This window comes from Moraxella sp. 179-F 1C4 NHS (assembly GCF_045370505.1).
Classification (GTDB): Bacteria; Pseudomonadota; Gammaproteobacteria; order Pseudomonadales; family Moraxellaceae; genus Faucicola; species Faucicola tetraodonis.
In genome coordinates this window covers 1-57,671 of sequence record NZ_JBIQEC010000011.1, presented here as the reverse complement: position 1 = coordinate 57,671, position 57,671 = coordinate 1, and the positions used below count along the sequence as shown (strand labels likewise).

Sequence of the window (57,671 nt, the reverse complement as noted above, 5' to 3'; positions counted from 1 at the left end):
CCCTGACAGTAGCACCTGCGCGAGCCAGCCACAAAGCATGATTGAAAGCAACCAAGTCACTTTTGTTGGCACCCCTAAGCAGTTAGCTCAGCAGCTAATCGCCTTGTGTGGCTAAATACCGCAGGCTAGCAGCGACCCCTAAATTTCTTATTAATCACTAAAATGAGCAAGCCATGGCAAACGATTTAAACCGTTATTTTAAGCAAGATGAGGATGTAGGCGTCCTAAGTATCACCACAGGTCAATTAACCATTGCTCGAATTCCTTCTAGCAGTTCGCCTGACTGGATTGTGCCGCAAGCTTTGATTTTGAGCATTGATAACTATGATGAGCGCATTTGGAATTATATTTGGCGCGGTCAAGAAGTGCCGGTGTATCACTTGTTGCCAAAAGATGATAAGCCCACCCACTTAGTGGTGTTAGAAAGCGTCACCGATATCCATCGGATTGCCTTGCAGATTCATGGCGAAGTGACTTTTCATTCTGTGCGTATTGCTGATCTCAAAGACGCTGATGACGCCACTTACCAAGCTGAATTAGCGACTCACTACCCTGACTTATTAGCCGCCTTAAACGCGCCAGATGATGAGGTCGTCGAGAGCTCGCGCGCACCGAATTTGGCAGACTACAGCTTACAGCAGGACTATATTTTTCAGCCAGTCATGTTGGCAGGTGAATTGTGTGTGGTGCCAGATTTGGACAAGCTCTCGCATTTCTTGGTGGATTTAGATAGTTAGACGCAGTCCGCCTTTGTGCTATTTTGCCAACAGTCTGTTACTTTTATTTTGCCCAAAGATTGCTAGAATAACCCAAAACAAATCATGATAAGGTAAAATCCATTATGGCATTATTTCCTGCAAATGAAGCGCCACAGCCGATTGCCCCACACGGTATCAACAAATGGTCGCTATCGTCACGTATTTTCCATTGGATTAGTGTGGTATTGTTGATTGCGACTTGGGCAATGATTGAGCTTAATGAAGATGCGACTGACTTTACCTATTTTGATTTGCATAAAGCGTTTGGACTCAGTGTGTTATTTTGGACAGTAGGTCGTATTATCAACCGTTTTGTCACCAAATCACCTGCCGATGTGCCGATGCCAAAATGGCAAAATAAACTATCGCATTTAACCCATTTGGCACTGTACTTGATTTTACTTGCCATGCCTTTGGCGGGTTGGTTTTCTGTTATGTTTGATGGGGAGGGGGTGAGTATGTTTGGGCTATTTGATATCCCAGCCTTTGTCAGTGAAAACAGTGATTTATCAGGCACGTTAGAAAAAATTCATAAAAATCTGTTGTGGACGTTGCTGCTGGTGTTCACGGCTTTACATATCATCGGCGGGCTGTATCACCAATTTATCCAAAAAGACCATTTGATTCGCCGTATGCGCTAAGTTAGCCCATAGTATAAAAAAGCCCATGTCATCATGAGCTTTTTAGTCAAAATTTTTTAAATGCAACCTAGATTACTTAAATTAAAAGTAATTTAAATTAAACGTAACCTAGATTAAGCGCAACATGAATTATTGGCGTGTACTATCAGGCAAGCTGATATTCATCTCCAGCACTTCCATGTTTGCTTCATTGTGATGCTGAATATTGACGTCATCAATGTTGACACCTGATACGTAGGTATTGACCACTGCCAAAATCTCACGTTTCATTTTTTCGATACGCTCTGGGGTTAACCGATTGTGCAAGCGGTTTTCGCTGGCAACGATGACCTTTAGGCGCTCTGCGGCAGTATTGGCACTGTTTGACTTTTGCTCACCGCCAAATAAATTACTCCAAAATCCCATAGCCTAACCTCCAAACCAGCGTTGTAGGAAGCTTTTCTTCTTCACCTCGATATGGCGATAGGGACGTTCTTCCCCTAAGAAACGAGCGACCATGTCATCATAAGTTTGACCGGCTTTTGAATTTTGATCTAGCACCACAGGCACACCTTGGTTTGATGCCTCAAGTACGCTATTGCTTTCAGGAATCACGCCAAGTAGTGGCACTTTTAGGATGTCATTAGAGATGCTGTTGATATCCATCATCTCGCCGCGCTCAGCACGCTCAGCGTTGTAGCGGTTGATGACCAAGTGCTCACGTACCACGCCTGTACCTTCTTCAACTTTTTTAGTACGGCTTTGCAAAATACCGATGATACGGTCTGAGTCACGCACCGACGAGATTTCTGGGTTGGTCACGATGATGGCTTCATCGGCATGGTACATAGCTAGCTGGGCACCGCGCTCGATACCAGCGGGCGAGTCACACACGATGTAGTCAAATTGCTTGGCTAACTCATTAATGACTTCGGCGACTCCTTCATCTGTCAAGGCGTCTTTGTCGCGGGTTTGGCTGGCAGGTAAGATAAACAAATTATTGAGTTGTTTATCTTTTACCAACGCTTGTGACAGGCGCGCGTTCCCTGAGATAACATCAACAAAGTCATACACGATGCGGTTTTCGCAGCCCATAATGAGGTCAAGATTTCTAAGACCCACGTCAAAGTCAATCACTACAGTTTTAAAGCCGCGAAGGGCTAGACCTGTAGCGAAAGAGGCGCTAGTGGTGGTTTTGCCTACCCCGCCTTTTCCTGAAGTTACAACAACGATTTTTGCCACTTTGGCATACTCCTATTCATAGCACGGTGTCAGTGAGGCTGTATTGGTTAATCATCAAGCCATACACACATTCACGCTAAACTGGTTTGAAAAATATGGATATAAATTAACGTAAATCGTTAAAAGTTAAGGCTTAAATTTTAGTTAGCCCAAATTTGGTTAATTGGACTAGTTTAGCATAAAAAACTTTTCGAAGTTAATCGAGAGATTGGCGATTTTTGCATAGATTATGGTATAGGGTTGTTTGGGTGATGATCATTCCATCAATTCAAAGACCAACCCTTGACCATCAAGGTAGCTGACTTGTACCGCTTTATCCAAATACTCAATGGGAATATTTTCTTTTAGGCAATAAGTGCCCGCAACTGACACCAGTGACGGGTTAAAACGTAAACAGAATATTTTAGCGTTGGTGTCGCCCGTCGCCCCTGCGACCAATCGCCCTTCGGCTTTTCCATACACGTGTAAGCTATAATCGGTAATCGCTTCCGCGCCGGCATTGATGCCTTTGGTCAAAATCACGTCACCGCCTACATGATTGATACTTTGACCGGAGCGCAGCATTTGAGTATGCACCAAATCGCCTTCAGGCTGCGATTGGTGATGCGGTGAGGCGACAAATTTTTCAGGTGCAGCTGCGGTCTCATTGATTGTGGTCTCATTGCTTGCGGTATTATTGGCTGCGATATCATTAGCGGTTTGATTTTGTCGTTTGGTCGCTTGACTGTCGGATGCGGATGATTGGGTAGGGGGCTGCGCCACGTGTTGAGACGATGGGGTAGTTGCTGTGCTATCTGGCTTGCGCTCACTGCCCGTCGCCATATTTTTTGGTGCTTTGCCGTCAATGCGCTGCCCATCCGCTGGAAAAATGGCGATGCGAAGCTCATTGGCTTGGGCGTCATTGGCGCCTGTGACCAACCCAATCGGCTGTAACCCTAGCGCCCATAAGCCGCCCCAAAGCTGGGCTAAATTTAATGGCTGTTGACAACTGACAATCACCGGTAAGTTGGACTGGCGTTGACGACCTAGCTTTTGTGCAATCTTTGTCAAAATTACTTTGATATCATTGCCTTCAATATTTAGACGGCTAAAGTTCAGTAGTCTGCCAGTGAGTTTCACGCTAGTGGCTACAGGGTCGGTGGGTAATGGGTTGGCTGGCTGCTGACTTTGCGGTGCATCCTGCTCGGATACGTTAAGGCTTTGTAAGTTTTGTGATGAACTATCTTGGGTCAAGTCAAGGGCAGCGGGCTGTGTCATGAAAAACCTTTTTATAATAACTTTTTATACATCAAAATCGATTCATACCGCATATTAGCAAGTATTATTTAAAACAACAACCATTCACCGCGCTATTTATTGTTTGGCAACCAAAGCTGTAGTAGGGCGATAAAAAAAGCGTTGCACAGCCGTTAGCTGCCAGCCAAATTGGTGGATTGAATCAGCGTATTTGGTGCTTCCATTGTTGAATGCGAACTTGGTTGGCAAGTGACGTCAAACTATCATCAATAATATCGCTAATTAATTTTTCTAGCGCAGGGCTAGTGACGTCAATTTGCACCAAGCTTTTGGCGATTTCTTCATACATCAGCGTGAGCGTTTGCGGCTTGGTAAGGTTGGTGGTCAAGCTTAATGTCAGATTTTCCCCAATGTGTTGCCCGATGCTGTGCATTTGGTTTTCTATCAGACTACCTGCAATCGGTATCAATCGTAATATGCGGTGCAGCTCGGGCGTATCGGTTAGCGCTTGCTGAATGGCGATGCCCACCTGTTCTGCCAATGGTTTGGCAAAGATGGCAGGGTGGGCAGGTGTGGATTGTAATAACGGTGTGGCTTCTTGCTGCAGCACTTCGACAATGACCTTTTGTATGTCATCCCGATGCTTGTCGATGATGTTTTTGACCAAATGCCCATCGGCGTTGCTTATTTCGGTGCGGATATTGTCAATCGCGGTTAAAATCACCCGATCAGAAATCTCTTCCATAATCATTTGGTAATAAAATTTGATCGTCGCAAGCCAACTGGCGGGCAAAACTTTGTAGCCCAGTTCATGCAGACGATAACCAATCACGCCAACGCGCAGCAGTCGTAATGCGCGCAGCTGCGGTGCACAGCCCAACACTTCATACCAATGCACGAATGGAAAGAAAAACCAGCGGTAATAGCGTTTTTGGGCGATGGCAATCAACCAGCGAACCGCAAGCTCTGCTACCAAGAAAATGGTAAACACTCCCCCTGCCACTTTGAGCGGCTCGTGCCATCCTTGCTGATAACTGACGATGCTGTCAAGAAACCCCAGCCAACTTGCTATTTTTGCCATAAAGCTACTTAGCATCAAAGCGTCAAACCCCATGAGCAGCAAGTCCAACACAATGGCAACCATCATGATGGTATCGTAGGCTAACTGCCAACGACTGGGTTTGGCAGGGTGAGCAGCGAGAGGTTGGCTAATATTCGAGCTTGGCGTTGGATTGGACTTTGGGTCTAAATTAGCAGTTGGCATAAAAAAGTGCTCAAAATGGGGTCAATACCGCAAAAAATGTGAATGAGGACAAGGCAGGTAAGTCATACCTTGCATGACTCACCTGAGATTTTAACTAGCAGTGTCACTAGTGATATGTCATTAGTCATGTGTCGCTAATAATGTGTTGCTAGGGATGACGGGTAAAATCATCGAGCATGGCTTGGATACGTTGATCTTTTTGCTGCCACACATCATCAAGCCAACGGTACATATCTATTTTGGTTTGTTCATCCTGTTGGTATTTTCCATCCATGAGCCGCTGTAGCAAATCATCTGGCAATGCAATTTTTTGAATATCCACCCCGATGCGTTTGATATTACCTTGCCACAAATCCTGATAGGTAGGAATACCGTCAGGATACACAATCGTCATGTCAAGCACCGCGTCTAAATCGTCACCTAACGCACCCAATGCAAGCGCAATGCCGCCCGCTTTGGGTTTTAGCAAATGTTGATACGGTGATTGTTGCAAGTCATGTTTTTTTTGGGTAAACCGCGTGCCTTCGATAAAGTTAAGTAAGGTAAAAGGCTTGTCGAGTAAGTTTTGACAAGCGCGTTTGGCTTCGATGATATCGCGGTCTTCTAGCGCTGGATTTTTAGCAATCGCTGCCTTCGAGTAGCGTTTCATCATCGGAAAGTCTAAAAAATAAAACGCTTGTCCCACAATTGGGATATACAGTAGCTCGTATTTGGCAAAAAATCGCGTTAATGGCAGTCGGTTTTCACTGATATATTGAATGACAGTGGTATCGACCCAAGATTGGTGATTACTCAGCAAAATATATTTGCCATCGACCGATAAGTCATCAGGCAGGTTGACGCGAAAATCAATATCGGGCAGGATGTTGTCAATCAAACGATTGTTGGTATTGATCCAGTGATTGGCTATTTTTAACACGGATTTATCTGCCAATGTATGACCCGTTAATGTTTTTACCGCGCCCATCGCCCAAAGCGGTAGACTAAACAGCACTGAATTGCCGGTAATGGTGCCTGCCGCCACCGCTAAGCTGGCGTTTTGCGCCAAAGGTAATGATGTTTTACGCAGTTTGTTGAACGTGTTTTTGAGCAATGATGGTTTATTGTTATTTGTCATATTTGGCTCCCACAAAGCTTATTCAAAAAAGCTTATTTGAATGAGACATAAGAAAAAATACTTGGCTTCATTAATTTGGCTTCGTTAATTGTAAAAATAAGTGTTAGTTTAGCAAACGTCAAAAATGTTCACTAATAAATTTTTATACACTGGCAAGCACAAATCTTTCGAGTTTAACGATGCTACGCTATAAATCCCAGTAAAGTTAATTGTCAAAAATTTTTATTAAAAATTAACAAGTTATTGAATAATCTGTAGATGATAGGTTGACTATGCAGCATAGTTTTCAACAAAATCACAAAGCATTTAATATATAAGAATAAATAATATAAATAATGAATACTTGAAAATATTTTGTAACAAATTATGCCATCCTACAACATCCTTAAGACAAATCATTACATATAAAGGAAAAGTTTATTGCATAATGAGCTCAATCACAAAGCAACTGAGTGTTGTCAGGTTTATCTGGCAAATGAGATAAAAACAACAAGTTGGTGCGTGGCAATTATAACTAAGCCATTATAACTAGAGGAATTCAAAGGAGATTACTCATGCGTACTAAATTATTAGCAGCTACTTTAGCATCAGGTGTTATCTTAACAGGTTGTGCAACAACGCCAACTGGTACGACAACAACAGGCATTACCGACAATAAAGCGCTTATTGGTGGTCTATTAGGGGCAGCCGCAGGTGCGGGTGTCTCAAAGGCAACGGGCGGTGAAAAAACCGGTCGTGATGCGGCAATCGGTGGTGTACTAGGTGCTGGTGTTGGTTACTACATGCAGCAACAAGAAGCTAAACTTCGTGCAGAAACCGCAGGTTCTGGCGTGACGGTAACACGTGACCCAGTGACTAATAACATTAACTTGTCTATCCCAGAAGCGATAACTTTCCGCGTTGGTGATTCTACTATTCTACCTAACTTCTATAATACGTTAGACAAAGTAGCTACCACACTACGTGACTATAACCAAACTAACATTCAAGTAAATGGTTACGCCTCAGTGGAAGGTGATGCAAATAGAAACCAAGCGTTATCACAACGCCGTGCATCAGCAGTCGCTAATTACTTAGTCAATCGTGGCATCTCTGGTAACCGTATCAGCGCTATTGGTCGCGGTGCGACAACACAATTTGGCTCAAGCTATGAACCAAACCGCCGTGTAGAGATGATTATCCTTGCACCACAATCGGTTAACTAATGAAGTTCAAGTCAAGCTAGATGATATTTTCATCAGCGAATTGATAAAAAAAGCACCTTTTATAAGGTGCTTTTTTGGTTCAAAAAATGAAAAAAGGACTATATCGGCGTTATAAAATACTCACCACAATATTATCGCCATTGTCTAAGGCGTCATTATAAAACGCCAATAACTCATTATATGAAGCCAGTAATTCTTTATCCAAGTTTTCCTTTTTGTCTTGCCAAATATTGGGTGGGAAAATAGCTTGCTCACGTAGTGACTTCATTGAGACTTTTTCTAAGCGTTTTTTAAAGTTAATTTGTTCTAGTACATCAACGATTTCGACAATATGTGCCCACGGGATAAAAGCAATGAAATCGGCATCTTCATTGTCGCTAAAGGTTTCTACACCCACCACAAACTCGCTGACAGGCTCATCGGGTACAGGCTCGGTGGCACTGTGTTTGGTTAACACAAAATGGATGATGTCCCACAGTTTGCCCAAATCTACCAATTGTGCTTGAGGCTGCTCACTCATACTTTCAAGTAACGCCGTTCGCGCTGTATCAGTGGCATTTTGCAGTTGCTCGAGCAGGGCGTTATCGACCATCAAATATTGTGCGATCATACAATTTCCTAGTTATAAAGTAGCGAGATATTAGCGTAGTGGGATATGACAGTCCTATCACTTTATGTTAAGACGAGGACCACAAGCGAGGATAGTATACCTCATACAGCAAGCGATTTTGACGATGTATTCACTTGAATTGACCGACTCATTTAGCTGTATTGGGCTGACTCATTTAGCTGACTTATTTAACTTTAACCGATTAGACCCGCTGACATATTGATTAATGAGGCTAAAATTGCGGTATTAAAGAAAAATGATAACACACAATGAATGGTACCGATGATTCGACTTTGCTGGGTGTTGAAGGCGACATCCGCTGTTTGACCAGATGTGCCAATGATGTAGGAAAAATATAAAAAATCCCAGTAGGCGGGGTCGTCATCGTTAGGAAAATCTAGCATTTCTGTGTTTTTTTCTTCTTTAAGCAAGAAATACTCGTGGGTGTAATGAATAGCAAACATGGTATGAATAAACAGCCAGGCCGTCAAAATCGTCATGGCGGTGAGCGCGATATGAAACAGCATCAAAGCGCCTTTGGCGTCCTTGCTCGCGCCCAACTCTACGACAATCGCTAGCATACTGACAATGGCTGTGACAAAAACCAAAATCAGCATTAACATCGTGCCTTCGTCTTCAGCATGGGCTTTATCCAAAATTGCATTTTGATCGGCTTTATACATCATCCGAAAAATAGCCAGTAAATAAACCCAAAGTCCGATATTCCAAGCCAGCAAAAATTGCGTCACAAACTTCAATTTATCATAGGCTACCGCCAACGTCCAATCTTTGGGCAATAGGCCAACCAGCGTCGATAACCCAAAATACACCACCACCATGGTGGCAAACCCTAACAGTAGACGAGGGCGGCTTTGAAAAAAACGATAGATGTAACCGATCATGGCTGTTTTCTCATAGCGGTTTCCTTACGGTTGTCTGCTCACGGCTGTTCACTCAGGGCTGTCTGTGTCGGCTTGTTGGGTGCTTTGATTGTGGCGATTTAGGCGTTAACAGGCGAGGTTTTTTGCGCGATTGTGGCTTTGTGGTTGCTGCGGATAAAGGTTGGACACCCAGTCGCTTTAAATCGGCAGGTGATAAATGTATTTGTGTGGATGCGCCAACCTCTAAATTTCCCAAACTAAAGCCACTTGATGCCATGCGAATCAGCCGAAGACAAGGCAGTCCCACATGGGCCGCCATGCGACGTACTTGACGATTTTTACCTTCAAAAATAGTAATGGCGAGCCACGTGGTGACTTTGCGTTTGGCAATCTTGTCCGGCGCTTGCCAAATATGCTCGGCAATTTGTGTTTCGCTTAGCCGTACAACTTCGGCAGGTAAGGTGATACCGTCTTTGAGTGGCACCCCTGTTTGTAGTTGTTGTAACTGGGCATCGCTTGCATCGCCTTCCACCTGTATCCAGTAGGTTTTGCCTTGTTGTTTGCCTGCATTGGCTTTGGGTGGATGGGTCAAGGCTTTATTGACTTGTCCATCAGCGGTTAGCAGTAGCAATCCTTCGGAAGTGGCATCTAATCGCCCCGCCACGCGTAGGCTTTTGTCGCTAAAATAATCGCTGAGCGTCGCAAAGTTGTTATTATCATCGCTGCGAAATTGGCTGAGTACGCCATAAGGTTTGTTAAATAAAATCAGTGTCGGCATGGTAGAGGGTGACAAGTGAGTGAAAAAAAGCTTAAACCGCATCAAGCAGTTGGCTGCTAAGTTGTTCAGTGTAAACGCTAATCTTGGCTATTGCAATTTGGTTATTGCAACAAAGTCACCGTTATAAACCACACCGCCCAACGCCATACATATTTTGCAAAATTGTGTCAAATTGTGCAAAAGGATAAGCCCGTATTTTTGGCTAAAAACAAGGTATAATAATCCGTTCATACAACTACAATAATACTAACATATGTCCTATCACTATCAATTTACCACTAAGTTTGACTGGCACTTACAGACACAGTGGCAGACGCCTGATACGCCCTTTATGCACTTTGATTTTTGGCAAGCGCTGATAGATGCAAAGCTGATTGGTGAGCGCAGCGATTGGTGGGTGCAGTATGTGCAGATTGTAGATGACAGTGCTCAACTGATTGCTGTGATGCCTGTGTTTATCAAAAAGCATCATCAAGGTGAATATGTGTTTGATTTTAGCTGGGCAGAAGCCTTTGAGCGCTATGGTAGAAATTATTATCCAAGATTGGTGACAAGCGTGCCCTTTACCCCCGTCACCGGCGAGCGAATTTGGGTGGCACAAGGTAAGTCATTAACCGCGCCACTGTATGAGACCTTACTACAAGCGATTGATGAGTTGGCAAGTCGCTATCAAGCATCCACTTGGCACGGGCTTTTTGTCTCCCCAAAAAATGTCCAAGCGTTGCACAATATGCCCAATCTTTGCGAGAGGCTAAGCTGTCAGTTTTTATGGCAAAATCGCAACCTACAGGATAAAAAATTCGCAAGTTTTGATGAGTTTTTGGCAACATTAACTGCCAAGAAACGCAAGTCAATTAAGGTGGAACGCCAAAAAGTACTCAAACAAAATTTAAGTTGTCAGGTTAAAATCGGTGACGATATCACCGAGGCGGATTGGGCAGTTTTTTACCAATGCTATGCCATGACCTATCTGGTGAGAGGACGGCAGCCGTATTTGAATTTAGCATTTTTTAAGCAGCTTGGGCAGACTATGGTAGACAAGCTGATGCTCGCTCAAGCGCATAACGCGCACGGTGATATCGTGGCTTGTAGTTTGTTTTTTTTCGATGGCGATGCCGCTATCAGCACGTTATATGGCCGCTATTGGGGCTGCCTAGAAGAATATGATTGTTTACACTTTGAGCTGTGTTATTACCAAGGCATTGAATTTGCTATCAAGCATGGCCTTCGCTACTTTGACCCTGGTACCCAAGGGGAGCACAAGTTGATTCGCGGCTTTTATCCAGTGTTGACCCATTCACTACACCGTGTCTACGACAAGGTGTTTGCCCCTGCCATTGCCCAGTTTTGCCAAGACGAACAGCACGCTATATTGGCGTACCAAGCCGATGCGATGACCGCGTTACCTTTTAATGACACCTATAAAAGCCAATTTTTTGGTGACGGTGCCGCGCAAGGCACAATAACCGATAATGAGTTTTTGAAAAAATAATGATAAATATTGGTCTAAACCTAAACCTGGCTGGCGCGCATTTGAGCGTGGCACACAAACAGCAGATACCGCCGAAACTTATCCCTTGGCTGACGTCAACAGGGTCGCTTACCGCCAAATTTGAAGCCTTATCTCAGCATAGACTCATCGTACAGCCGACGTTTGAAGGACGGCAAACCTTGTCCCTGAGCGAAAAGCGCCAATTGCAGTTACCGCTTGGTGTGAGCCAATCGGCATGGGTGCGCGAAGCCTTATTATTTGGCAAGCCTAATCAAGATGCGTGGGTGATGGCGCGGTCAGTATTTCCGTTTGCCAGTCTCATTGGTAATGCGCGAAAACTGGCGAATCTGGGCACAACACCGATTGGCTATATACTGTTTCGTCGGCATGGCGCCACGATGACCAACCGCTGGATTGATGTGACAGCGCAAGGCTGGCGACGCACCACCCTTTACCAATGGCAGGGCAGAAATTTTTTGATTAGTGAAACCTTTTTACCTGCGTTTGAAAATAGCCTTATGGGTGAAGAAGAAAACGGCATGATTCATGTCAGCACTGACAAACGAGAAGGATAAGTACAAAAACCACTGTGCCTTGCACTAATTTTACCCGGCCAAAAAACATAACCAAATAAACATCGCTAAAAAACATCGCTAAAAAATATAGCAAAATAAACACAGCCAACCAAAAATCGACAGTCGCAGCGGCTGTCTTTTTTACGGTGACTTTTTAATATCGTGTTAATCGCAGTATCGAGTGATTTTTTGAGCCGCTTTGGTTAGCCCAACGCTTGATAAATAACCTCAAAAATCGCAGGCGAATGATGAGACAAATTCAGCCAAACCTGTGGATTATGCTAACCCAAACAATCAAACCATGCTAAACTAAGCCATATTTTCGGTTTTATCCGCCCATTTTTTGACTCACTTAAAAGGAAATTGCCATGTTTAAAAATGTCACTATTCACCAGTTTGACGCTGAACTTGCCCAAGCGATGGACAATGAAGCCAAACGTCAAGAAGACCATATTGAACTGATTGCTTCAGAAAACTACTGTTCGCCAGCGGTGATGGAAGCGCAAGGTAGCCAATTGACCAATAAATACGCCGAAGGCTATCCAGGCAAACGTTATTACGGTGGCTGTGAATATGTTGACGTGGTTGAGCAATTGGCGATTGACCGTGCCAAAGAATTGTTTGGCGCAGACTATGCCAACGTGCAGCCACATGCCGGTAGCCAAGCCAACAGCGCGGTATTTTTAGCCTTATTAAAAGCAGGTGACACGGTACTTGGCATGAGCCTTGCTGATGGCGGTCACTTGACGCATGGTGCGCATGTGAACTTTTCTGGTATCAACTATAAAGCCGTACAATATGGCTTAAACAAAGAAACGGGCATCATCGACTATGATGAAGTCGAACGCCTAGCCAAAGAACACCAGCCCAAAATGATTATCGCGGGTTTTTCTGCTTATAGCCAAGTGGTTGATTGGCAAAAATTCCGCGACATCGCAGACAGCGTTGGCGCATACTTGATGGTCGATATGGCACACGTGGCAGGACTGGTTGCTGCAGGTGTTTATCCAAGCCCTGTGCAAATCGCTGACGTTACTACCACCACCACCCACAAAACCCTACGCGGTCCACGTTCAGGCTTAATCTTAGCAAAAGCCAACCCAGAGATTGAGAAAAAACTCAACTCTGCCGTGTTCCCTGGCAACCAAGGTGGTCCATTGATGCACGCGATTGCAGGTAAAGCGGTGTGTTTTAAAGAAGCGTTAGGCGAAGATTTCAAAGCCTACCAACAACAAGTGGTTAAAAACGCCAAAGCCATGGCAGACGTCATCATGTCACGTGGTTATGACATTGTCTCAGGCGGCACAGAAAACCACTTAATGCTGATTAGCTTAATCAAACAAGAAATCACCGGTAAAGAAGCGGATAAATGGTTGGGTGATGCTCACATCACCGTCAACAAAAACGCGGTACCAAATGACCCTAAATCACCGTTTGTGACTTCTGGGGTGCGTATTGGTACGCCCGCAGTCACTACCCGTGGGTTTGGTGAAGCGGAAGTAAAAGAATTGGCTGGCTGGATTTGTGATGTGCTCGATAGCCGCGGTGATGAAAAAGTTATCGGCGAAGTGCGTGAAAAAGTCCAAGCAATTTGTGCCAAACACCCAGTGTACGAGCAAACAGCTTAATCATTAGTTATTAAAAACCGCTCAAAAAACCGCCTAAGTCGTGACTCTGGGCGGTTTTTTTATGGCTAACATTTATTGATTCAGATGGCTCAAATGCGACGCTTTGAACTTGTTATCTTACGCACTAGATTTTAAGCTAGGCAAATCGCGGTTTACCAATACCAAATCGTGATAAGAATTTTTTGACTTTATTACCAAAACTACGCGTTTCAACTTCAGTGACGGCATCAACGACATGTCGCGCTTGTAATTTTGGTTGATTGACTAAGGTCTGGTGATAATCATAAGCGCGCTGAATACTAATTTCGAGTAACAACAAATTACTGGGACGCGGTAGGTAGCGATACACTTGCCCTTTATTGATCAAGTCGATTAAGGTGTGGCTATCGTTGAGTGAGGTGAGTACCAATACTGCTAAATCTGGAAAGCTTTGTTTTAATGCATAGATCACGGGTGAAATATTCTCGCCACCCAAGGACACATCGGTGATTGCCACGCCAAAACGGTCATTTTCAAGTAACTCAATCGCTTTTTCTAATGAATTTGCCCAGTGCGTTTCAAACTGGGTGAATTTTTGCTGCATCTGTAAATATACCATTTCACTGTCATCAATAACCAACACTTTGCGTTTGGCGATGGTTGGCTGAGCGACCTGCAGATTTTCTTTGAATACATCTTTGGTTTGCAGCGCGATTTGGGTGGCTTGATTAACGATACTTTTAAGCTCATCTGTCTGCCAAGGTTTGGTGATATAGCGAAAAATCTCCCCTTCGTTGATGGAATCAATTACCGCAGTTAAGTCTGCATAGCCGGTCAATAAGATGCGGATAGTATGGGGTGATACGTCTTTGACCTCTTTTAGTACTTCGACACCCAGTTTTTTTGGCATGCGTTGGTCGCTAATCACCACTTGGACCTCGTTATTTTGCACATAGCTTAGTAGCTCATCGGGCTCGGTGGTGGTAAACACATCATGGGTGGCGCGAAAATGCATTTTTAGGCTGCGTAGGATGCGGTCTTCATCATCGATAAAGGCGATTTTGGGTTTGGTAAAGGTCGTTATCATGGTCATGTCACTTAGGTATGTTGACTAAAATCAAGGTTGACTACAATTAAGATTGACCACAATCAAGTGTGGCTCGTGTATGGCTGAGGAGATTGCCTGTCAGCCATCGGTTATTGGTTATCTAACATTAGCATTAGCTTTCTTCTGCGATTAAAAGCTTGGGTGATTGCTGGTTGCTAATCGCTGTTTTAGGCAATCTGATGGTAAATGTCGTGCCTTCGCCAAGTTGTGATTGCACATGAATATCACCGTTATGCTGCTCGATGATTTGGGTCGAAATGGCAAGACCCAGTCCCGTACCTTCGCCTGCCGCTTTGGTGGTAAAGAATGGCTCAAAAATCTTGGCTTGGGTCTCAGCGCTCATCCCAATGCCGTTGTCCGCCACGCTGATATAGACATTGGTGGCATCTTCTGTGCTAGTAATGTGTAATGTAGGGTGCTGAGTTTGCCCCATCGCTTGTGCCGCGTTATTAAATAGGTTTAGCAGCACTTGGTTAATCTGGGATGGGTTACAACTAACCGGTTCGATAGCATTTAGCTCAGTTATCACCTCTAAATGCTTGATATTGTTACGGGCAATAACTAGGGAGTTTTTGATACAGTCGTTGATATCGACGGCTTTGATTTTTGCTTGGTCGATGCGAGAAAAATCACGTAAATTGACGACCAATTCTGAGATTTGGCTAACCCCAAACTTGGCATCATCCACCAATCCATGCAAATCATCACTCACCGCATCGGCGACCAATTCATCACTGCAAGCAATGGTTTGTTCAATCGTTTGATTGATGGTTGCTGTATCTGTCGGCGACGCTTGCATCAGCTGTTTGAGCTGCTGGGTATGGTCAATCAATTCGTCATAACGGACGATATTTTCATCAATTAACTCTAAGTTACTACCCACATAGCCCAATGGCGTGTTCACTTCATGGGCAACACCTGCCACCATTTGACCGATGGTTGCCATTTTCTCGGATTGTACCAACTGCACTTGAGAGGCTTTTAAATCTTTTAATGCTTGGTGTAAGTTTTCGGTACGCTCTGCCACTTGCTGCTCTAAGCGTTCATTGACTTTTGCTAATGCGCCTTCGTTCTCGACCACCCGATCAACCAGCTGGTTCATCGAGTCAGTAATCACGCCAATTTCTTGAATGTTTGCCGGTGGCAATTTGTGATCACTGAGTGACAGATATTTTTTTTGTGCAATCAACTGACCGATTTCACGGACGTTACGAGCGACTTGGTGCAGCGGTACCGCCAAAATACGGTGGAAAATATAACCACTTAATAGCAGTACCGGTAAGAAACCCAATAGCATATACCATTGCAGCTGTTTACCTAGCTGATTGGCAAATAACATCAGCTCTTGATTGGGTTTGACGATGACCATTTTCCAATTGGTCATCGGCATGGCAAAAATAAACGCGGTTGAAGGGGTTTTGAGCAATAAATCGTTGTCTAAGCTGACTTGTTCGACAAAATGGGTGGCGTTGAGATTTTCATTTTGCCCGCTTTGGGTCATTAGCATGGCTGAAATGATGCGTGCTTCTGAGGGAGAGATTTTTTGTAGGTTGGTACTACTTACTAGCGTATTGGCCGTAAAATCAAATTTACCACCGTCTATTTTTTGCGCTTGTTTGATGATGTTGTCATTGATGTTGTCTAAGCTTTTGGCAATGGGGGCAAAATCAGGGTTTTTCTTGGCAAAACTATTAACATCCATCATTTCGCCTTGCGGGTTAGTAGCAGTCACTTGTTTGACTTGGGCTTCATTGGGGAAGGTCAAAAAGTTGTTGTTCATATCGACCAAAAACACATAACCCCCTGTTTTGCGTTGCCATTCTTTGACCATCGACTGTATACGCCCGAGCAGCACATCAAAACTCACCACACCTTCAAAGCCATTGTTTTGCGCATTAAAAATCGCCTTGGCACAGGTCATGACGGGCTGTTTGGTGGTCGGGTGGATATAAGCACGGCTCCACACACAGTGGTCATGATTGGCATACACGGCGGGCACATACCACCAATCACGGTAATAGGGCATGGCAAGTTGCGGTTGGGTTTTTTGGTCGGCTACCCGATTTGCGGTAAGTTTGGCTGGTGCTTGATAGCCAGGATTGATGGTTTGATAGTGGCTCGCAGACTGCATGACACCTTGCATATCCCGTTGCCAAACAAACGCGGCTTCATCGACGTTAGGTTTGTACATCAAAGGGTCATACCATATACCGCCGCCGACAATGCCTTTATCCATATTTGCCATTAAATTGCCAACACTGGTGTTGATGATATCGGCATTTTTGGGCAAACTGCCAGTCATACGACTGGCTGTCACTGCCATGCCATCAATTTGACTCACACGCGACAAAATACCATTCACCGCCTCATTGCCAGTTTCAATGATAGTCTGAGAGGTCAGTTTGGCGACTTCAGGCTTGGCTTGCTGGTCAATGATCCAATACACCATCGCCAAAAACACCAAAAAAACCAGCAATAATACGCATAACAAGCGTGTGGTAAGGTTGGAAAAATTCATCATTGTCACTTATCTGTTGGCAAATTGATTGGCTAATTAAATGACCCGTTGCATCGCTTAGCCCAAGTAAAAAAGCTTACAAACTCTTAAAGCCGCCGTTAACGCAAAATAAAAACGATGGTTTATCTTAATTTCTCAAATTGCGTTATCCTGTTGAGAAAATCGATTGCACCATCGTCCGTCGGTGACGGTAGTGTAGTCAGGTTATATGACAAAATGATGAATTATACCGATGAAAGGTAATGGGGCAATCCATAGCAATTTTTAAATCACATTTTGCTAAATTATTAAACTTAAGTTGTATAAAAAGTCGGATGAAATGCAGAAAATGTTACGAATTCATTGTGTGATAGGATGGTGTGATAGGATGGTGTGATAGGATGGACATGAAAAAAGCCCTGAATGCTGTTGAGCGCTTTTCCATGGCTAATAGTTAATGGTGAATGGTTACCGTGTAAACTAACGCTACATTAATGAGATGCTTTATCGTGCTCTGTCAAACGATTAGCTGCTTTATTTATAGCCACTCGTGGTATGGATTAATTCGTGCAATTCTTCATTAGATAGCACAATAAATGGCTCACTGGGCTTAATACGGCTGTCCATTTGAAACAACTAATTATTCATATTTGTATCCAAATATTTACTAGCGTAACGGTTTTAAAAATGCCCATCGCTTTGCGATAACATCGGCCAAATAAAGCTAAAGCGTTCCTGCCCAGGTGTGCCATATAGCCAATATTAATGCCGCCCTCTAGCGCCAATTCACCGACTGACTAGATTTGGCAAGAGGGTTAGGGGCATTCGGGTATCACTGATGGTAACAGCTAAAAATTGCGTAGACTGGGCAACACCAGATAATGGATTGCCAACTCGAGCAGGCGCATTAAAGACTAAGCGCTAGTGTTAAGGTATTGTCTGTCGCTGATTGATAAGCGTCAACGGCATCAGCGGTGAGTTTAGCGGCAGCGGATGGCATATTGTCGACAGGCATACCAGACAAGAACGGCAATTGTGAAAACAACCACTCGCTCAATGGCGCTAAATCTTTGATGGGTAACACCAATAAATCTTGCGATAAATAGCCGTTTTCCGTCTCACTACGAGCGGTATAAATAGTGGCTGTATTGGGTTTGCTACTAATTAACTTTTGAACACTTTCAGCATGACGCAAATCATGATTGACCATGAATAAATCAATTTGCTGATTGTTCGCTGATACCCATTCAAGGTCTGCTTCGAGTCTAAGCAAGAGGCGTAGATAGCCTTTTAGCATCACTTGGTCGCCAGGCTTGATGCCAACCAAAGCAATCCGCATCACTTTTTTTAGACGATCTGAGGCAGATGTGACATTCATTGAGTAAACTCTCCAACAGCTAGCGAATTAATCTTTTACACGACTAAAACGCCATCAAGCATCCCTGCAATAAATTATCGTAACCCTGGGTTAGGGATACGTTAACTGGCTATGATGATTACAATTTTTGATGATGTAGCAAATACATGTCGTCTAAAACTAGCGGACTATCTAGCGGGCTATAAAGTTGAGATTTTAGCAACATTCCTTTGATTAAGGTAGGTTACATATCTATTATTTATGCCTTTCATACCAATTCTGACAGGATAAAAAAACAATACAAAACTCAAAATCGGTTTTATCCTTAGATTAATGTTATTTAGGCGCAAAAAATTGGTTTAACGGCAACTGTTAGTGGGCGCGGTGACTTTCACAGTGACTTGTACATTTGCCAGTGCAAATAGCGATTGCACTTGCTTTTGGGCATTATCGTTGGCAGTTTGTAGAATGCCAGAGCGGCAAGCGGAAGTCAGCACTTGGTCTTTGCCAGCCACTTGCGCTTGGTTAAATATTTGCGGGTCGGCTTGCACCATGCCAAATACCCCTGTTTGAATATCATACACTTCAATGTTATCTAAATAACTATCCAAAATCTGCGCAGCGGGCAAGGTGATACTGACATGGCTACCATCTGGGGTCACTTGTACCTCAGTGGGTTTTAATTGATTTAAGTCAATCCCCGCGGTCACCCGCCCATGAGCGACAAAAAGCCCCTTTTGCTCATCTTGCCACAGGGCGTACCAATTGCCTTGTTTTTGGCTGGTGATAACGGTATCGACATTATATGCCACGGTTTGTAGTCGATTGAGGCTTTGAATCTTAGTGACCACCCCTTCGCGGGTTAATACCTCAACTTTTTTAGGCACATTTGCTTGTTGCCACTGCAAAAATAACCAACCTGCCACCGCAATCACAGCCAGTAAAAATAAACTCACCCAAAAAGAAACCGGCTTTTTGTTGCCCGATGCGGGCGGTTCTGGCAAGTTCGTAGTCGGTTTTGCCTCAGGTGATGGCGTGGAAGACGAAGTGGGGAGTTGGGTCATGTATCCATTCCTAATCGTTTATTTAATAGTGGATGCTATTTTGTATGGTTATGACTCGCCATAATTTCAATGTAGCTAGTTTAAATAGCCAATGGGTATGACCAAATTGTCATAATTATTGTCCTAATTTATAAAAATGCTAAGACCAAAAATACTGCATCGATTTGGCAAAAATTAAAAAAACTATTGCACCACCCAGTGGCATAAAATAAGATAATCGGTTTACCAAATAGTCTATCCATTCTCGTTTTTCTTATTTCAAGCCGTACAAACAAGGTGTGCCATGCGAGCCAGTCAATTTACTTTTGCAACGTTAAAAGAAACCCCAAGTGATGCCGATATCATCTCCAGCCAATTAATGCTCCGTGCAGGGATGATTCGTAAATCTGCGTCGGGTCTCTACACGTGGCTACCGATGGGTCTAAAAACCTTACAAAAAGTTAAAAAAATCATCCGTGAAGAGATGGATGCCATCAACTGCCAAGAGCTGCTAATGCCTGTGGTGCAATCGGCCGAGCTTTGGCAAGAATCAGGTCGCTGGGAAGCCTATGGTCCTGAACTGCTGCGGTTTAAAGACCGTCACCAACGTGATTTTGTGTTAGGTCCAACGCATGAAGAAGTGATTACCGATATCGCGCGTAACTTGTTAAAAAGCTATAAACAGCTCCCTGTGAGCTACTACCAAGTACAAACCAAATTTCGTGATGAAATTCGCCCACGCTTTGGGGTGATGCGTTCACGTGAATTTATCATGAAAGATGCTTATTCGTTTCATATCGACCAACCGTCATTACAGCGCACCTATGATGATATGTACCGCGCTTATCATAATATCTTTACCCGTCTTGGGTTAGACTTTCGTGCGGTGCAAGCCGATACTGGCTCGATTGGTGGATTTGCGTCGCATGAGTTTCAAGTCCTAGCTGGCAGTGGTGAAGACGATATTGTATTTTCAGACAGCTCAGCTTATGCTGCCAATATTGAGCTGGCTGAAGCGGTGGCGGTCGGTGAACGTGCTGCCCCAACGCAGGACAAAGCCGATGTCAGTACGCCGAATATGCCAACCTGTGAGCAAGTGGCTGAGCATTTAGGCTTGCCATTGTCACAGACGGTCAAAACTTTAATCGTCGAAGGTGAAGCTACCGAAGAAGGTAAAGCTCCCTTAGTCGCGTTAGTGTTACGGGGCGATCATACCCTAAATGAAATCAAAGCCGAAAAATTGGCGCAAGTCAAAGCCCCACTCACCATGGCGAGCGAAGAGGCGATGCAAGCAGCGGGGCTGCACAAAGGGTTTATCGGGGTGTTTGATTTGAATATGCCAGTGATTGTAGATCGTGCTGCTGCGGTGTTATCAGATTTTGTTAGCGGTGCCAACAAGCCAGATTTTCATACCACGGGCGTCAACTGGGAGCGTGATGCGTCCATCACCGAAATTGCCGATATTCGCAACGTGGTAGAAGGCGACCCAAGCCCAGATGGACAAGGTACTTTACAAATCCGCCGCGGTATCGAAGTCGGTCATATTTTCCAATTGGGTGACAAGTACGCCAAAGCATTAAACTGTGCGGTGATGGGCGAGCAGGGCAAACCTGTCATTACTATGATGGGCTGTTATGGTATCGGGGTTACCCGTATCGTCGCTGCCGCCATTGAGCAAAACCACGATGACAATGGTATCATTTGGAAAACCAGTAGCACAGGTGAGAGCCTTGCGCCATTCACTGTGGCGATTGTGCCGATGATTAAAGGCAAAATGAAAGATGCCGCGACAGACAAAGCAATGCAGCTTGCCGAAGCGCTTTACACAGAGCTAAAAGCCCAAGGTGTTGATGTGCTGCTTGATGACCGAGACGAGCGTGCGGGGGTAAAATTCGCCGATTTAGAGCTCATCGGCATTCCTCATCGTATTGTTATCTCAGAGAAAAATATCAGTGAAACAGGCGAGGTGAAATACGAATATGTCAATCGCCAAGATGGTGAAAAACAATTGCTCACTGCTGCGCAATTAAACCAACTGTTTAAAGACAATCAATTGATTGGCTAACAGAGCAACTTACCGCTACAAACGATTAGGTTTGATGGATGATTTGAGTCGAACATTTACACGTTTTGTATGGTGTGGAAAAACTGACAGTGCTAAGATGGGCTGTCAGTTTTTTCTGTTTATCGCTTCATTAAATAGAGTAAGGAAAGTCATGCAATACAAACAACTTACCGCCAGTGTATTTGTCCTGTTGATGGGTGGGGCGATCCTGGGACAAAGTTACCAAACCGCCATTGCAGCATCGACGAGCGTCGGACAGATCAATAACGAGCAGCGGCAGGTGACTCGGCAAGTCGCAGCGTTGTTGGATCGTAGCCATTATCTAGATAAAAAAATGGATGCTGCAACGGGCAGGCAAATTTTAGGCGACTATTTTGATGCGCTTGACCCCAACCATAGCGTGTTTTTGCAGTCCGACATTGATGAATTTACCCAAAAATATGGCAATAGTTTCGCCGATTATCTCAAACGCGGTGATTTAAAAGCGGGTTTTGAAATTTATCAGCGTTTTATTGAACGCTCAAAAGCGTATTACACCTTTGCCGATAGCTTGTTAAAATCCCCTGTGAACTTACAGAGCAATGAAACGGTCATTATGAACCGTGAAAAATTGCCACGTTTTAAAACCGTTGCCGAGCAACGCGATTTTTGGCGCAAACAGCTGACCTACCAGCTGATTGGTATGACCATCAATCAAGATGAAGACAAAAACAAAGACAAGTTTTTGCAAGAAAATGCCGATAAATACAACGCCAGTGATTTAGTCAAAAACGAAACACGGTCACCAAGCCAAGTGCTAGACCAGCGTTTAAAGCGCCAATATGCGCAGCTACAGCGTATCGATAGCGACCAAATCGTTGAAACCCTGTTAAATGCAGCGATGGCAGCCTATGACCCGCACAGTAATTATTTTGCCCCCGTGCAAGCCAATGAGATGCAAATCCAATCGACGCTTGAATTGGTCGGTATCGGCGTTTCTATTCAGCCCGATCGCAAGAATCCTGACTACACCCGTATTATCAGCTTAGTTGATGGCGGGCCTGCCGCTCGTTCGGGGCAAATCAAACCCAATGACTTAATCATCGGCGTATCCACTGAAGATAAAGGCATGGTCGATACCGTGGGTTATTCGACACGTGAAGTAGTTAATCTCATTCGCGGTAAAAAAGGTTCATCCGTCACCGTGCGCGTCAAAGCGCCTAACACCCCAGACAGTAGCGCGCGTAATGTCACCCTCATACGTGATGTGATTCAGCAAGAAGAGTCGGGCGTCAATCATCGGGTAATTAGTGTCAAAGATAAAAACGGACAAGCCAAAAAAATCGGTGTGCTAGAAATCCCAAGTTTTTATCTCAACTATAAAGCCCGCCGTGCGGGAGAAGACTATCGTAGCGTCAGCATTGATACGGAAAACGCGTTAAAAGCCTTAAACCAGCAAAATATCGATGGCTTAGTGGTAGACCTGCGTGATGACCCCGGTGGCTCACTCGATGAAGTCGCCAAGATGATTGGCTTGTTCGTCAAGTCAGGTCCGCTGGTACAGATTCGTGATAACCGCGGCAATATCCAAGTGTATGAAGACGAAGACAAAGGTAAGCAGCTATATACAGGCCCAATGGCCGTACTCATTAACCAAGGCTCGGCATCAGCTAGCGAGATTTTTGCGGCAGCGATTCAAGATTATGGCCGCGGTCTGATTGTCGGTAGCACGACCACAGGTAAAGGATCAGCACAAATTCAGCTTGATAACCTTGCTTTAGGGTCAGCAACCTTAACCCAGCGCAAGTTCTACCGTATCACTGGCGGCAGTACCCAAAATAAAGGCGTTGTACCCGATGTGCGCTTAGTCAATATCTATGAAGGCATGGAATTTGGTGAACGTAGCATGAAAAACCCACTTGCATGGGATACCATTCGTGCCGCGCCGTACCAACCTGCGGGCAACTATTCTCGTGAGACCTTGCAATCGCTCAATGCCTTGTCACAGCAGCGTCAAGCAGCCAATGCCCAGTTTGCTTATCTAAGCCAACTCAACAGAATCCGTAATGAGGAAGATGATAAGAAACCTGTCAAATTGGACATCAATGACCGCCGTACTTTCCGCAAAAACATTGAGGCGAAAACCTTGGCAGCAGAAAATGCAAGACGCCAAGCCAATGGGGAAAGCCCTTATAGCACGTGGACAGCGTACCAAGCTGCGCAAGATGCAGAGTTAGAAGCCCGTAGCCATATGAAACAAGCCGAACGTCCAAAGCTGCCCGAAAGTGAAGCTTTTGTCATTGAAGCGGCTAATGTGATGCTTGATGCACAGACAGCCAACAACCAACGACCCTAAGGGCAAAATGCGTGTAAGCAAAAGCTTACATGCATTGACGTTTGTACCACTGTTACCGAATGGTAAATTTTGTAATAATACATTCAACGGCACAGGGATGGTTCTCAAGGATTGAGTTAGGGACAGAATTGCCAATAAAGGAATGGTTTATCGTAGTATTAAGGAATGATGCTTGATAAACAGGTGGAGTGAGACTTAGGATGAGTCAAGAAATTCACTACCAGTTAGTAAGGATCTTAAGGATGAGGTCAGTGATGCTAGGATAGCAGGTAAAAAAGCCATATCAGAGGATATGGCTTTTTTACTTTGGAGGAGGGGTTAATCTATTCTAGAAACGATAGTTGTGACGGGTTGACCAGTCATCGATTTCTTTTTCTACCACATCTTCGGCGCGACCATAACGCTCTTGGATTTTACCTGATAGCTTTTGGCGATTACCTTCCAATTGGGTAATTTCATCATCAGTTAAGTCACCCCAAGTTTCTTTTACAGCGCCTTTAACTTGTTCCCATTGACCTTTAATTGTATTCTCGTTCATGACTAGTATCCTTTTTTGTAATTAGTTTAATGTTATATAACTAAAAATATATACCCAATCATGCGTCTTTATTATTGCTTGGATTATTCGTTGGGTATAAAACTATTATGCCAAAATCTAGCGCACAGTGTGTGGTAAAAACTGTAGTAAAGCATCAAAAAACGTAACTAAATCAATGATTTTGTAAATAATATCAAGCTTTTCTTACACCCCGTAAAATTATTTCATAGGGTAAAATTTTGCACAAAAAAAGAAGGCTATAATCATAGCCTTCAATTTAATCTTTCTAAGCTTTAATGATAACTTAGTGGTGATGACCGCCTGCACCGTGTACGTGACCGTGTTGCAACTCTTCATCTGATGCATCACGAATGTTTGCCACTTCCACATCAAAATGAAGTTTTTTACCTGCTAAGGGATGGTTAGCATCAACAATCACTTTGTCTTCTTGTACATCTTTCACAGTGACTAACATTACATGACCGTCTTCAGTTTGCGATTGGAACTGCATACCTGGTTGGATATCTTCGACACCTTGGAAGTTTTCGCGTGGGACTTCTTGTACTGCTGCATCATCAAATTCGCCGTAAGCATCTGCAGGTTCGATGCTTGCAGTAAATTTGTCACCCACTGATTTACCCGCTAATTGTGACTCAAGACCTGGAATAATGTTTTGGTAGCCATGTAAATATGCTAAAGGTTGACCTTCTGGTGATTGGTCAATGACGTTACCTTCGTCGTCTTTTAAGGTGTAATGAAAATGTACAACGTTGTTATTATTGATAGTAGACATCGCTAAAATTCCTTATGAATCAATGAGTGGATTGGCAAATCGCTTTTTTGGCACAATAAATTAAAAATTGCTAGAAATTAAAAGTGCTAGGATTTTTCACTACAATTACCGTGAAAATCTTTCAATTTTTGGTTAAACCTCAAAATACGCCAAAAAATATTAATGTAAATTGTAACATCAATCATTAAAATTTTGGCAGTTGATAGACTTTAAAACACATTTTTAATTATTCAACCACAGAACAGTGTAACAATAAAGCCGTGTTCTGTTATTAATGGCGATAAGATTTAAAAATTCAATTTATTGGGCAAATTATTTGTTAATGAGTCCTATAGCCAGTAGGGGCGTTTATATAACCCAGCCCCTATCTGCCAAAATGCGTTTGATTTGGGCATAAATCACTGGCGCACTAATGAGTCCCGCCAATCCAAACGTGGCTTCAAGCACCAAAATAAACAACAACAATTCCCAAGCAGACGCTCGGATTTTGTGCCCAATGATTTGCGCATTTAAAAAGTATTCAAGTTTATGAATGCTCACCAACCACACAAGCGATAAAATGCTGATGCCAAGCCCGTGAGTCAGGCTAAGCAAGACGATAACAATGTTTGAGACCAAATTACCAACGACAGGAAATAGCCCTGCGCAAAAGGTGATAAGCACAACGGTCCAAGCCATCGGTAGCGGATGACCGAGTAGCGGTAATATCCCTAGCAAAAACACTGAGGTTAAGATGGTATTGATACTAGAGATTTTGACTTGCGCAAAAAATACATCATTAAACCCCATGATAAGTTCATCAAATTTTTGGCGCAAATGCTGGGTAAATGGGGTTTTATGCGCTGCGCTATTCACAGGTACCTGCAATGCCACAATACAACCAATCACGACCCCCGCTAGCACATAGCCAAGCCCGCGTAACGTATGGATACCCACTAGCTGTAGTTGTGGCGCATGACTTTTGATAGTACTCATGAGCATAGCTTGAAATGAACTGACTGAAATGGGTAGATGCTGAGAGATACTAACGGGTAGTAGGGTATGAAGCTGGTCAAATATGTCCAATATCTGTCGAATAAGCTTATTAAAGACATCAACACTGGCTTTATCAGCAATCCAATCGCCAAATACATACACAGTGAGTGAAATCATGGTCGCCAAAACAGCAATAGCAAACCATTCTGCGACTTTACCCATACGCTGCTGACGCGAGGCGCTATGCATATAGGCAATGACATGCCGATGAATCCAGCCGGCAATGCCGCGAATCAGTGCATAAGTAATTAAGGTGGCAAAAAGCACTAAAGTCAGGTGGAGCAATAGCACTGGCACCCAGACAACAATCACACTGCTAATCGCTAACAAAAAACTTTTCATATCTGACCACTGTAGTCGATCATTGGTCAAAAAAGGATCGCCCAAATGAGCACTAGTCGAAGCGTTGTTTTTATTTTCAAGTGCGGGTTCAGGATTGTTGCCAAGTGGTTCAGCGGTCATAAATAACATCTTAACAAGATAAAAAAAGATGAGATAAAACTAACACAATTTTAGTGATTAAAGTATTAGATTTATGACAAAATTTTGTCAAAATCGCGTGCGTGATGCGCAATAATAACCGGTGAAAATCGCAATCAAACGTAAAATCGGCTACAATATGCCATCTTTTTTATTCTTTCTTTTATCGGTTATCAAGCCTCGCTACTTTTAAGTCAAACACTATGTCACTACATTCTGAAATCGCCAAACGCCGCACTTTTGCTATTATCTCGCACCCCGATGCCGGTAAAACCACCATGACCGAAAAATTACTGCTGTGGGGGCAAGCAATTCAGCGCGCAGGTGAAGTCAAATCACGCAAAACCGACAAACACGCGACATCTGACTGGATGAGCATGGAGCAAGAGCGTGGTATCTCGATTACCACTTCTGTGATGCAGTTTCCCTATGCCGACAACATGGTCAATCTGCTAGACACCCCAGGTCACGCCGACTTTTCAGAAGATACCTATCGTACCTTAACCGCAGTAGACAGCGCACTGATGGTGATTGATGGGGCAAAAGGGGTCGAAGAACGAACTATCAAGCTGATGGAAGTATGTCGGATGCGTGACACGCCGATTATCTCGTTTGTCAACAAGCTTGACCGCGAAATCCGTGATCCGTTATCACTGCTTGATGAAATTGAAAATGTCCTAAAAATCCAATGTGTGCCGATGACGTGGCCGATTGGTACTGGTCAGCATTTTGTGGGGGTGTACAACATCAGCGAGGATAAAACCTACTTTTACCAAAAAGGTCATGGCACTGAGATTGTCGAGATTGAGAGCCGTGACGGCTATGACTATCCAGATGTCCGCGAGAGAATCGGTGAAATTGCCTTCCGTGAATTTGAAGAAAGCCTAGAGCTTGCAAAAATGGCACATGAAGATTGGGATATCGATGAGTTTTTGACCGGTAAACAAACGCCTGTGCTATTTGGCACTGCGTTGGGTAACTTTGGGATTAACATGGTACTTGATGTACTGACCCAATACGCCCCAGCGCCTAAAGACCATGACACAGTCGAACGCACAGTGAAAGCCGATGAAGAAAAATTCTCTGGCTTTGTCTTTAAAATCCAAGCCAACATGGATCCAAAACACCGTGACCGTATTGCCTTTATGCGGGTGTGTTCAGGCAAGTACGAAAAAGGCATGAAAATGAAACATGTGCGCTTGGGCAAAGAAGTACGCATTTCAGACGCCTTGACCTTTTTGGCAGGTGACCGAGAAGCGCTGGAAGAAGCATATTCGGGCGATATCATCGGCTTACATAATCACGGCACCATCCAAATTGGCGATAGCTTTACCGAAGGCGAAACCTTAAATTTCACAGGCATTCCCCACTTTGCGCCAGAGTTGTTTCGCCGTGTGGTACTCAAAGACCCACTTAAGTCAAAACAACTGCAAAAAGGTCTACAGCAGCTATCAGAAGAAGGTGCAACCCAAGTATTTATGCCGCAAATCAACAATGATTTGATTTTGGGCGCTGTAGGGGTGCTACAGTTTGAAGTGGTCGCGCATCGCCTGCTTGAAGAATATAAAGTGCAATGTACCTTTGAGCCTGTGTCGATTGCGACGGTGCGCTGGGTGCATTGTGATGACAAAGTGGCGTTTGAGAAGTTTAAGAAAAAAGCCCACGACCAGTTATCTGTCGACGGTGGTGGGTATTTGACCTATCTTGCCCCAAGCCGGGTTAATCTTAAATTGATGGAAGAACGTTATCCAGAAATTACCTTTAGCGCCACCCGTGAGCATTGATACATTCATCTTGATAAATGCAGAAAAGCTGACAAACCCTGTCAGCTTTTTTCAATATTAAAAGGATTTTACCCAATTTACCAAACGATAACCTAATGATGGCAAACAATAAATATTGGTAACCTAATTACTTTAGTAAACCGCTTAAATTTTGGCTACAATAAAACCATTAGCGATAACTATTAATTTAAAACTTTAACAACTACAACAAAAGTGAGGATACTATGCAATTTCCTAATGGTGTAAACAAATCAAACTTAATTAAACTTGGCGTACTTGGTGCCGCTTACTATATGTTAAAAGGTCGTAATAAAACCCAACCAACCATTGAAAATAAGGCTAGAAACCAAGCAAATAACCCTGTACCTGCTGATGATAATGACAATCGTGCTGCAGATTCAACTCCCACTAAGCCTACTAAAACTACCGCATTTACCATGGGTAAAGAGCTAGCTGCTAAAGTGTTGGGTAAAAAATTCTAATAGTTATCGAATACTTATCAAATTACGTTATTATATAACAGCTATATCTATAACGGCATTTGAAAACAGCCCATTAGTCCACCATTAAACGGGTATCGACTGATGGGTTTTTTTATGGCAATACTGTTAAAAGCTAAGTTTTAAAAACTAAGGCAAGGTATGAGTATATCGAGGGTGATTAAACTGGGGGGTGCTGCCACAGCTTTATTGTTGCTACCTAGACGCAGTAGTCCACGGGCTGATAAAGTTACCAAGTCGCCTAAAAGTCTATCTGATACAAATACAGTTGAGCAGCCTATCAATAAAAATACTGAGCCTGATAACCATAACTAAAACAATGGCTAAAATTTTTATATTATAGGCAGATAACAAATAAAGGATAAATAGATGACGTGCGTGGGGTGCACCGCAATTGACGGTGCCATACAGCGAGTTAAACGGTATTGTCAAACCACAGTATTTAAAATGATATGACTATGATAAATGACACGGCTTGCTCGTTTGATTTGCCATTAATTGATACGCATACCCATTTTGATGTGGATAGCTTCGATCATGACCGCGAAATCCAATCACAATTGGCATGGCATAATGGTGTTCGTCGTTTGGTTTTGATAGGGTTTCTAGCAAAGTATTTTGCACAAATGGTGGCGTGCCAACAGCAAATGCAAGGCTATGGGCAGCAAGGCAAAGCCACACCTTTTGCATATTTAGCCTTTGGGTTGCATCCTTTTTATATCACTGAGCATAAAGACAGCGATTTGCAGCGGCTAGAGCAGTTTATTCAGCAACATTCACCCATCGCGATTGGCGAAATCGGGCTTGATACCTTTACCGCGCCGATGAAAACTGCGGAGAACTATACTCGCCAGCAAGAGTTTTTTGGTCAGCAACTTGAATTGGCAAAACAATACCAACTGCCAGCGCTGCTACATATTCGCCGCGCGCATGGCGATGTGATTAAGATGTTAAAAGCACAAAAATTCACCCAGGGCGGGATTGCCCATAGTTTTAGTGGCGGTATCCAAGAAGCCAAAGCGTTGGTCAATTTAGGCTTTAAAATCGGCATCACCGGGCAAGTGACCAATCCGAATGCCAAAAAACTGCGCCATACCCTTACAGAACTTGTCAAAACCGTTGGGCTTGATGCTATTGTGATTGAGACGGACTGCCCAGACTTTACGCCGCTACCCTGTCATGGGACGCACGGTAGGCGCAATGTACCTGCCAATCTGCCGTATGTGTTGACAGCGTTATCAGACTTATTAAAAAAAGATCAATCACAACTCGCCAAGCAACTGTGGCAAAATAGCTGCGCTGCACTACAAGTCAGCTGGGAGTATCCTATCCCAAACAAATTGAATATAAACCCTGACCAAGACTAAGATTAAGATTAACATAAACCATGACAATGACAGCCGATATGACGCCTGATATGACATTAACTGACGCCCAATACCAACGCCGTTTTGCCGGTACCCAAAAACTGTATGGTGCCGCGCAATTTAGTAAGTTTGAGAATCTGCATGCGTATGTGGTGGGCGTGGGCGGGGTGGGCTCGTGGGCAGCTGAGGGACTGGCTCGTACTGGGGTAGGCGAGATGACATTAATTGACATGGATGTGTTAGTGGCTTCCAATGTCAATCGACAATTACCCGCTACCGATAGCAATTTTGGTAAAAGCAAAATTGAAGCCATGGCAGAACGTATCAAAGAAATCAATCCCCATATCAAATTACATTTGATTGACGATTTTTTGAGCAAAGATAACGTACAATTATTAATACCTAATCGTGCTTTGCAATCACAGCTGAGACAGTCAGGTAAAGAGCTTGTGGTATTAGATTGTGTCGATGATATGAATGCTAAGCTTGCGCTTGCGCTGCATTGCCGATTTAATAAATTAAAGTTAATTATGGCGGGCGGGGCAGGTGGCAAGACTGATCCGACCCAAATTCAGGTGGCAGATCTTAAGGATACTTACCAAGATCCGCTACTGGCTAAAGTCAGACAGCGACTTCGTCAAGATTATGGCATCAATCGTGCGATGAAAGAAAAATTCGGCATTCGTTGTGTTTTTTCGTCACAGCCGCCGATTGTTGATAAGTCTTGTCAAACAGGTGGTTTGCATTGTGGCGGCTATGGATCGGCCGTTGCAGTAACCTCAGTTGTGGGGATGATGTTGGTTGCTGAAGCGTTAAAATAACCTCAGCGTTTAATTTTTATCACGTAGTAGGACGGTGCTAATGAGATGATATCATATCCTATAGCAAACAATGAAAAACAGCGTCTAGCGGTATTGGATGAGTACCATATCATCAAGACGAACAAAGAAGCCGAATTTGAGCGTATTAGTGCTTTGGCTAAGGCATTTTTTGGGACTAAGATTGTCGCTATTACTTTTTTGGATGCTGATATCCAGTTTTTTAAGTCAAGAATTGGTCTAAAAGAACATTCAACCAGCCGTGATGTTGCTTTTTGCAATTACACCATTACACAAAATGACACCTTTGTCACCCTTGATACTCACCAAGATACGCGATTTAAAAACAATCCTTTGGTTACCGGTTACCCTTATATTCGGTTTTATGCTGGCGCACCTATCGTAGTGCACGACAGTCAAGGTAGGGAATTTGCTTTGGGTGCGCTGTGTGTGATTGACGACCAGCCGCATCAAGATTTTGATGCCAATCAACAACGCGTGCTAGCAGATTTGGCGGCGATGGTGAGTGATACCTTAAAATTACGGCAGCAGCGTTACCAAGCTGAGCGCGCCGATGAGGTAAAGACCGCATTTTTGGCCAATATGAGTCATGAAATTCGTACGCCGATGAATGGTATCATGGGTATGCTTGAATTGCTTGAGCAGACACCGCTTGATACGCAGCAGCAACACTATATCAAATCGATTAAAACATCCAATGAGCATCTGCTTACCATCGTCAACGACATTTTGGATTTATCCAAAGTAGAATCAGGTAAGATACGTTTTGAGAGTATCCCGGTTGATTTAGCACAGCTATGCCAAGACGTGTATCAATGCTTTTTAGCCACTGCAAAAGACAACAGCGTGGAACTAACCTTCGATTATCCTGATAACTTGCCCAAATATGTCAACACCGATCCTGTGCGGGTGCGACAGATTTTAATCAATCTAGTCAATAACGCCATCAAATTTACCCCAAAGCAGGGTAAAGTAACCATTCAAGCAATGAAAGGCTGTGATAAGCATCAAATTAAATTCAATGTGATTGATACGGGCGTTGGCATCAAGCCTGAATCGTTGGCGGTGATTTTTGATGCCTATAATCAAGCTGATAAGTTTACCCATCGTTTATATGGGGGTACAGGGCTCGGGCTATCTGTGTGCAAAGCGTTGGCAGAAGGGATGGGCGGCACGATTAAGGTAACCAGTGAAAAAAATAAAGGCTCAACCTTTACCCTATCTCTACCAATGATAGCAACTGATGAAATCAGCTATCAGCAGTGGCACCAAAGTCATGATGAAACCACAATACAACCGCTAGAACGTCTGCCTGCCCATGTTCTGCTAGCAGAAGACAATGAGCTAAATGCCATGGTCGCGGTCAAAAGCCTAAAAAAATATGGCTATGAAGTCACCCGAGCCAAAGATGGGTTAGAGGCCGTCAATTTTTATAAGGCTGACCCTAGCAAATATCACATCATTTTGATGGATCATCAAATGCCCATCATGGATGGGGTGGAAGCCACCAAAATACTCAAACAGTCGTTCAATCAGTTGCCGCCCATCATTGCAGTGACGGCACACGCCATGCATGGGGATAAAGAAGTATATCTTAATGCGGGCATGCAAGATTACTGTACCAAGCCCTATAAGCCTGAAGCGCTTGATGTGATGATTCAGCGCTGGCTGCATCATGTCGCCAACACGATTTAAGAGATATTAATCACAAAATTTGCTTGCATTTGCGCAGACAATTGCTTACGGTAAAACCCTACCACAGTTTGTAGTAGGGTTTTATTTTTGTTGAAGTATTTTTGCTTTGTCACGGCTAAAAATGGCTTTGGCGACATTGTTTTATAGAATTAAGAGCTAAAAAAACGCCTATGGGAAATTTTATTTTTTTACAAATTTTGGCAGCCGTTTGTGCCTTGTCCATCATTACCACGCTATTTAACAAGCGGATTTTGGACTTTCCACAAGCCATTGGGGTGCCCATTGTGTCGGCGGTACTGGTATTTATTTTGCAGTGGAGTGCAAGCCTGCTCAATGGCAACAAGTTTATTACCATCAATATCACCAGTATCCAAAATGCGGTGCGTGATATCGATTTTTACGATTTTTTAATTAATGGGGTGATTTGTTTTATTTTGACGGCATCGGCGCTGACGTTTAAGGTGTCCGATCTCAAAAACTATTGGAAACCGATTGGGATTTTGGCAAGTATCGCGTTGGCACTGTGTGCGCTGTTTTTTGCAAGCCTTATGTTTGGCTTTCAGTGGCTTATAGGGGCAAGTATTCCGTTTGCGGTATTGTTGTTACTGGGTGCAGCACTCGGCGCGACTGACCCGATTGGCGTCAAAGGCGTGCTTAGCTCTATCAAAGCGCCGCGCCATTTGATGATTAAGCTAGAAGGTGAGTCGCTGTTCAATGATGCAGTGTGTATTGCGCTGTTTATGACTATTTTGCATGGTCTGCAAGGCAATGGCTTTAGCATCGTGACCACAGTAGAAGTGTTGTTGTATGAAATCGTGGTCGCCGGGGTTATTGGTTGGTTTTTTGGGCAGATGACGCTGCGGATTTTAAGCGGTAAACACGAGATGGAGTCACTGATTTTGACCACGGCATTTTTGGCGAGTGGGTCGTATTTGGTGGCATTGTATGCGCACGCTTCCGCGCCGATTGCTTGTGTGGTCGGGGGCTTGATTGTTGGTAACCGTTGGCATCAGATTTTAGACGAAGGTGAAATTACCTATGTGAATCACTTTTGGCACGCCATTGAAGGAATTATCAATTCATTCTTATTCACCCTTATCGGTCTGGAGCTATTTATTTTAGAGCTGAATACCTCGTTGATTTTGGGCGGTGTAGTGGCATTTATTTGTCTGCATTTATCCCGCTTTTTGGCAAATTTTGCGTCATTTAGCCTGTTGTCTGATGTCCGAAAAACCAGTTACAACGGCAGTTTGACGATTTTATCGTGGGGCGGGGTACGCGGGGCGATTTCTTTGGCATTGATTTTATCGGTTTCTAACGTCCCAGAATTGCAGCCTTATAGCAGCTTTTTGGTGGGTTACACCTTTATCGTGGTATTGATGTCGGGCGTGGTATGTGGTCTTGGGCTACCTGCGGTGATGAATGCGTTTTATCATAACCCCAACGAACCCACGACAGGTTTTGCAGGGTGGTATCAAAGGCTAGTTAAACGCTTTAATCGCAAAGGCTACCAGTATGTGCTCAGCGAGGATGAGCAGGGCAATGAAGTGATTACTCGTTACCAGCCGCCGCCTGTGGTGATTCAAGAGACACCTAGTAGTGTCGGTATGGCGTTACCACTGCCGAAAGTGATTGATAAAGATGGGCATGATGAATTAGCCCATCCCAATGGTTTTTAACTGTTGCTACCACAAAAAAAGACCTAGCAAATCGCTAGGTCTTTTTTTATACCATTAGATGATTAGATGGCTGCGCGCAAAATCCGCTCAGACACTGCCAAATCATTGCTACGATGTTCACCGAGTTTGACCATATTATGTGCTTCTAATTGGCTTAAAATTGGCGCGATAGCAGACGCATCAAGGTCGGCATCTGACAATCTCACCGGTAAGCCAAGCTCGCGGAAGAAATTTTCGGTGTTAACAATCGCTTGTTCGATTTTATCCTCATCGCTACCTTCAGTGATATGCCAAACGTTTTTGGCGTACTGTAGCAGCTTGTCTTTTTTGCTATCTTTGAGCTCACGCATCACCCCAGGCAACACAATGGTCAAGGTGCGGGCGTGGTCAATGCCGTGTAGTGATGTGAGTTCATGCCCAATCATATGGGTGATCCAATCTTGTGGTACGCCAGTGCCAATGAGACCATTGAGTGCCATTGTCGCTGTCCACATGATGTTTTTCCGCGTTTCCATGTCATTAGGATTGGCTTTGACGGCACGGCCTTCTTCAATCAAGATTTTGAGCAGGCTTTCAGAGAAACTATCTTGGACTTTGGCGTTCACTGGGTAAGTCAGATACTGCTCCATCACATGCACAAACGCATCGCCCACACCATTCATCACTTGACGCTCAGGTAGCGTTAAGGTTTTGGCAGGGTCAAGAATCGAAAACTGCGGGAATACTAGCGGGTTACCAAAAGGCAATTTGGCATGACGCTCGCTATGGTTGATAACGCCGCCTGAATTCATCTCTGAACCTGTTGCAGGAATGGTGAGTACAGTACCGAGCGGTAGCGCATTTTGAATATCACGGGTATATCCTTTTAACGCTTCCCACGCTTTTTCATGGTCTTTGTCATCATCTAAGGTGGCAGTCAATGCAACAAATTTGGTGCCATCAAGTACTGAGCCCCCACCGACAGCCAGCAAAAAATCAATGTTGTTGGCGTGTACCATATCGACGGCTTTCATCAAGGTATTAAATTCTGGATTTGGCTCAATGCCGCCAAATTCAAAGATTTCACGCTGTTTACCTTGTAGCGCGGTTTTCACCTCATCGAGTGTGCCGGTTTTTTTGGCAGAGCTACCGCCATAGGTGATAAGTACACGGGCATTATCAGGGACAAGGTTGGCGAGCTCTTTGATTTGACCTTCGCCAAATACGATACGCACAGGGTTGTAATATTGGAAATTATTCATGCCGATCCTTAAGAATTTGTTATTGTTAATACATTGCCACTTGTAAAAATGCACCATGGCACTTATTAAGTAAACGTTACGCTCAAACACAGCGCTATCATAGAATAAAATAGTGAAAGCAATTGCAATAATTTGTCTAAAAACTCGCAACAGCTTTTTAAAAACAAATGTGTTTTAGAAACAGATGCTTGCTAAAACGTAGTCTTTGCTCAAGCTTCTAACAGCAGATTAACCTGTGAAAATTACGCTGTGATGAAGTTTGATAGCAACGTATATAAGTCTAAAATCCTTATAAACAAGGATGCTGCAACGATTTTTTTATCAAGTTTGTTATGACTTGAAGCTAGCAGCGTCCAATAACTCAACGAAAGATGAATCAACAATCCCGAGGAATGTATGTCTTACTCCGCTCTTTTATCACCGATTAACGTGGGCGCGATGCGCTTGCCCAACCGCGTCTTTATGGCGCCATTGACCCGTCTGCGTAGTGCTGATTTGCCAAATGGAACAAAAAATATTGGTGGCTTGCCAACGCCACTCATGGCAACCTATTATACCCAGCGCGCTAGCAGTGGTTTGATTATCACGGAAGCCACGGATATCTCAGCCGATGCCAAAGGCTACGCAGGTGCGCCCGGTGTTTTTAGTGATACACAAATTGCAGGCTGGAAAATGATTGCTGATAGCGTACACCAAGCAGGCGGTCATATTGCTATGCAGCTATGGCACACAGGGGTAGTATCGCATTATAGCTTGCGTCCACAAGGTCAGCCGCCTGTATCAGCATCAACCGTGGATTTGGGTGATGCGGTACGCACCTCGTTAAAAGATGACGAAGGCAAAGTATACCGTGTGACTGCCACGCCAGCGCGTGAGATGACCACAGCAGAAATCAAACAAACCGTCGATGATTTTGCCAGTGCCGCGCGTAATGCGATTGAAGCGGGCATGGATGTTATTGAAATCCACGGTGCACACGGCTATTTGATTCATCAATTCTTGTATGAGAGCGTCAACCAACGCAGCGATGAATACGGTGGTAGCTTAGAGAACCGTATGCGCTTTTTGAAAGAAATTTTAACCGCAGTCACTAACGCGATTGGCAGTGACAAAGTGGGTATCCGTATCTCGCCACTGGGTCAATTCAATGGTGTGGATGCCGGTAGCGAAGACGATGCGTTAGCAATCATCAAACTGATTGATAGCTTTAACCTAGCCTATTTACATATTTCTGAGCCAGACTGGGCAGGTGGAAAACCCTTTACCGCAGAATTCCGTCGCCAAATTCGTGATGCTTATCACGGTGTGCTTATCGGTGCTGGTGGCTATACCGCAGAAAAAGCAGACACGCTAATTCGTGATGGCTTAATTGATGCGGTCGCTTTTGGTCGCAGTTATATCGCAAATCCGGATTTGGTTGAGCGTTTTCAGCAAAATGCGCCGCTTAATCAACCGAACCCAGCCACTTTTTATGGTGGCGATCAAGAAGGCTATACCGATTATCCTGCATTAGCCCAATAATCGTATTAGCGAAAATAATCGTATTAGCAAATATGAACACCCCGATCGTGTGATGACATGAGCGGGGTTTTTATTGTGCTGATAAAACAAACAAATTTTTTTACTAAACTTATCATGAAAGACCTGCATTATGTGACAGTACGCAGCCCGTATGGCGACCAACAAGTTGAGTTTTGCGCGTATTGATTGTGTGATTAGCCAAAACTTGAAAATACCACCATCAATACTGGTGAGATGATATTGACCAAAAATCCAAAGCTCATCGCAAGCGGTACCACTTCATTCCCCCCTGAGCTTTGGATGACCGGTAAGGTAAAATCCATGGTGGTCACCCCGCCCAAACCCACCGCCGTGGTTGGGTATTTGCGAATCAGCATAGGGATAAACAGTAGCGCCGTGAACTCACGTAACAAATCATTGAGCAATGCCACACTTCCCCAAACTGCGCCATACGCATCAGTCATGATAATTCCCGACAACGAATACCAGCCATAGCCAGAGGATAGCGCTAAGCCTTGGGTGAAGGTCACATCAGGCATTATCAGTGCGTACACTAAACCACCGACTGCCACACTGAGACAAAAAATCACACAGGCTTGTACGCCGCGTTTGTTAACCAATACCTGACGTAATGTCATCCCCGAATGCGATAACTGAAAACCTACCAATAAAATCAGCAAAATCAACAAGCCCTTGATGATGCCATCAATCGGCAAATCCGTTATTGGCAGCAATTTGCCCAGTACAAAACCCAACACCACACAGCCCAACTGAACGAGGCTTCCTGTGATGCTAAAACCTGCTTGGCTATGCGCATGGGGAAGGGCTCGTTGCCAAGGATGCAGCCTGTCAAATATCAGCAAACTGATAAAACCTGCACCTAGGGTACAAATCGCCAATACCGCCACATTGGTGCCAATAAACCCAATCTGCGCGCCTAAGTCAGGAATCTGCGACAACGAAAGACCAATAAAGGTTAAAATCACAAACACCAAGTTGGTCAGTAGCTTGTCTACCAGCGGCATGAATCGTTGCGGTAATGGCAGCAAAAACCCGACCACCAAGGGGGTAAGAATCAGAACAAGGGTGATAAAGTTTTCTAACATGCCGCGACGCTTCCAGACAGGGTTTAAACACAGGCTAATCGCAATATTTTGCAGTTAGCGCTTGGTTTAAAAAATTAAAAGTGGCTATTGTACCCATAAATGCATCAAGTTGGCGAATATTTGCCATAATGCGTGATTTAAGCGTGCAATCAATTGCTTAGTAACACATTTGTAGTATGATTGAGCAAATAGTTGTGTAAGATAGTCACATCCAATCATCTTATGCGTTAGATGACTCCATAAAACGTTAATTTTTTCAATTTGTAGGATTGTTATGAGACATTTTTATTTTGATATTGTCTTTACCACGATTGCATTGGCAATTGCAGCGTGGTGGGGTTTTTCACATGGTGGTGTCAGTGCCATGCTTTCAGCGTTATTTATCACCTTGATTCTGGCAGTGATGGAAATCTCGCTGTCGTTTGACAATGCCGTGGTTAACGCCTCGGTACTCAAAACGTGGGATAAGTTTTGGAAAATGATTTTCTTGACTGTGGGTATCCTTATCGCGGTATTTGGTATGCGTCTGGTATTCCCGATTGTCATCGTCGCAGTGACTGCCGATATGGGCATGATGGATGTCATCAACATGGCGCTCAACAACCCGAAAGAATACTCTGCCAAACTGATGGAGCATCATGCAGAGATTGCCGCATTTGGTGGGATGTTCTTGTTGCTCGTCTTTTTAAACTTCATCTTTGATGAAAAAGAAGTGATGTGGTTTGAATGGCTAGAGCGTAAATTGGCACGATTTGGCAAGGTCGATGCCATGAGCGTGTTTGTGGCATTGGTACTGTTAATGACCGCCTTATATTGGGTGGAAGACGCCAAAAAATCAGTGGTGTTAACCGCAGGGGTATTTGGTATTGTGATTTATCTAGCCACCAATGTGTTATCAAGCCTTTTAGAAGGCGCGGACGATGATGATGAATCAACCACCGATGTAATTGAAGGCAAAGAAGTCGCGGGTGCGATTGCCAAAGGCGGTATCGCAGGTTTCTTGTATCTAGAAGTACTCGATGCGTCGTTTAGTTTTGATGGGGTGATTGGTGCGTTTGCCATTACCAATGACGTAATTATTATCATGCTTGGCCTTGCTATTGGTGCGATGTTTGTGCGCTCCATGACCATTTTCTTGGTAGAAAAAGGCACGCTCGATGAGTTTGTTTATCTAGAGCATGGTGCGCATTATGCGATTGGCGCGTTGGCGGTCATCATGCTATTGGCAACCGTGCATATCGAAGTGCCAGAAATCGTGACGGGTTTGATTGGGATTGCCTTTATCGTATGGGCAGTGATTAACTCTATCAGCTACCGTAAGCGCGAAGCAGCCTTGGCTAAACACTAAAAGATGCTAAAAGGCGCTAAACAGACTGAGGCTCATGCATAACCGTAGCGGTATTTAGGATGCTGACTTGAGCTTAATATCCCTTAAGCTTTTGACACATAAATATAACAGCTTAATGTAGCCTAATGGTGGACAAATTCTACCACCAAAGGTATAGTTAAAACGTGGGTTTCGGCTCACGTTTTGTTTTTTTAGGCGATTTTTTACGGTGTCTGAGGCTTTTAGTCTGGGCGCGCTTTTGTTCTAGGCACTTGTAGTCTGAGCGTGAAAGGTGCAGCGCATGACAAAGGACATCGATTTTCTTATTTGATTTCAAAAATTTATTACAAAGGATAAAACAATGGCAATTAGCTTAACCAAAGGTGGTAATGTTAATTTATCAAAGGAAGCACCGAATTTAACCAACATGGCCGTTGGTCTTGGCTGGAACCCACGTGCCACTGACGGGCAAGCCTTTGACTTAGACGCGGTCGCGTTTTTGGTCAATGAATCGGGTAAAGTACGGGCAGATGCAGATTTTATTTTCTTTAACAACCTAAAATCATCTGATGGTTCGGTAGAGCATACGGGTGATAACCGCACCGGTGAAGGCGATGGCGATGATGAAGTCATCAAAGTAGATTTAACTAAAGTCCCAGCCGATGTGAGCAAAGTGGTATTTTGTGCGGTGATTTATGATGGTCAAGCGCGTAACCAAAACTTTGGTCAAGTAGCAAACGCTTATATTCGTATCGTCAATACCCAAGGCGGCGCTGAAGTGGCTCGGTATGATTTGTCAGAAGACAGCAGCACCGAGACAGCAATGATTTTTGGTGAGCTTTATAAGAACAATGGCGAGTGGAAATTCCGCGCGGTTGGACAAGGTTTTGCTGGCGGTCTAGGACCATTGGCTGCGTCATATGGCGTTGCAGTTTAGTTTTTTGGCTAAAATTTTTTAATATTTTTTTAACAATGGGGTGGCATCGGCTTGCCCCTTTTTTTCAACATAACCATTTTTTTAGCCCGAGCACTTTTTAAGCCTGAGCACTTTTTTAAGCCTAAGGGCTTTTTCAAACTTAGCTACTTTTATTATCATTTTTGCCACCTAGTCTATAAGGATACTTTAACCTATGGCAGCGACGTTTAGTATGATTGGGACGATTGAGCCATTTTTACATTGTAATCTCAAAAAAGGCGATTCGATTTATTGCGAATCCAATGCCATGGTCATGATGGAGTCAAATCTTGAGCTCAAAGGTCAGATGCGTGGCGGCATCATGCAAGCTTTGATGCGCCGATTTGCCAATGACGAGTCGATTTTTCAACAGCAAATTGAAGCGGTAAATGGTGAGGGTGACTGCTTACTGGCGCCCACACTTGATGGTGATATGCAAATTTTAGACGTCGGCGCCAATCAGTATACGCTCAGTGACGGTGCCTTTGTGGCAGCAACCATTGGTGTTGATTTACGTGCCAACATCCAGCGCAATTTAGGCGGCGCTATATTTGGGGATACGGGTGGCTTTATGGTCATGCAAACGCAAGGTCAAGGTCAGCTCGTGGTATCGGGGTTTGGTTCTTTGTTTGAGATTGATGTCACGCCTGATAAAGATGTGATTATTGATAATGGTCACGTGGTATGCTGGGATAGCCGACTGCAATATAGCCTGTCAATGGCGACTAGCCAGAAAAAAGGCTTTTTGGGCAATATCATCAATTCAGTTACGAGCGGCGAAGGCATGGTACTAAAGTTCTCAGGTCAGGGCAAAGTAGTGATTTGCTCGCGCAACCGTGATACCTACCAAGGCTGGATTCAAAGTTTACTGGGGTCAAACTCAGGCGGACGCGGTGGCAATGAAGGTATTTTGGGCGGTTTGTTATAGTCAGTTTCTGCTAAGTTGTTAAACTCTTAAAACATAGCTAGCTAGAATAGTAAAAAATATAGTAAGAAATAAGGAAACCAACATGTCAGTGAATTTATCAAAAGGTCAAAAAATCTCGTTAGAAAAAGAAGCAGGTGGGGCACTTAGCCAAATCAAAATGGGTCTGGGTTGGGATGTCGGTGCTGCGCCGCAAAAATCAGGTGGATTTTTGGGTGGCTTGTTTGGCGGTGGTGGCAGTGGCGGCGGTAGCATTGACTTGGATGCGTCGTGTATCATGCTTGATGCCAACAAACAAATGGTGGATGCGATTTGGTTTGGACAATTGCAGTCAAAAGACAGTAGCATACAACACACAGGCGATAACCGCACGGGTGCTGGCGATGGCGATGACGAAGTGATTAATGTCAATTTATCTCGTATCCCTGACCATGTGCAAGCCTTGGTTTTTACTGTTAATAGCTTTACAGGTCAAACTTTTGCCACGGTCAATAATGCGTTTTGTCGTTTGGTGAATGCCAGCAATAACAGTGAAGTTGCCCGTTATGATTTGTCAGCCCAAGGCAGCCATACCGCGCTGATTTTGGCAAAAATTTATCGTCATAACGGTGAGTGGAAAATGCATGCCATTGGTGAAACCGCGTCAGGTCGTACCTTTCATGATTTGATGCCTGCGATTTTACCGCATGTGTGACCGCGCTTTTTAATCTGAAGCCATAAAGAAAGCCCTGTGATACGCAGGGTTTTTTATTTTGACAGCTATTTTTGATAAGTTTGTGTGGATTTTGCGTTGGTGGGTTTTGCATACAGTGTGGGTTTGCTAAAATAGCGGCGATTTAGTTTTGCACTGTTGAATTTTAAATCACTTTTTTTAACGTTACTTTTTTCAAAGTCGCTTTTTTCAAGTCATTTTTTTAAGTCACTTTTTTAAAATCACTTTAGCGAAGCGACTCAAATAATTTTATGACAACAACCCACTGCTACAAAGGAATACAACACCATGCCATTTAATCGTTTACAGCCGATGTTGATAGCAAGCTTGCTGCCGCTGCTGGTTTTTACTTGGTTTAGCCGTGACTACATTGGGCAGATTGATTTTTGGTTGTTGTGGCTAGTGGCGATGACCTTGGTCGGATTGCCATTGGTGTTTGCAGAGATTGGTTTGGCACATCGTAGTGGTACGTCACCGTTGGTCGGTCTGCCCATACTAACCCGTGAAGCTGACGTGTCAACGGTTTGGCGCGGGTTTGGTTGGTTGACTATTGTGCTGCTGATGGCGGTCGTGGGGCATTTACTGGCAAGTAGTGGCGAGATTATCCATCCGCTGGTGAGCAATATTGCTTTGCCTGCCTTGTTAGCCATCATGGTGCTGATAGTGATTGGTCTGAGTTTTATCAAGCATTTGGCAGGTTGGTTGGCGGTCGGTTTTGCCGTTGCCGCGTTGGTGGTCAATGTCATGCAAGGTGGGTTTGTGGCGTGGCAGATGACAGCGACGTCCTTGACGGAGTGGGCAGGGGCGGTAGTGTTGGCGCTGGTCTGTGTGGGCGCAGGTACGGGGCTATACTGGCATGCGCGCACCCACCAAATGCTCACGATGAGCACTAAAACTGCCGATGAGGCACGCGAATCCGCGAGTCGCTATGTATTACCGGTGTGGAGTTTTCAGTTACTAGCGGGTGCGCTGATTGCCATGACTTTATCGCCAAACAGCGCAATGGCAGCAGTGTTGAATGCATTGGCGATGCTGGCAGGGGCGGCGTATTTACTGCATATTTTGACCCATCAAGTGTCACTACGCTGGCAACAACAGCAATTTAACTTTTTGGCATTGGTGGTATTGGCAGTGCTTAGTCTTGCGCTAGCCATGGTGCCAACCGCTTGGCTCAATCAGCTGATTATCGTGATTAGTTTAGTCACGGCGGTATGGCTAGCCGTATTTGCAGGCTGGCAAATGAAAATCAGCCATTTGCGCAAATCATTGAATTTTAGCTCAGAAGGCTTATATAACCTTTGGCGCATTGCGGTGCGTATTATTGTGCCATTGGCAGTGGTTTTGGCGATGGTGGGGTGGGTGCTAGGACTGGCGAAATGATTACTGTTGATATAGCCTTTGCGCCCGATAGCCAAACACAGTTGCGGTTAACCCTGCAACTTGCTGATGATAGCCGAGTGATTGATGCCGTCAATGCCACAGGTTGGCAACAGCAGTATCCGCAGATTTTTAGCTATAGTGTCGGTGTGTTTTCCCATAAACTAGACTGGCAAAGCCCTATCAACACAGGCGATAGAATCGAAATCTATCGTCCTTTGACCATCGACCCGCAAAACAAACGCAAATTACTGTCCAAAAAATCCAACCGATGAGGGTGTGAGCCGGTATTATTGTGTAGCGCACAAAAAAAGCCAATCACAGCATCACGGCAATGATTGGCTTTTTTAGTCAGAAAAACTTACTGAGTCACCGCTGGGCGTTCAATGCTGGTGACAATACCATTTTGGTCAAAATAAATTTTGGCGTATTGTTGGGCGTTATGAATCGCCGGCTTGTTGGCGCGTTTGGCGTTAGTACCTGGGGTAAAATCATACAGGTAATCCCAACGTACCGGATTTAGGGTGTCTCTAAAGGTTGGGCTACCTAATATATATAGCACTTGATTGGCATTCATACCCACTTGCACTTGGCTTAATTTGTCTTCATGAATCGGCTTGCCTTGTGGGATATCGATTTTGTACACGCTAAACCATGAGCAACCTGGTAATACGGTGACGCTGCTAATTACGGCAACCAAAGGCAGGACTGCCAGTTTTTTTGATAGTGTTGTGATAGATGTCATTTGTCAAACCGCTTTGAGATGGTGAACGATAAAATTTACGACTTATCATACGTGATTTGGGTTTTTTTGCCTACCTATTGACCCCAAAATTTAAATTATTTTACATACAGTTAATGTTTGGGTGTAAAACGCCGCGGTGGTTTGGTATTTGGCGTTCTGGTGGTTGGCGTACTTTGTCTTTAGCCTGCATTCGCCCTTTATTTGTCAACGGGCGCTTTTGCCAGTGATGTCACGTTTTTTTACTGTGGGATTTTATCGAATTTGTTATTATAGTTATAATTTTTAGTTTATAAGCGACACCTGATAGGTGCGAGGATTTTTATGTCGTCTTTTACCAACCAAGATTTGCGTCGTGCCGGTTTGAAAGTCACGTTACCGCGTTTGAAAATTTTAGAATTGCTAGAAAAAGCCGAATCCCATCATATGAGCGCAGAAGATGTGTATAAAGCCTTGATGGAGCACGGCGAAGACGTGGGGCTTGCGACTGTTTACCGCGTGTTAACCCAGTTTGAACAAGCGGGAATTGTCGAGCGTCACAATTTTGAAAACAACTTGTCAGTGTTTGAAATCGCCAAAGATGAGCACCATGACCACTTGGTATGTGACCAATGCGGCAAAATCATTGAATTTCACAATGAAGAAATCGAAGCGCTGCAAGAAAAAGTCGCCAAAGACTTTGGCTTTACCCTAGCAGGGCACTCGCTGGTACTATATGGAATTTGTGATAATAAAGACTGCCAAAATTCGATAAAGCGCTAATGTCTTGGTGGGTTGATGCCTGAATCGGTTAAAAAATCTCACGTGCAAAAATCACTCACAAAAATTAATTAAAAACTTCAGTTAAAAAAAGCGGCTAGATAAATTTTATTTAGCCGTTTTTTTGTCTGTTTTCCGTTGTCTATTGTTTATTGAACGCTATGATGCGGTTTTAATTCTGATAGCTTAAAGCCAGTGATTAATAGCGCTGCGCCATACACCACAGCGCCCACCACACACAACGCCAATAGCGCAATAATACGAACACCTTGATGCGCAGTAACGGGGAAAAAATGAATACCAGCGGCAAGTGCCAACCCCATTGCCCCATTTGCCATGGCAAAGATAACCGCTAATCGTCGCCAAGCCGCACCAAAGCGATAAATACCCTGGGTATGTAAATAAAAATATAACAGCGCCGCATTGATAAAAGACGCCAGTGTATTGGCAAGTCCTAGCCCGGCATGGGGCGCGATTTGCCACTTTTTAAATAACTCAGCCAGTATTAGGCTTAGCACGACATTGGCAATCACGCTAATCACACCGACTTTGACAGGGGTGCGACTGTCATGACGGGCAAAAAAAGCCGGGGCAAATATTTTAATGAGCATAAATGCCAAAATCCCACCTGATAAGCACTGTAGCGCAAGCCCACTCATCATGGCATCTTGCCGCACAAACTCTCCATGTTCAAACAGGGATATCATAAACACATTACTAATCATGCCAAGCGCGATGGATGCAGGTACGCCGACCAACACCGTCAATCGCGTCGCCCAATCTAGGGTGTGTCCAAATTGTTGATGGTCATCGCTTGCGATACTTTTGGATAGACTGGGCAAAATCACCGTGCCAATCGCCACCCCAATCAGACCTAGCGGCAACTCACTCATCCGCTCGGCGGTATACAGCCAAGAGACCGAGCCATCAACCATGGTTGAAGCCAGTACCGTGTTGACCAGCATATTGATTTGGGTAACCGATACCCCAAACAGCGCAGGGAGCATGAGTTTTAAAATCCGTCGCACGCCAGGATGACGAAAGCTAACCTTTGGCATCACCAGCAGCTGATGGCTATGCAATTGCGGCAATTGAATCAATAGCTGCAGCAAACCTGCCACTGCAACTGCATAACCGATTGCCAAAATTGGCTTGGCAAGCAGCGGCGCTACCCAAATCGCGCCCACAATCATACACACATTTAAAATCACCGGTGCAAAGGCAGGCAAGGCAAACCGCCCCACGCTTTGCAAAATACTACTAGCAAAGGCGGTCATGGCGATAAATAACAAATAAGGAAAAGTGATACGAAGCATCTCAACTGCGGTTGTAAATTTGCTAGGCTCATGCAGATAACCGACCGCAAACACAGCAATCACAGCAGGCGCAAAGATGACTATCACGGCGGTTAAGCCTGATAAAATCAACAATAACGTACCTGCCACCCGACTGATAAGAATTTGAATGCCGAGCAAGGCTTTTTTGCTATCGGTCGTGTCGTTATCTTGGGCTTGGTGTTGATAATCGGATAGTACAGGGACAAAAGCTTGGGCAAAAGCGCCTTCAGCGAACAGCCGCCGCAAAAAATTGGGCAATTTGAAGGCCACCAAAAACGCATCCATCATGCCGCCCGTACCAAACACGCTCATCAATACCATGTCGCGTATCATCCCCAAGATGCGTGACAACATGGTAAAAAAGCTAATAATCGCGGTGGATTTGATAAGTTTTGACATGAAAGAATCGCTACAAGTTTTGCCGAGAAATGGGTGTAATGATGGGATTTTTTAGTTTGATTGGGGTGCTGTTATTTTGCAAAAATGTTATCTTTCAAAATCGTTATTTTACAAAATCGTTATCCTAAAAAATTGCCATACAATAAATTTTCGAAAGTCATCTAATGGCTGATGTCATTTTTATTGACCATGTTTCTATTGACCATGTTTCTTAATTTCACCCAATCAAAATGCAGCCCCGGGTCGGATTTGCGACCGCGCGCGATATCGCTGTGACCGGCTAGATGATTGATGGTTTTGGGATAAGCTTGATAAATCGCGGCAATCACGTCACTTAAAGCTTGGTATTGCCTGTCATCAAACTCGCTATAATCATCACCTTCTAGCTCAATCCCAATCGAATAGTCATTGCAGTTTGGCACGCCCAAATAACTAGATTTGCCAGCATGCCAAGCACGCTCATCAAAGCTCACAAACTGCGTGACGCTGCCATCACGCTCAATAAACAAATGCGCGGAGACCTGCTGCTGATAGATGGTTGCAAAATACGGATGGGCTTTGGGGTCTAACTGATTTTGGAAAAATGCACGAACAAAATGCTCGCCTTGGTCATTTTTTAGACCAAATTCACTGGGCGGCAAGCTGATGTTATGAATCACAATCAGATGAATATCGTTAGGGTTGGGGCGTTGTCCAAAATTCGGTGACGCCACAAACTCGCATGGGCTTAATAAACCCTGCTCAATGCTAAATCCCGACATAACCATACCCCGCCCAATCATCAAAATGGTGTTTCAAATAGTTAGTAAAACGCTACTCAACGCTGTGGCTAATTTAGCATAAAATGGGCTTATCATCACCTTAACCGAAAGACACAGTTAAAAAAAAGCAATTTTGCAAAAAAATGGTATGCTATCGCTAAGCTGATAACAAGGGTAGAGCATTTGATGGATACGATTATAGCGGCGTTGATACTGGCAGTCGTGGGGGCGCTTTATAAAATTTTTGCCCAACAAAAAGCAATCACCCGGCTTGAATCCAAGCTCGACAATCTGCAAAAACAACTCGCTGACGTCATGGCAACCGTGTATATCCTAAGCAGCGAGGCAAAGCCATCATCTAGCCAGCAATCGGCAAGCGATAACCGCCAAAATCAGCCTGTCACTGACCCTATTACTGACCCCATTACGCAGCCCATCAGTCAAGCCACCGTCCCAACGCCCTCCCCAGCGCCCCTCTCAATAGTTGCCTCTTTGCCAATCGCGAACACGCTTGACGCTTCGGTTGGTTCAACCTCCCCAACGGCAACGCAGCCGTCAGTGAATGACGCAGCCCTACCGCATCAACCTACCTTGTCACAGTCATCATCTCATTCTTCTCATTCTTTAAGAGATGATGAAAGCGCTACCAATATTGTGACATCGCTTTGGGCAAGTGCCACCCAATGGTTCTTTGGGGAAAACTTGGTGGTGCGTGTCGGGGCACTGGTGTTGCTAGTGGGCGTGGTGTTATTACTCAAACTTGCCAGCCAATATATTGAGGTATCGATGCCTGTGCGCATGGCGCTGGTAGCGTTAGGTGGCTTGGTGATAACGGTAGTCGGCTATCGCACCACTGCCAAAAAACGCAGTTACGGTTTAACCTTGCAAGGTGTCGGCTTTGCGGTGATTTATTTGACGGTGTTTGCGAGTTTTAAATTGTATGGACTACTACCATCAACCTTAACCTTCGGCGTGCTTGCGTTACTAGCAGGGTTAACAGTGATGTTTTCGGTGTGGCAAAATGCGCTGCCGCTTGCGGTCTTGGCATTCGGTGGGGCGTTTTTTGCGCCGATACTGGTTAGCCGTCCTGATGGTAGTGTGGTGATGCTATTTAGTTATTATTTATTACTCAATATAGCGGTTGCGGTGATTGCCCATTATCGCACTTGGAAATTGCTCAATGCGCTCAGCCTAGTGGTGACTTTTGGGCTTGCGTATGTGTGGGGATTTCGTGCATTTAGTGGCAATAGTGCAGGTGCAGGCTGGCTGTCATTACGCTGGCAACTGCTGGGATTAGTGGTTGGGCACATGGCGCTGTATCTGTTTATTGCAGTTAGATACTCTCAGCAGGTCGTGAGTTATAACCAAACGCTGCTACAAATGAACACGGGGGCAGCCAAACGCCCGATTCTATCGATAGATTCAGGATTGTTGTTTGGCACCGCGTTACTGGGGTTTGGGCTGATGGCAAGCTTGCTCAATGATTTGCCTTATCATTTGGCCTTTGCTAGCAGTGCGTTATCGGCTATTTATTTGAGTCTAGGATTGTGGCTGCTCAAACATCATCGTCGTAGCATCGCAGGCGACCCACAAGCCAACAACCAGTTTGATAACAGCTTTGAGCTACTTATTGAAGCCAGCCTTGCGCTCGGCTGTGGGTTTTTGGCTTTGGTGATACCACTGGCGCTATCAGCCAAATGGATTAGTATCGGTTGGGCAGTGCAGGGTGCTGCATTGGTGTGGCTCGGTGCGCGTACCCAAAGACGCTGGACGGTATATTTTGGGTTGGCATTGCAAGGCTTTAGTATCGTGTTATTGGTGGGCTTTAATACCCTTATGCGGCATTGGTATGGGCTACTTGATCAATTATCTATTCCGCACCAAACGTCTATAGTGGCGGCTTCATCCACCTTGCCACTGACTGTATTGACAGCGTGTGTGCTGCTGTCTGCTTTTATTTTGCGTCATGGTAGGGGCAATATCGCGGCAGCCACACCCCAAACGGCAGCCACACTCCAAGCTAAAGCCCAGCCTCAAACTCAGCCTCAAACTCAACCTGAGGCAGTCAAAACGACGTATAAACGGGTTCAACAAATTGCTGATAATGCCAGTCACAGCTTTGTTGCGACCGGGCTTGTGGTTGTTGGGTTTGTGCTGTATCTGTCGGCGATTTTATCCGCTGCCCCCTTTTGGAACAACGATGGCAAAACCACCACTATCAAACTTGCCGTGGGTATGGCGGTATTTTTAATTGTGGGACAACTGATGCATCAGCGTTTTGTTTGGCGCAGTATGCGTAAGGTGAGCCGCTTGATTTTACCGTTTGCGATGATGAGTTGGGTGCTAGTCTGTCTCACCCATGTTAAGGTCGAGACGGTTGTAGACCTAAACGATTATCACATCACAGCATTTAGCGGGTTGGGGCGTTATTTGCTCGCCATGCTCGGCTGTTTAGCCATCGCAAAATTGCTAGGCGCGTGGCTGCTTAGTCGCTGGCACCGCGACCGACCCGATACAAGCGTTGACGCGCTCGTTTGGTTTTTGGTACTGATTGCCATGCTAACTTGGATGCTACAACAAGTGCCATTTAACTATTGGCAACATGCCCAGGAGCTTCGAGCCATTATCACTATTTTACCGACCGTGCTGGCTGTGCTTGGGCTGATGAGTTTGTTGTTGTTGCCAAAACTTCAGGCGTTTGGTGGTCGTTTACTTGGTTGGTTAGAGCTTGATAGGTTACTTAAGCACAGTGCTTATATTTTGGTACCGATGACCTTTATTTGGAGTTTGTCTGCCAATTTCTCGTTAGACGGTCAGCTATTGGGCGTTTATCTGCCGCTGCTCAATCCGCTGGATTTGACCTTAATCAGTATTTTACTGTACCAATCTTATGTGGCACTCAAAGTTGATAGCAACTATCGTACTATCGTTTTGGTGGCTTGCGGTTTAGGGGCATTTGTGACGGTCAGTAGTATGTTGGTGCGTGGGTTTGCCAGCGTTTGGGGCACGCCAACGTGGGAACATGGGGCTTGGTCAGTCAGTATGGTACAGACGGGGCTGACTATCTTATGGACCATCATTGCGATGGTATTGATGTTCTTGGCAAACAAAAAAGTCATTCGCTTGGTATGGTTTGCCGGTATCGCATTATTGACCATGGTGGTTGCCAAGTTGCTATTGATTGATATGTCGAATACCAGTGCAGTACTGCGTGTGGTGTCTTTTATCGGGGCAGGCTTGTTGATGCTAGTCATTGGTTATCTTGCACCCTTACCGCCTAAGTCAAGTAAACCTAAGGCAGGTAAACTCAAGTCAGATAAACTTAGGCCAGACAAACCCAATGCCCCTAAAAAAAGCTAAGTAAACCCCTGCTAAAAATCGTGAATAACGTAGGTTGTTTTTCGTATTTACGGCAGGCGGGCTTAGCTAAATGCACAAAGACTTGCTGCCTAATTGTCTTTAAATTGTAACATCTGGCTAGAATTTATCCAAAATATCAGTCGTCTTGTTAGTGGTTTGTAGCACGGTATAGAAGTTTTGAGTGGGTATTGTTAATATCTTTATAGGGCAAAGCTTCATATCAACCAAATTATAAATCTAATTACTATCAATGAGTTAGAATGCTACTTATCATTTTTCTAACATAACAAATTAAGGTTGATACTGCCTGCTGATGCTAACCATGCGATGCTAGGATTTTCAAATTTTTTAGATTAGTTATGACTGACGGCTTTATGTCGATAACCCAAAGACGGGCTACGCTGTTTTTTTGGTTAAGTTTAATTGGTCTGAGTTCTTGTCAATGTCCATCGCAATGGGTGAGCTTGTAAAGCCATATCAGTTATATAGGAGCTATAAATTCTATAGTAACTATAAATTAACAATGAAGTAAAAATGAAAAAAAATAAGCATTGTCACGTGAGATTAGCCAAACACCGCGCCTGTATTTTATCGGCAACTTTAGTTTCGCCGCTATTGTTAGTAGCTATCATTTACACGCAAGCAGATGCCCAAAACCCCACGCAAACGGCATCCATCACTGTTGCCTCGCAAAAGACCACCACGACCACGGTAGCGCCTGCCATCGTTGACAAGTCAGAGCAAGCGCATGACACTGACAATATCAGCTATGGCTTTGAGGCATTGCAAAATAGCTTTGCAATCGACATTGATTTACCGGGAGAAAATCAAGCGGACAATCCCAACAGCGCCCAACTGGTAAAATTTTCGTCGTTAACGCCCAGTTTGTTAGCGTTAATCATGCAGCAAAATGGCGTAAGTATTAGTGATAAACAAAATTATCGCTTGATTGATGCCAAAGGTCATATTATGCCGATGGCGATTCGCCCTGTCAGCAAACAATCATCTGTCAATCAAGTATTGCAAGTAGTTAGCGTAGAGACCGATAACCCCAATGCGGTGGAAAAATTACGCCATGCGTTGACCGTACAGCTTGATAACCCAGACAACCAACAATCAATTAATATTGACCTTAGCAATTTACCTTCAAACCCAGTTGCCGCTGTTACCAATAACCCGGTCAGAACTTGGTGGTTAACCAATCCCAACTTTGCCAAAAACCAATCTAATTTATCAACCGAGCAAGCAGTCAATCTTTGGCTAAAATTTTTACCCGTGAATTCAGCCCAGCCCAGCAAGCGCCCACTGCAACTGCAAATTTATGGCAGTGATGACTTACAAAGCTGGCAGATGGTCAGCCAAACGGTGGTCAGCCCCTTTAGCCCTAGCCAATCTACCCAACATAGCCAAATGGTAGCGCCGCAAGCTGACGGTACTAATCAGCCGATAGCGACAGGCAATGCTATTGCCATCGAGCCGCAGCAAGCCAATTATCGGTATTGGCAAGTGGTGGCAAATCAGCCTATCAATCTTGAGGCAGCCAGTTTAAATCGCATGGTGAGTGAGGCAAGTTTCTTCTTGACCCGCGCCAGTTTTTCAAAAGTCAAAGATGACACCAACCAATGGCGGCTTAGCCTTGCTCAGCCTATGTTGACCACAGGGGTGAGTTTTTTTGTCCCCGAAAATCAGCTGTGGCAAGTGAGCATCAAGGTACCTGAGCAAGAAGCCAATCAATTGGCTAAAATCAACAAAACCGCTAATGTAAGTAATGATAAAATTTTAGCCAATTCACAAATTGATAAAAACCATACCACGGTCAGTTGGCAACCGACGTTGACCAAATCGCTGCAATTGGGCGGTCAAATGCAGCAAGATGATTTGCCGGTCAATCTGTTAACGCCCATGTATGAGATGTATTTTTTAGCACAAGGCACAGCGCCTTATCGACTGGTGATTAACGAGCCACGCGTATTACAACAACCCAATATCACTCTATCCAACCAACAACTTACCAGCCTCGGCAACACCGTTGAAGGACAAATGCAAAATATCGAGGCATTGAACAATCCCAACGCGGCGTTTGAACGCTACAAAACATGGGCACTGTGGGGCGTACTCGCCGCGATTGTAGCCGCTTTGGCGTTGATTGCCCTGCGTTTATATCAACAAACTACTACCCAAGCCCCCAAAGAATAAGCGATAATACAATCGAACATACCTCATCGAAAATACCCCATCGACAATAAGGGATTATTTGCATGTCTGCTGCTAGCCAAACCATTAGTGACACCTCGGCCACCACGCCCCAAATCAGCTCACTACTACGTATTGAAACCGCAAAACAAGTCGCACTTGCGCTGCAAGAAGACATCGCCACTGGGGATATTAACGCGCAGTTAATACCCGACACACAGCGCGATACGGCAACCATTATTTGTCGTGAACCGATGGTGGTCGCGGGCAAGGCATGGGTGGATGAAGTATTTCGCCAGCTTGACCCCAATATGCAGCTTGATTGGGCAGTCAAAGACGGTGACGCTGTGACAGCCAATCAAGTTTTGGTGACGCTCATCGGTAACACCCGGGCACTACTGACGGGTGAACGTACCGCGCTCAATTTTTTACAGACTTTATCATCCACTGCCACTGTGGTTGCCAACCATGTGGCGGTTATCGCAGAACTGCCGACCAAATTGTTAGACACCCGTAAAACCCTGCCAATGCTACGCCATTCGCAAAAATACGCCATGCTATGTGGCGGCGGCAATAATCACCGTATCGGGCTATACGATGCCTTTTTGATAAAAGAAAACCATATCATGGCGTGTGGCGGTATCGCCCAAGCAGTCAGTCAGGCGCGTCAGATTGCCAATAAGCCAGTGGAAGTTGAAGTAGAAAATTTTGATGAGTTGCATCAAGCCATCGCTGCCAATGCCGATATCGTGATGCTCGATAATTTTACCATTGAAGATACCCAAAAAGCGGTCGAGTTGGTTGCTAGTCTTGGCAAGCCTTGCCAGCTTGAAGCTTCAGGCGATATTAGTCTTACCAATCTACGCCAAGTGGCAGAAACCGGGGTGGATTTTATCTCAATGGGTGCATTGACGAAGCATATCAAAGCCATTGATTTATCGATGCGTTTTCAACAATAAATCGGTTAAAAATACATCAATTAAAAATAGTCAGCTTTTTTAATGCCATTCACGATAGGTCATAGCATGATGCAAACCATTTTAATGATTGGACTGGGCAAAATTGGTTTACCAGTTGCTAAGCAATTAGCGGCGCAGGGGCATTGCGTGATTGGTGTCAGCCGCTCCACGCCGACAGATTTGGCTTTCTGTGACGCCATGACAGCCAAGCTGCCACCCGATAATGACAATCTATATCAGGAAAATCTACATTTTGTTGCCAGTGATGCGCGCGCGTTAGCCATTGCGCAGCTAAGTCAATGGACAAGCCAAATTAGCCAAATCTGTATCATTGTCAGTCCAGATACCTTGTCGCTACAAGGCTACCGTGACAGTTATTATGCGATTGCCGAGCATGTCGTGCGATTGGGTGACCATCTGCCAAACCTCAAGCGTGTGGTATTTATTTCTTCGACAGGCGTTTATGGGCAAAACGCGGGCGAAATCATTGATATCGATACCCCTGTGTCAGCGCCAGCGAGCGCCACTTCTCAAGTGATTTTGCAGACTGAGCAGTTGTTGCAGCAGTACTTTGAAGATGAGAGTGTTATCATTCGCCCAAGTGGGATTTATGGGCAGTCACGACTGCGTCTACTGACTATGGCAAAACAGTTAGCAGCGCAGTCGCCAAATAAGGTTAGCGATTATCCGAGTAATACATGGACTAATCGTATTATAGATACAGATTTAGTCAGCATCATTGTCAAGGTCATCAATGCGGGTCAAACCGTGCCAGTTTACTTGGCGACAGATAACGCGCCAGTCCCGCTCTATACTGTGCTAAACTATTTGGCGACTGCACAGGGCTTGAACTTATCGCTGCCCTGTATGGAGCCAACAACGGGCAAACGCATTATCACTAATTTTCCAGCTACTTGGCTCAACCACCCAGATTGGCAGTCAGGTTATCAGCATATTTTGTCGACTTTAAGCGATTAGTGGTGGGTTTCAACAAAAATTTTTCATCATTTATCTATCAGTGATTTTATAGCCGTGTATGCCATGACGTATTCCAATACTGAGCGCCAAGCCGCAAGAAACCAAGTGGTTAAAGACAGAGACCAGCTACGCCATCCCAATGTGATGACTGAGGCAGAAAGATTGGCTTTGCCCGATCCTTGTCGCCCGATTGACAAGCGCGTCATACCCGCGCGCCATACCATTGACGTCTATATGCAAAAACCGCTTTCATTGCCAGTGGCGGATACTAACAACAACACCGCTAGTGTAAAAGACGTTGCCAAGCCCTACCCAATGAGGGATAACACAACAAAAATCGCTAAAAAAAGTCCGCAAAGTCATCAATCTGACATGCTAGAGCAGTTACTATCTGAGCAAACCATTGAGATGCGGCACTTTATCCAGCAGCAGCAACAGCAGGCCAATAGCAGCCAAAGCAAACACCCGTCGTTGCATTTACCGCTGTCTTTGTTGCCACAGCTCGTCAATGACAGCAGTGTTTCACTGATGAAAGAGGTTATGGGTCGATACCCGCATTTAGCGAGTATGGATAAGCTTACAACATCCTTGTCACAGCAGACATTGCAAAATTCCTGCGCACATCAAGCCAACGATGCCCCCAGCACACAGTCTGACGCCACCTATAATCAAGCGCTACTTAATATCGAAACCAAACTGTATCTGATGGGACAAATGTACCATATTATGCTTTGTGTATTTTTGCTATGCCAATGCAAATCACGCAAATCACTCAACCCCCAAATCACCTTGCAAGACTTGGCTGATGCTATCAATCAATACATCGAGGCGCATCGCACCCAATTGCATTTTTTGACCCGGCATGACGATTTATATATCGAGCCGACGCATGTTGCGCTCGCCGCCATTGCCATCGACTGGCAAGTGGGTAAGCAAACAGCCATCAGCAAACGTACTATCACCATTAGCTCGCAAAACCCAATCACAGGCGGCTAATGGTATTTTTTAACTTGTTCTTTTTTGGAGTCGCGTATGTCGCAATTATCTCAAGCCCAAGCATCTCAAACCCCATCCTCTCAAACCCAAGCCGCTCACGCACCGCAGTTTATTCCCCAGCATTTTATTGAAGTGGCACTCAAAAACAATGTATTAAAATTTGGCGAATTTACCCTAAAATCAGGTCGTATAAGCCCGTATTTTTTTAATGCAGGTTTGTTATCAACCGGTGAGCTATTATCGGTGTTGGCAAATGGGTATGCGGATGCCCTTGCCAAGCAGCTACAATCTACCGAAAGTAGCGATTTGGTGATTTTTGGGGCAGCATATAAAGGTATTCCGTTTGTGGCGGCGACCGCGCAAGCACTGTGGAACAATCACCAAATCAATGCCGATTGGGGCTACAACCGCAAAGAAGCCAAAGACCACGGGGAAGGCGGTATGCTGGTTGGAGCCGATCTCAAAGGCAAATCAGTTTGGGTGATTGATGATGTGATGACCGCGGGTACAGCGATGCGCGAAGTCGTTGCGCTATTAGAAAAATCAGAGGCCAAAGTCGCGGGGATTATCGTTGCGCTGGATCGTAAAGAAAAAGGTCAAAGCGAACAATCTGCCATTCAAGAATTGGCACAAAGCCTCAATGTACCGGTACTTGCCTTGGTCACGATGGATGACATTACCGAGTATGTCGCCAAAAATGGCACGCAGGAGGAACTTGCCAAAATGCAAGCTTACCGCGAGCAATACGGCGTTCAATAAGCGGCTGCTATCACCCAACCCCGCTAACGATAGATTGTTTTTAATTAACCATTGAAGAGGACGGCTATGTTGACAAAAGCCTTGCCCACCACACTAATAACTGCACACCTTTTACGTGTTGGCACTGCACTTACCTTATCGGCAATATTATTTGCGCTTGCAGGTTGTAGTAGTATCAATGAAATGATGGCGGAGGGTAGCAAACCGCCTGCGATTGTCAATGTGGCAACTGACCAACAGCCGTTTTATGATGCTTTAAATAGCCTTATCTTGCCGCCAAAATCACCGCAAGCTGCGCCACAAGGCATTGCCGATGGTCCTTATAATGGCGTGATGCCAGAAGGGGAGCAATTTACCACCTTTGTGAAGAACGGTTACTTCGATGAATTTTTGGTGGTGTACTATCCAAATTTTGTGACCCAGCTTCGCACCGATTTGGTTAACGGTTTATATGATGGTTGGGTGACGTATCGATTGTCCGATAGCCGTATCAAACAAAAAGTATTGTTCCGTCAGGGTGTGGTACAAGAAGCGATTGTTTATAGCCAAGCGGGAAATCCTGAATACCATTTTTGGTTTACCAATGAACAACCGACCAGCGGTATGCGCTACGATAGTAATGGCAATGCGGTCGAATCGATGTTTTAATAGCAAAATGAACAATTGATAAAAATTGAACAAGCATACTAGGCTGTGTCCTCAATTCACTTTAACATGAATAATGATGCAAGCGAGGTAAATCATTGACTCAAAATTACGAGCTA

At 44.5% G+C, this 57,671-nt stretch carries 51 protein-coding genes (1 of these 51 running past the window's edge); 31 read left to right on the top strand and 20 right to left on the bottom strand.

What is annotated here, in order from left to right; all coding sequences use genetic code 11:
* The 3 genes from ACH0AB_RS06930 to ACH0AB_RS06920 form a co-directional block, all read left to right on the top strand.
* On the top strand, window positions 1-115 hold the final stretch of the coding sequence (locus tag ACH0AB_RS06930; RefSeq protein ID WP_406877701.1) for a chemotaxis protein CheB. 836 nt of this gene lie to the left of the window's left edge; 115 of the gene's 951 nt are visible here — the last part of the coding sequence; the start codon falls outside the window, past its left edge; its stop codon occupies window positions 113-115.
* A 58-nt stretch (window positions 116-173) separates the two neighbouring features.
* The gene (locus tag ACH0AB_RS06925; protein ID WP_099833418.1) at window positions 174-737 is read left to right on the top strand and encodes a hypothetical protein; all 564 of its coding nucleotides are present in this window, start codon (window positions 174-176) and stop codon (window positions 735-737) included.
* A gap of 104 nt (window positions 738-841) precedes the next feature.
* The gene (locus tag ACH0AB_RS06920; protein WP_406877700.1) at window positions 842-1,399 is read left to right on the top strand and encodes a cytochrome b; all 558 of its coding nucleotides are present in this window, start codon (window positions 842-844) and stop codon (window positions 1,397-1,399) included.
* Window positions 1,400-1,528: 129 nt separating this feature from the next.
* On the opposite strand, the gene minE is transcribed toward ACH0AB_RS06920, so the two are convergent.
* From minE to ACH0AB_RS06895, 5 genes are all read right to left on the bottom strand, one after another.
* Window positions 1,529-1,804, bottom strand: a complete 276-nt coding sequence (gene minE / locus ACH0AB_RS06915; RefSeq protein WP_007115412.1) for a cell division topological specificity factor MinE — start codon at window positions 1,802-1,804, stop codon at window positions 1,529-1,531.
* A 3-nt stretch (window positions 1,805-1,807) separates the two neighbouring features.
* Window positions 1,808-2,620: a septum site-determining protein MinD gene (gene minD, locus ACH0AB_RS06910; protein ID WP_036592750.1), complete on the bottom strand. Its 813-nt coding sequence runs from the start codon at window positions 2,618-2,620 to the stop codon at window positions 1,808-1,810.
* A gap of 255 nt (window positions 2,621-2,875) precedes the next feature.
* Window positions 2,876-3,877, bottom strand: a complete 1,002-nt coding sequence (minC, locus tag ACH0AB_RS06905) for a septum site-determining protein MinC (protein ID WP_406877699.1) — start codon at window positions 3,875-3,877, stop codon at window positions 2,876-2,878.
* A gap of 181 nt (window positions 3,878-4,058) precedes the next feature.
* Window positions 4,059-5,120 (bottom strand): hypothetical protein, encoded by a 1,062-nt coding sequence (locus tag ACH0AB_RS06900; RefSeq protein WP_406877698.1) that lies wholly within the window; start codon window positions 5,118-5,120, stop codon window positions 4,059-4,061.
* A 148-nt stretch (window positions 5,121-5,268) separates the two neighbouring features.
* Window positions 5,269-6,237 (bottom strand): acyltransferase, encoded by a 969-nt coding sequence (locus tag ACH0AB_RS06895; protein WP_007115416.1) that lies wholly within the window; start codon window positions 6,235-6,237, stop codon window positions 5,269-5,271.
* Between the two features lie 554 nt (window positions 6,238-6,791).
* Here ACH0AB_RS06895 and ACH0AB_RS06890 point away from each other — a divergent pair.
* The gene (locus ACH0AB_RS06890) at window positions 6,792-7,442 is read left to right on the top strand and encodes an OmpA family protein (protein ID WP_007115417.1); all 651 of its coding nucleotides are present in this window, start codon (window positions 6,792-6,794) and stop codon (window positions 7,440-7,442) included.
* A gap of 109 nt (window positions 7,443-7,551) precedes the next feature.
* On the opposite strand, the gene ACH0AB_RS06885 is transcribed toward ACH0AB_RS06890, so the two are convergent.
* The 3 genes from ACH0AB_RS06885 to ACH0AB_RS06875 form a co-directional block, all read right to left on the bottom strand.
* Window positions 7,552-8,052 (bottom strand): YfbM family protein, encoded by a 501-nt coding sequence (locus ACH0AB_RS06885; protein ID WP_406877697.1) that lies wholly within the window; start codon window positions 8,050-8,052, stop codon window positions 7,552-7,554.
* A gap of 194 nt (window positions 8,053-8,246) precedes the next feature.
* The gene (locus ACH0AB_RS06880; RefSeq protein WP_050324991.1) at window positions 8,247-8,954 is read right to left on the bottom strand and encodes a DUF1345 domain-containing protein; all 708 of its coding nucleotides are present in this window, start codon (window positions 8,952-8,954) and stop codon (window positions 8,247-8,249) included.
* A gap of 52 nt (window positions 8,955-9,006) precedes the next feature.
* The gene (locus tag ACH0AB_RS06875; RefSeq protein WP_312522373.1) at window positions 9,007-9,753 is read right to left on the bottom strand and encodes a pseudouridine synthase; all 747 of its coding nucleotides are present in this window, start codon (window positions 9,751-9,753) and stop codon (window positions 9,007-9,009) included.
* A 211-nt stretch (window positions 9,754-9,964) separates the two neighbouring features.
* On the opposite strand from ACH0AB_RS06875, the gene ACH0AB_RS06870 reads away from it, so the two are divergent.
* The 3 genes from ACH0AB_RS06870 to glyA all read left to right on the top strand — a co-directional run bounded on the left by ACH0AB_RS06870 (window position 9,965) and on the right by glyA (window position 13,406).
* Entirely contained in the window at window positions 9,965-11,203 is a 1,239-nt protein-coding gene (locus ACH0AB_RS06870; protein WP_406877696.1) for a GNAT family N-acetyltransferase, read from the top strand.
* A complete protein-coding gene (locus ACH0AB_RS06865; protein ID WP_309596934.1) occupies window positions 11,203-11,778 on the top strand; it encodes a chorismate--pyruvate lyase family protein in 576 nt (191 codons plus the stop codon). The genes ACH0AB_RS06870 and ACH0AB_RS06865 overlap by 1 nt, the downstream gene beginning before the upstream one ends.
* Before the next feature lie 368 nt (window positions 11,779-12,146).
* Window positions 12,147-13,406, top strand: coding sequence for a serine hydroxymethyltransferase (gene glyA / locus ACH0AB_RS06860; RefSeq protein ID WP_050324995.1), 1,260 nt, complete (start codon window positions 12,147-12,149; stop codon window positions 13,404-13,406).
* A gap of 136 nt (window positions 13,407-13,542) precedes the next feature.
* Here glyA and ACH0AB_RS06855 read toward each other — a convergent pair whose 3' ends face one another.
* From ACH0AB_RS06855 to ACH0AB_RS06840, 4 genes are all read right to left on the bottom strand, one after another.
* Window positions 13,543-14,472, bottom strand: coding sequence for a response regulator (locus ACH0AB_RS06855; protein WP_406877695.1), 930 nt, complete (start codon window positions 14,470-14,472; stop codon window positions 13,543-13,545).
* Between the two features lie 133 nt (window positions 14,473-14,605).
* Complete coding sequence (locus ACH0AB_RS06850) at window positions 14,606-17,011, bottom strand: sensor histidine kinase (RefSeq protein ID WP_406877694.1); 2,406 nt, start codon at window positions 17,009-17,011, stop codon at window positions 14,606-14,608.
* Window positions 17,012-17,897: 886 nt separating this feature from the next.
* Window positions 17,898-18,368 carry a hypothetical protein gene (locus ACH0AB_RS06845; protein ID WP_313015071.1) on the bottom strand — a complete coding sequence of 157 codons (471 nt, stop codon included), beginning with the start codon at window positions 18,366-18,368 and terminating at the stop codon, window positions 17,898-17,900.
* Window positions 18,369-18,706: 338 nt separating this feature from the next.
* Window positions 18,707-19,411, bottom strand: coding sequence for a DUF4230 domain-containing protein (locus ACH0AB_RS06840; RefSeq protein ID WP_406877693.1), 705 nt, complete (start codon window positions 19,409-19,411; stop codon window positions 18,707-18,709).
* A gap of 283 nt (window positions 19,412-19,694) precedes the next feature.
* Here ACH0AB_RS06840 and ACH0AB_RS06835 point away from each other — a divergent pair, with 283 nt between their 5' ends.
* Both ACH0AB_RS06835 and ACH0AB_RS06830 read left to right on the top strand, forming a co-directional pair.
* Window positions 19,695-21,455 (top strand): proline--tRNA ligase, encoded by a 1,761-nt coding sequence (locus ACH0AB_RS06835; RefSeq protein ID WP_406877692.1) that lies wholly within the window; start codon window positions 19,695-19,697, stop codon window positions 21,453-21,455.
* 151 nt (window positions 21,456-21,606) lie between these two features.
* Window positions 21,607-23,790 carry a carboxy terminal-processing peptidase gene (locus ACH0AB_RS06830; protein ID WP_406877691.1) on the top strand — a complete coding sequence of 728 codons (2,184 nt, stop codon included), beginning with the start codon at window positions 21,607-21,609 and terminating at the stop codon, window positions 23,788-23,790.
* 328 nt (window positions 23,791-24,118) lie between these two features.
* Here ACH0AB_RS06830 and ACH0AB_RS06825 read toward each other — a convergent pair whose 3' ends face one another.
* From ACH0AB_RS06825 to ACH0AB_RS06815, 3 genes are all read right to left on the bottom strand, one after another.
* Window positions 24,119-24,328, bottom strand: a complete 210-nt coding sequence (locus tag ACH0AB_RS06825; RefSeq protein WP_036593367.1) for a CsbD family protein — start codon at window positions 24,326-24,328, stop codon at window positions 24,119-24,121.
* A gap of 304 nt (window positions 24,329-24,632) precedes the next feature.
* On the bottom strand, window positions 24,633-25,121 hold the full coding sequence (locus ACH0AB_RS06820; protein ID WP_239741454.1) for an FKBP-type peptidyl-prolyl cis-trans isomerase: 489 nt from the start codon (window positions 25,119-25,121) through the stop codon (window positions 24,633-24,635).
* Window positions 25,122-25,469: 348 nt separating this feature from the next.
* Entirely contained in the window at window positions 25,470-26,618 is a 1,149-nt protein-coding gene (locus tag ACH0AB_RS06815) for an AI-2E family transporter (RefSeq protein WP_312522363.1), read from the bottom strand.
* A 221-nt stretch (window positions 26,619-26,839) separates the two neighbouring features.
* On the opposite strand from ACH0AB_RS06815, the gene ACH0AB_RS06810 reads away from it, so the two are divergent.
* The 7 genes from ACH0AB_RS06810 to ACH0AB_RS06780 all read left to right on the top strand — a co-directional run bounded on the left by ACH0AB_RS06810 (window position 26,840) and on the right by ACH0AB_RS06780 (window position 34,500).
* Window positions 26,840-28,420, top strand: coding sequence for a peptide chain release factor 3 (locus tag ACH0AB_RS06810; RefSeq protein WP_406877690.1), 1,581 nt, complete (start codon window positions 26,840-26,842; stop codon window positions 28,418-28,420).
* A 224-nt stretch (window positions 28,421-28,644) separates the two neighbouring features.
* A complete protein-coding gene (locus tag ACH0AB_RS06805; protein ID WP_096488442.1) occupies window positions 28,645-28,902 on the top strand; it encodes a hypothetical protein in 258 nt (85 codons plus the stop codon).
* Between the two features lie 159 nt (window positions 28,903-29,061).
* On the top strand, window positions 29,062-29,235 hold the full coding sequence (locus tag ACH0AB_RS06800; protein ID WP_406877689.1) for a hypothetical protein: 174 nt from the start codon (window positions 29,062-29,064) through the stop codon (window positions 29,233-29,235).
* Between the two features lie 143 nt (window positions 29,236-29,378).
* The gene (locus tag ACH0AB_RS06795) at window positions 29,379-30,287 is read left to right on the top strand and encodes a TatD family hydrolase (protein ID WP_406877688.1); all 909 of its coding nucleotides are present in this window, start codon (window positions 29,379-29,381) and stop codon (window positions 30,285-30,287) included.
* 20 nt (window positions 30,288-30,307) lie between these two features.
* Window positions 30,308-31,108 carry a tRNA threonylcarbamoyladenosine dehydratase gene (locus ACH0AB_RS06790; RefSeq protein WP_406877687.1) on the top strand — a complete coding sequence of 267 codons (801 nt, stop codon included), beginning with the start codon at window positions 30,308-30,310 and terminating at the stop codon, window positions 31,106-31,108.
* Window positions 31,109-31,153: 45 nt separating this feature from the next.
* On the top strand, window positions 31,154-32,821 hold the full coding sequence (locus tag ACH0AB_RS06785; RefSeq protein ID WP_406877686.1) for a GAF domain-containing hybrid sensor histidine kinase/response regulator: 1,668 nt from the start codon (window positions 31,154-31,156) through the stop codon (window positions 32,819-32,821).
* A 170-nt stretch (window positions 32,822-32,991) separates the two neighbouring features.
* Window positions 32,992-34,500: a cation:proton antiporter gene (locus tag ACH0AB_RS06780; protein ID WP_406877685.1), complete on the top strand. Its 1,509-nt coding sequence runs from the start codon at window positions 32,992-32,994 to the stop codon at window positions 34,498-34,500.
* A 62-nt stretch (window positions 34,501-34,562) separates the two neighbouring features.
* Here ACH0AB_RS06780 and ACH0AB_RS06775 read toward each other — a convergent pair whose 3' ends face one another.
* Window positions 34,563-35,741, bottom strand: coding sequence for an iron-containing alcohol dehydrogenase (locus ACH0AB_RS06775; protein WP_406877683.1), 1,179 nt, complete (start codon window positions 35,739-35,741; stop codon window positions 34,563-34,565).
* A gap of 396 nt (window positions 35,742-36,137) precedes the next feature.
* On the opposite strand from ACH0AB_RS06775, the gene nemA reads away from it, so the two are divergent.
* Entirely contained in the window at window positions 36,138-37,262 is a 1,125-nt protein-coding gene (gene nemA, locus ACH0AB_RS06770) for an N-ethylmaleimide reductase (RefSeq protein ID WP_406877682.1), read from the top strand.
* 194 nt (window positions 37,263-37,456) lie between these two features.
* Here the strand turns inward: nemA and ACH0AB_RS06765 are convergent, their stop codons facing one another.
* On the bottom strand, window positions 37,457-38,368 hold the full coding sequence (locus tag ACH0AB_RS06765) for a LysO family transporter (protein WP_406877681.1): 912 nt from the start codon (window positions 38,366-38,368) through the stop codon (window positions 37,457-37,459).
* A 274-nt stretch (window positions 38,369-38,642) separates the two neighbouring features.
* Here ACH0AB_RS06765 and ACH0AB_RS06760 point away from each other — a divergent pair, with 274 nt between their 5' ends.
* The 6 genes from ACH0AB_RS06760 to ACH0AB_RS06735 all read left to right on the top strand — a co-directional run bounded on the left by ACH0AB_RS06760 (window position 38,643) and on the right by ACH0AB_RS06735 (window position 43,939).
* Entirely contained in the window at window positions 38,643-39,716 is a 1,074-nt protein-coding gene (locus ACH0AB_RS06760) for a DUF475 domain-containing protein (RefSeq protein WP_406877680.1), read from the top strand.
* Window positions 39,717-40,056: 340 nt separating this feature from the next.
* Window positions 40,057-40,632, top strand: coding sequence for a TerD family protein (locus tag ACH0AB_RS06755; RefSeq protein WP_065254149.1), 576 nt, complete (start codon window positions 40,057-40,059; stop codon window positions 40,630-40,632).
* Window positions 40,633-40,825: 193 nt separating this feature from the next.
* On the top strand, window positions 40,826-41,578 hold the full coding sequence (locus tag ACH0AB_RS06750; RefSeq protein ID WP_406877679.1) for a TIGR00266 family protein: 753 nt from the start codon (window positions 40,826-40,828) through the stop codon (window positions 41,576-41,578).
* A gap of 82 nt (window positions 41,579-41,660) precedes the next feature.
* Window positions 41,661-42,269: a TerD family protein gene (locus ACH0AB_RS06745; RefSeq protein WP_201664865.1), complete on the top strand. Its 609-nt coding sequence runs from the start codon at window positions 41,661-41,663 to the stop codon at window positions 42,267-42,269.
* Between the two features lie 306 nt (window positions 42,270-42,575).
* A complete protein-coding gene (locus ACH0AB_RS06740; RefSeq protein WP_406877678.1) occupies window positions 42,576-43,667 on the top strand; it encodes a hypothetical protein in 1,092 nt (363 codons plus the stop codon).
* The gene (locus tag ACH0AB_RS06735) at window positions 43,664-43,939 is read left to right on the top strand and encodes an RnfH family protein (protein ID WP_128680266.1); all 276 of its coding nucleotides are present in this window, start codon (window positions 43,664-43,666) and stop codon (window positions 43,937-43,939) included. The genes ACH0AB_RS06740 and ACH0AB_RS06735 overlap by 4 nt, the downstream gene beginning before the upstream one ends.
* An 86-nt stretch (window positions 43,940-44,025) precedes the next feature.
* On the opposite strand, the gene ACH0AB_RS06730 is transcribed toward ACH0AB_RS06735, so the two are convergent.
* Window positions 44,026-44,409 (bottom strand): outer membrane protein assembly factor BamE, encoded by a 384-nt coding sequence (locus tag ACH0AB_RS06730; protein WP_175405691.1) that lies wholly within the window; start codon window positions 44,407-44,409, stop codon window positions 44,026-44,028.
* 321 nt (window positions 44,410-44,730) lie between these two features.
* On the opposite strand from ACH0AB_RS06730, the gene fur reads away from it, so the two are divergent.
* Window positions 44,731-45,168, top strand: a complete 438-nt coding sequence (gene fur, locus ACH0AB_RS06725; RefSeq protein WP_050325439.1) for a ferric iron uptake transcriptional regulator — start codon at window positions 44,731-44,733, stop codon at window positions 45,166-45,168.
* Between the two features lie 146 nt (window positions 45,169-45,314).
* Here fur and murJ read toward each other — a convergent pair whose 3' ends face one another.
* Window positions 45,315-46,901 carry a murein biosynthesis integral membrane protein MurJ gene (gene murJ / locus ACH0AB_RS06720; RefSeq protein WP_406877677.1) on the bottom strand — a complete coding sequence of 529 codons (1,587 nt, stop codon included), beginning with the start codon at window positions 46,899-46,901 and terminating at the stop codon, window positions 45,315-45,317.
* A 161-nt stretch (window positions 46,902-47,062) separates the two neighbouring features.
* A complete protein-coding gene (ampD, locus tag ACH0AB_RS06715) occupies window positions 47,063-47,668 on the bottom strand; it encodes a 1,6-anhydro-N-acetylmuramyl-L-alanine amidase AmpD (RefSeq protein WP_406877676.1) in 606 nt (201 codons plus the stop codon).
* 180 nt (window positions 47,669-47,848) lie between these two features.
* On the opposite strand from ampD, the gene ACH0AB_RS06710 reads away from it, so the two are divergent.
* The 7 genes from ACH0AB_RS06710 (at window position 47,849) to ACH0AB_RS06680 (ending at window position 57,555) form a co-directional block, all read left to right on the top strand.
* The gene (locus tag ACH0AB_RS06710; RefSeq protein ID WP_406877674.1) at window positions 47,849-51,022 is read left to right on the top strand and encodes a DUF2339 domain-containing protein; all 3,174 of its coding nucleotides are present in this window, start codon (window positions 47,849-47,851) and stop codon (window positions 51,020-51,022) included.
* Between the two features lie 534 nt (window positions 51,023-51,556).
* On the top strand, window positions 51,557-53,218 hold the full coding sequence (locus tag ACH0AB_RS06705) for a DUF3999 family protein (protein ID WP_406877673.1): 1,662 nt from the start codon (window positions 51,557-51,559) through the stop codon (window positions 53,216-53,218).
* 62 nt (window positions 53,219-53,280) lie between these two features.
* Entirely contained in the window at window positions 53,281-54,174 is an 894-nt protein-coding gene (nadC, locus tag ACH0AB_RS06700; RefSeq protein WP_406877671.1) for a carboxylating nicotinate-nucleotide diphosphorylase, read from the top strand.
* A gap of 66 nt (window positions 54,175-54,240) precedes the next feature.
* Window positions 54,241-55,152, top strand: coding sequence for an NAD-dependent epimerase/dehydratase family protein (locus ACH0AB_RS06695; protein ID WP_406877670.1), 912 nt, complete (start codon window positions 54,241-54,243; stop codon window positions 55,150-55,152).
* Between the two features lie 63 nt (window positions 55,153-55,215).
* On the top strand, window positions 55,216-56,148 hold the full coding sequence (locus tag ACH0AB_RS06690) for a hypothetical protein (protein WP_406877669.1): 933 nt from the start codon (window positions 55,216-55,218) through the stop codon (window positions 56,146-56,148).
* Between the two features lie 36 nt (window positions 56,149-56,184).
* On the top strand, window positions 56,185-56,907 hold the full coding sequence (gene pyrE, locus ACH0AB_RS06685) for an orotate phosphoribosyltransferase (protein WP_219331900.1): 723 nt from the start codon (window positions 56,185-56,187) through the stop codon (window positions 56,905-56,907).
* 66 nt (window positions 56,908-56,973) lie between these two features.
* Window positions 56,974-57,555, top strand: coding sequence for a hypothetical protein (locus ACH0AB_RS06680; RefSeq protein WP_060995581.1), 582 nt, complete (start codon window positions 56,974-56,976; stop codon window positions 57,553-57,555).
* Window positions 57,556-57,671 lie beyond the last annotated feature (116 nt).

What these genes read in the sequence shown, in the direction of transcription:
- ACH0AB_RS06925 (WP_099833418.1), top strand. Translation starts at nt 174, where the DNA reads ATGGCAAACGATTTAAACCGTTATTTTAAGCAAGATGAGGATGTAGGC.
- ACH0AB_RS06920 (WP_406877700.1), top strand. Translation starts at nt 842, where the DNA reads ATGGCATTATTTCCTGCAAATGAAGCGCCACAGCCGATTGCCCCACAC.
- minE (WP_007115412.1), bottom strand. Translation starts at nt 1,804, where the DNA reads ATGGGATTTTGGAGTAATTTATTTGGCGGTGAGCAAAAGTCAAACAGT.
- minC (WP_406877699.1), bottom strand. Translation starts at nt 3,877, where the DNA reads ATGACACAGCCCGCTGCCCTTGACTTGACCCAAGATAGTTCATCACAA.
- ACH0AB_RS06900 (WP_406877698.1), bottom strand. Translation starts at nt 5,120, where the DNA reads ATGCCAACTGCTAATTTAGACCCAAAGTCCAATCCAACGCCAAGCTCG.
- ACH0AB_RS06895 (WP_007115416.1), bottom strand. Translation starts at nt 6,237, where the DNA reads ATGACAAATAACAATAAACCATCATTGCTCAAAAACACGTTCAACAAA.
- ACH0AB_RS06890 (WP_007115417.1), top strand. Translation starts at nt 6,792, where the DNA reads ATGCGTACTAAATTATTAGCAGCTACTTTAGCATCAGGTGTTATCTTA.
- ACH0AB_RS06885 (WP_406877697.1), bottom strand. Translation starts at nt 8,052, where the DNA reads ATGATCGCACAATATTTGATGGTCGATAACGCCCTGCTCGAGCAACTG.
- ACH0AB_RS06880 (WP_050324991.1), bottom strand. Translation starts at nt 8,954, where the DNA reads ATGATCGGTTACATCTATCGTTTTTTTCAAAGCCGCCCTCGTCTACTG.
- ACH0AB_RS06875 (WP_312522373.1), bottom strand. Translation starts at nt 9,753, where the DNA reads ATGCGGTTTAAGCTTTTTTTCACTCACTTGTCACCCTCTACCATGCCG.
- ACH0AB_RS06870 (WP_406877696.1), top strand. Translation starts at nt 9,965, where the DNA reads ATGTCCTATCACTATCAATTTACCACTAAGTTTGACTGGCACTTACAG.
- ACH0AB_RS06865 (WP_309596934.1), top strand. Translation starts at nt 11,203, where the DNA reads ATGATAAATATTGGTCTAAACCTAAACCTGGCTGGCGCGCATTTGAGC.
- glyA (WP_050324995.1), top strand. Translation starts at nt 12,147, where the DNA reads ATGTTTAAAAATGTCACTATTCACCAGTTTGACGCTGAACTTGCCCAA.
- ACH0AB_RS06855 (WP_406877695.1), bottom strand. Translation starts at nt 14,472, where the DNA reads ATGATAACGACCTTTACCAAACCCAAAATCGCCTTTATCGATGATGAA.
- ACH0AB_RS06850 (WP_406877694.1), bottom strand. Translation starts at nt 17,011, where the DNA reads ATGAATTTTTCCAACCTTACCACACGCTTGTTATGCGTATTATTGCTG.
- ACH0AB_RS06845 (WP_313015071.1), bottom strand. Translation starts at nt 18,368, where the DNA reads ATGAATGTCACATCTGCCTCAGATCGTCTAAAAAAAGTGATGCGGATT.
- ACH0AB_RS06840 (WP_406877693.1), bottom strand. Translation starts at nt 19,411, where the DNA reads ATGACCCAACTCCCCACTTCGTCTTCCACGCCATCACCTGAGGCAAAA.
- ACH0AB_RS06835 (WP_406877692.1), top strand. Translation starts at nt 19,695, where the DNA reads ATGCGAGCCAGTCAATTTACTTTTGCAACGTTAAAAGAAACCCCAAGT.
- ACH0AB_RS06830 (WP_406877691.1), top strand. Translation starts at nt 21,607, where the DNA reads ATGCAATACAAACAACTTACCGCCAGTGTATTTGTCCTGTTGATGGGT.
- ACH0AB_RS06825 (WP_036593367.1), bottom strand. Translation starts at nt 24,328, where the DNA reads ATGAACGAGAATACAATTAAAGGTCAATGGGAACAAGTTAAAGGCGCT.
- ACH0AB_RS06820 (WP_239741454.1), bottom strand. Translation starts at nt 25,121, where the DNA reads ATGTCTACTATCAATAATAACAACGTTGTACATTTTCATTACACCTTA.
- ACH0AB_RS06815 (WP_312522363.1), bottom strand. Translation starts at nt 26,618, where the DNA reads ATGACCGCTGAACCACTTGGCAACAATCCTGAACCCGCACTTGAAAAT.
- ACH0AB_RS06810 (WP_406877690.1), top strand. Translation starts at nt 26,840, where the DNA reads ATGTCACTACATTCTGAAATCGCCAAACGCCGCACTTTTGCTATTATC.
- ACH0AB_RS06805 (WP_096488442.1), top strand. Translation starts at nt 28,645, where the DNA reads ATGCAATTTCCTAATGGTGTAAACAAATCAAACTTAATTAAACTTGGC.
- ACH0AB_RS06800 (WP_406877689.1), top strand. Translation starts at nt 29,062, where the DNA reads ATGAGTATATCGAGGGTGATTAAACTGGGGGGTGCTGCCACAGCTTTA.
- ACH0AB_RS06795 (WP_406877688.1), top strand. Translation starts at nt 29,379, where the DNA reads ATGATAAATGACACGGCTTGCTCGTTTGATTTGCCATTAATTGATACG.
- ACH0AB_RS06790 (WP_406877687.1), top strand. Translation starts at nt 30,308, where the DNA reads ATGACAATGACAGCCGATATGACGCCTGATATGACATTAACTGACGCC.
- ACH0AB_RS06785 (WP_406877686.1), top strand. Translation starts at nt 31,154, where the DNA reads ATGATATCATATCCTATAGCAAACAATGAAAAACAGCGTCTAGCGGTA.
- ACH0AB_RS06780 (WP_406877685.1), top strand. Translation starts at nt 32,992, where the DNA reads ATGGGAAATTTTATTTTTTTACAAATTTTGGCAGCCGTTTGTGCCTTG.
- ACH0AB_RS06775 (WP_406877683.1), bottom strand. Translation starts at nt 35,741, where the DNA reads ATGAATAATTTCCAATATTACAACCCTGTGCGTATCGTATTTGGCGAA.
- nemA (WP_406877682.1), top strand. Translation starts at nt 36,138, where the DNA reads ATGTCTTACTCCGCTCTTTTATCACCGATTAACGTGGGCGCGATGCGC.
- ACH0AB_RS06765 (WP_406877681.1), bottom strand. Translation starts at nt 38,368, where the DNA reads ATGTTAGAAAACTTTATCACCCTTGTTCTGATTCTTACCCCCTTGGTG.
- ACH0AB_RS06760 (WP_406877680.1), top strand. Translation starts at nt 38,643, where the DNA reads ATGAGACATTTTTATTTTGATATTGTCTTTACCACGATTGCATTGGCA.
- ACH0AB_RS06755 (WP_065254149.1), top strand. Translation starts at nt 40,057, where the DNA reads ATGGCAATTAGCTTAACCAAAGGTGGTAATGTTAATTTATCAAAGGAA.
- ACH0AB_RS06750 (WP_406877679.1), top strand. Translation starts at nt 40,826, where the DNA reads ATGGCAGCGACGTTTAGTATGATTGGGACGATTGAGCCATTTTTACAT.
- ACH0AB_RS06745 (WP_201664865.1), top strand. Translation starts at nt 41,661, where the DNA reads ATGTCAGTGAATTTATCAAAAGGTCAAAAAATCTCGTTAGAAAAAGAA.
- ACH0AB_RS06740 (WP_406877678.1), top strand. Translation starts at nt 42,576, where the DNA reads ATGCCATTTAATCGTTTACAGCCGATGTTGATAGCAAGCTTGCTGCCG.
- ACH0AB_RS06735 (WP_128680266.1), top strand. Translation starts at nt 43,664, where the DNA reads ATGATTACTGTTGATATAGCCTTTGCGCCCGATAGCCAAACACAGTTG.
- ACH0AB_RS06730 (WP_175405691.1), bottom strand. Translation starts at nt 44,409, where the DNA reads ATGACATCTATCACAACACTATCAAAAAAACTGGCAGTCCTGCCTTTG.
- fur (WP_050325439.1), top strand. Translation starts at nt 44,731, where the DNA reads ATGTCGTCTTTTACCAACCAAGATTTGCGTCGTGCCGGTTTGAAAGTC.
- murJ (WP_406877677.1), bottom strand. Translation starts at nt 46,901, where the DNA reads ATGTCAAAACTTATCAAATCCACCGCGATTATTAGCTTTTTTACCATG.
- ampD (WP_406877676.1), bottom strand. Translation starts at nt 47,668, where the DNA reads ATGGTTATGTCGGGATTTAGCATTGAGCAGGGTTTATTAAGCCCATGC.
- ACH0AB_RS06710 (WP_406877674.1), top strand. Translation starts at nt 47,849, where the DNA reads ATGGATACGATTATAGCGGCGTTGATACTGGCAGTCGTGGGGGCGCTT.
- ACH0AB_RS06705 (WP_406877673.1), top strand. Translation starts at nt 51,557, where the DNA reads ATGAAAAAAAATAAGCATTGTCACGTGAGATTAGCCAAACACCGCGCC.
- nadC (WP_406877671.1), top strand. Translation starts at nt 53,281, where the DNA reads ATGTCTGCTGCTAGCCAAACCATTAGTGACACCTCGGCCACCACGCCC.
- ACH0AB_RS06695 (WP_406877670.1), top strand. Translation starts at nt 54,241, where the DNA reads ATGATGCAAACCATTTTAATGATTGGACTGGGCAAAATTGGTTTACCA.
- ACH0AB_RS06690 (WP_406877669.1), top strand. Translation starts at nt 55,216, where the DNA reads ATGACGTATTCCAATACTGAGCGCCAAGCCGCAAGAAACCAAGTGGTT.
- pyrE (WP_219331900.1), top strand. Translation starts at nt 56,185, where the DNA reads ATGTCGCAATTATCTCAAGCCCAAGCATCTCAAACCCCATCCTCTCAA.
- ACH0AB_RS06680 (WP_060995581.1), top strand. Translation starts at nt 56,974, where the DNA reads ATGTTGACAAAAGCCTTGCCCACCACACTAATAACTGCACACCTTTTA.